This is a genomic window from Halorubrum salsamenti (genome assembly GCF_007671685.1).
Classification (GTDB): Archaea; Halobacteriota; Halobacteria; order Halobacteriales; family Haloferacaceae; genus Halorubrum; species Halorubrum salsamenti.
Window position 1 is genome coordinate 162,782 of record NZ_VCNL01000002.1, and the last position, 54,443, is coordinate 217,224.

The 54,443-nt window shown below is 69.5% G+C and carries 58 protein-coding genes and 1 tRNA gene (2 of these 59 running past the window's edge); 37 read left to right on the forward strand and 22 right to left on the reverse strand.

Annotated elements, in window-relative coordinates:
- Positions 1–659, reverse strand: partial view of an enoyl-CoA hydratase/isomerase family protein gene (locus FGL94_RS05440; RefSeq protein WP_144921869.1) — the 5' portion only. It extends 37 nt beyond the left edge of the window; the window shows 659 of its 696 coding nt (coding positions 1–659); it begins with the start codon at positions 657–659; its stop codon lies off the left edge, out of view.
- 59 nt (positions 660–718) lie between these two features.
- On the opposite strand from FGL94_RS05440, the gene FGL94_RS05445 reads away from it, so the two are divergent.
- The 6 genes from FGL94_RS05445 to FGL94_RS05470 all read left to right on the forward strand — a co-directional run bounded on the left by FGL94_RS05445 (position 719) and on the right by FGL94_RS05470 (position 4,522).
- On the forward strand, positions 719–1,384 hold the full coding sequence (locus tag FGL94_RS05445) for a DUF7114 family protein (RefSeq protein ID WP_144921871.1): 666 nt from the start codon (positions 719–721) through the stop codon (positions 1,382–1,384).
- 98 nt (positions 1,385–1,482) lie between these two features.
- Positions 1,483–1,554 (forward strand) — tRNA-Thr (locus FGL94_RS05450).
- Between the two features lie 99 nt (positions 1,555–1,653).
- Positions 1,654–2,349, forward strand: a complete 696-nt coding sequence (locus FGL94_RS05455; protein WP_144921873.1) for a DUF7384 family protein — start codon at positions 1,654–1,656, stop codon at positions 2,347–2,349.
- A gap of 28 nt (positions 2,350–2,377) precedes the next feature.
- The gene (locus FGL94_RS05460; RefSeq protein ID WP_144921876.1) at positions 2,378–3,382 is read left to right on the forward strand and encodes an HhH-GPD family protein; all 1,005 of its coding nucleotides are present in this window, start codon (positions 2,378–2,380) and stop codon (positions 3,380–3,382) included.
- A gap of 67 nt (positions 3,383–3,449) precedes the next feature.
- Positions 3,450–3,848, forward strand: coding sequence for a DUF5778 family protein (locus tag FGL94_RS05465; protein WP_144921878.1), 399 nt, complete (start codon positions 3,450–3,452; stop codon positions 3,846–3,848).
- A 23-nt stretch (positions 3,849–3,871) separates the two neighbouring features.
- On the forward strand, positions 3,872–4,522 hold the full coding sequence (locus FGL94_RS05470) for an alpha/beta hydrolase (RefSeq protein ID WP_144921880.1): 651 nt from the start codon (positions 3,872–3,874) through the stop codon (positions 4,520–4,522).
- A 45-nt stretch (positions 4,523–4,567) separates the two neighbouring features.
- On the opposite strand, the gene FGL94_RS05475 is transcribed toward FGL94_RS05470, so the two are convergent.
- On the reverse strand, positions 4,568–5,824 hold the full coding sequence (locus tag FGL94_RS05475) for an RNA-guided endonuclease InsQ/TnpB family protein (RefSeq protein WP_144921883.1): 1,257 nt from the start codon (positions 5,822–5,824) through the stop codon (positions 4,568–4,570).
- A gap of 347 nt (positions 5,825–6,171) precedes the next feature.
- On the opposite strand from FGL94_RS05475, the gene FGL94_RS05480 reads away from it, so the two are divergent.
- Positions 6,172–6,459, forward strand: a complete 288-nt coding sequence (locus FGL94_RS05480; protein WP_144921885.1) for an amphi-Trp domain-containing protein — start codon at positions 6,172–6,174, stop codon at positions 6,457–6,459.
- A 15-nt stretch (positions 6,460–6,474) separates the two neighbouring features.
- Here FGL94_RS05480 and FGL94_RS05485 read toward each other — a convergent pair whose 3' ends face one another.
- Entirely contained in the window at positions 6,475–7,035 is a 561-nt protein-coding gene (locus tag FGL94_RS05485) for a response regulator (RefSeq protein ID WP_144921887.1), read from the reverse strand.
- A 182-nt stretch (positions 7,036–7,217) separates the two neighbouring features.
- Here FGL94_RS05485 and pan2 point away from each other — a divergent pair, with 182 nt between their 5' ends.
- The 4 genes from pan2 (at position 7,218) to FGL94_RS05505 (ending at position 11,041) form a co-directional block, all read left to right on the forward strand.
- On the forward strand, positions 7,218–8,441 hold the full coding sequence (pan2, locus tag FGL94_RS05490) for a proteasome-activating nucleotidase Pan2 (RefSeq protein ID WP_144921891.1): 1,224 nt from the start codon (positions 7,218–7,220) through the stop codon (positions 8,439–8,441).
- Between the two features lie 319 nt (positions 8,442–8,760).
- A complete protein-coding gene (locus tag FGL94_RS05495; protein WP_144921893.1) occupies positions 8,761–9,318 on the forward strand; it encodes a pyruvoyl-dependent arginine decarboxylase in 558 nt (185 codons plus the stop codon).
- Between the two features lie 83 nt (positions 9,319–9,401).
- A complete protein-coding gene (locus FGL94_RS05500) occupies positions 9,402–10,559 on the forward strand; it encodes a cobalamin-independent methionine synthase II family protein (RefSeq protein WP_144921895.1) in 1,158 nt (385 codons plus the stop codon).
- A gap of 104 nt (positions 10,560–10,663) precedes the next feature.
- Positions 10,664–11,041: a DUF5811 family protein gene (locus tag FGL94_RS05505; RefSeq protein ID WP_004046874.1), complete on the forward strand. Its 378-nt coding sequence runs from the start codon at positions 10,664–10,666 to the stop codon at positions 11,039–11,041.
- A 7-nt stretch (positions 11,042–11,048) separates the two neighbouring features.
- Here FGL94_RS05505 and FGL94_RS05510 read toward each other — a convergent pair whose 3' ends face one another.
- From FGL94_RS05510 to FGL94_RS05520, 3 genes are all read right to left on the reverse strand, one after another.
- Positions 11,049–12,041: a M14 family metallopeptidase gene (locus FGL94_RS05510; RefSeq protein ID WP_144921898.1), complete on the reverse strand. Its 993-nt coding sequence runs from the start codon at positions 12,039–12,041 to the stop codon at positions 11,049–11,051.
- Positions 12,042–12,105: 64 nt separating this feature from the next.
- Positions 12,106–13,725: a lipopolysaccharide biosynthesis protein gene (locus tag FGL94_RS05515; protein WP_144921900.1), complete on the reverse strand. Its 1,620-nt coding sequence runs from the start codon at positions 13,723–13,725 to the stop codon at positions 12,106–12,108.
- Positions 13,726–13,788: 63 nt separating this feature from the next.
- Positions 13,789–14,808, reverse strand: coding sequence for an aldo/keto reductase (locus FGL94_RS05520; protein ID WP_144921901.1), 1,020 nt, complete (start codon positions 14,806–14,808; stop codon positions 13,789–13,791).
- Positions 14,809–14,969: 161 nt separating this feature from the next.
- Between FGL94_RS05520 and FGL94_RS05525 the strand changes: the two genes are divergently transcribed.
- Positions 14,970–15,299, forward strand: a complete 330-nt coding sequence (locus tag FGL94_RS05525) for a transcription factor S (protein WP_099256220.1) — start codon at positions 14,970–14,972, stop codon at positions 15,297–15,299.
- 586 nt (positions 15,300–15,885) lie between these two features.
- On the opposite strand, the gene FGL94_RS05530 is transcribed toward FGL94_RS05525, so the two are convergent.
- On the reverse strand, positions 15,886–16,965 hold the full coding sequence (locus FGL94_RS05530; RefSeq protein ID WP_144921904.1) for an aminopeptidase: 1,080 nt from the start codon (positions 16,963–16,965) through the stop codon (positions 15,886–15,888).
- Between the two features lie 128 nt (positions 16,966–17,093).
- Here FGL94_RS05530 and FGL94_RS05535 point away from each other — a divergent pair, with 128 nt between their 5' ends.
- The gene (locus FGL94_RS05535; RefSeq protein ID WP_144921906.1) at positions 17,094–18,077 is read left to right on the forward strand and encodes a M48 family metallopeptidase; all 984 of its coding nucleotides are present in this window, start codon (positions 17,094–17,096) and stop codon (positions 18,075–18,077) included.
- Between the two features lie 6 nt (positions 18,078–18,083).
- Here FGL94_RS05535 and FGL94_RS05540 read toward each other — a convergent pair whose 3' ends face one another.
- Complete coding sequence (locus FGL94_RS05540) at positions 18,084–19,391, reverse strand: acetamidase/formamidase family protein (protein ID WP_144921909.1); 1,308 nt, start codon at positions 19,389–19,391, stop codon at positions 18,084–18,086.
- A gap of 132 nt (positions 19,392–19,523) precedes the next feature.
- Between FGL94_RS05540 and FGL94_RS05545 the strand changes: the two genes are divergently transcribed.
- From FGL94_RS05545 to FGL94_RS05555, 3 genes are all read left to right on the forward strand, one after another.
- Positions 19,524–20,465 (forward strand): HFX_2341 family transcriptional regulator, encoded by a 942-nt coding sequence (locus FGL94_RS05545; protein ID WP_144921911.1) that lies wholly within the window; start codon positions 19,524–19,526, stop codon positions 20,463–20,465.
- Positions 20,466–20,940: 475 nt separating this feature from the next.
- The gene (gene cofH / locus FGL94_RS05550; RefSeq protein ID WP_144921913.1) at positions 20,941–22,368 is read left to right on the forward strand and encodes a 7,8-didemethyl-8-hydroxy-5-deazariboflavin synthase subunit CofH; all 1,428 of its coding nucleotides are present in this window, start codon (positions 20,941–20,943) and stop codon (positions 22,366–22,368) included.
- 95 nt (positions 22,369–22,463) lie between these two features.
- Complete coding sequence (locus tag FGL94_RS05555) at positions 22,464–22,781, forward strand: DUF2250 domain-containing protein (protein ID WP_144921916.1); 318 nt, start codon at positions 22,464–22,466, stop codon at positions 22,779–22,781.
- 13 nt (positions 22,782–22,794) lie between these two features.
- Here FGL94_RS05555 and hmgA read toward each other — a convergent pair whose 3' ends face one another.
- Both hmgA and FGL94_RS05565 read right to left on the reverse strand, forming a co-directional pair.
- Positions 22,795–24,018 carry a hydroxymethylglutaryl-CoA reductase (NADPH) gene (gene hmgA / locus FGL94_RS05560; protein ID WP_144921918.1) on the reverse strand — a complete coding sequence of 408 codons (1,224 nt, stop codon included), beginning with the start codon at positions 24,016–24,018 and terminating at the stop codon, positions 22,795–22,797.
- A gap of 61 nt (positions 24,019–24,079) precedes the next feature.
- Positions 24,080–24,553, reverse strand: a complete 474-nt coding sequence (locus tag FGL94_RS05565) for a GNAT family N-acetyltransferase (protein WP_144921919.1) — start codon at positions 24,551–24,553, stop codon at positions 24,080–24,082.
- Positions 24,554–24,688: 135 nt separating this feature from the next.
- Between FGL94_RS05565 and FGL94_RS05570 the strand changes: the two genes are divergently transcribed.
- The 5 genes from FGL94_RS05570 to FGL94_RS05590 all read left to right on the forward strand — a co-directional run bounded on the left by FGL94_RS05570 (position 24,689) and on the right by FGL94_RS05590 (position 29,063).
- Entirely contained in the window at positions 24,689–25,555 is an 867-nt protein-coding gene (locus FGL94_RS05570; RefSeq protein WP_144921922.1) for a DUF502 domain-containing protein, read from the forward strand.
- On the forward strand, positions 25,552–26,019 hold the full coding sequence (locus tag FGL94_RS05575; protein WP_144921924.1) for an archease: 468 nt from the start codon (positions 25,552–25,554) through the stop codon (positions 26,017–26,019). The genes FGL94_RS05570 and FGL94_RS05575 overlap by 4 nt, the downstream gene beginning before the upstream one ends.
- A gap of 69 nt (positions 26,020–26,088) precedes the next feature.
- Positions 26,089–26,670, forward strand: coding sequence for a hypothetical protein (locus tag FGL94_RS05580; RefSeq protein WP_144921926.1), 582 nt, complete (start codon positions 26,089–26,091; stop codon positions 26,668–26,670).
- Between the two features lie 136 nt (positions 26,671–26,806).
- Positions 26,807–28,315, forward strand: a complete 1,509-nt coding sequence (locus FGL94_RS05585; RefSeq protein ID WP_144921929.1) for an RtcB family protein — start codon at positions 26,807–26,809, stop codon at positions 28,313–28,315.
- Positions 28,316–28,373: 58 nt separating this feature from the next.
- Positions 28,374–29,063, forward strand: coding sequence for a hypothetical protein (locus tag FGL94_RS05590; RefSeq protein WP_144921931.1), 690 nt, complete (start codon positions 28,374–28,376; stop codon positions 29,061–29,063).
- 62 nt (positions 29,064–29,125) lie between these two features.
- Here FGL94_RS05590 and FGL94_RS05595 read toward each other — a convergent pair whose 3' ends face one another.
- From FGL94_RS05595 to FGL94_RS05605, 3 genes are all read right to left on the reverse strand, one after another.
- On the reverse strand, positions 29,126–29,437 hold the full coding sequence (locus FGL94_RS05595) for an MTH1187 family thiamine-binding protein (RefSeq protein ID WP_144921934.1): 312 nt from the start codon (positions 29,435–29,437) through the stop codon (positions 29,126–29,128).
- 117 nt (positions 29,438–29,554) lie between these two features.
- Positions 29,555–30,490, reverse strand: coding sequence for an alpha/beta hydrolase (locus FGL94_RS05600; RefSeq protein ID WP_144921936.1), 936 nt, complete (start codon positions 30,488–30,490; stop codon positions 29,555–29,557).
- Complete coding sequence (locus FGL94_RS05605) at positions 30,487–30,900, reverse strand: hypothetical protein (protein WP_144921938.1); 414 nt, start codon at positions 30,898–30,900, stop codon at positions 30,487–30,489. Before FGL94_RS05605 ends, FGL94_RS05600 begins: the two co-directional genes overlap by 4 nt.
- A 301-nt stretch (positions 30,901–31,201) precedes the next feature.
- On the opposite strand from FGL94_RS05605, the gene FGL94_RS05610 reads away from it, so the two are divergent.
- Both FGL94_RS05610 and FGL94_RS05615 read left to right on the forward strand, forming a co-directional pair.
- Positions 31,202–32,248 (forward strand): DUF4013 domain-containing protein, encoded by a 1,047-nt coding sequence (locus tag FGL94_RS05610; RefSeq protein ID WP_144921941.1) that lies wholly within the window; start codon positions 31,202–31,204, stop codon positions 32,246–32,248.
- Positions 32,249–32,273: 25 nt separating this feature from the next.
- A complete protein-coding gene (locus tag FGL94_RS05615; RefSeq protein ID WP_144921943.1) occupies positions 32,274–33,341 on the forward strand; it encodes an mRNA surveillance protein pelota in 1,068 nt (355 codons plus the stop codon).
- A 110-nt stretch (positions 33,342–33,451) separates the two neighbouring features.
- Here the strand turns inward: FGL94_RS05615 and FGL94_RS05620 are convergent, their stop codons facing one another.
- The 6 genes from FGL94_RS05620 to glyA form a co-directional block, all read right to left on the reverse strand.
- Positions 33,452–33,694 carry an amphi-Trp domain-containing protein gene (locus tag FGL94_RS05620; protein ID WP_144921945.1) on the reverse strand — a complete coding sequence of 81 codons (243 nt, stop codon included), beginning with the start codon at positions 33,692–33,694 and terminating at the stop codon, positions 33,452–33,454.
- Between the two features lie 2 nt (positions 33,695–33,696).
- The gene (locus tag FGL94_RS05625) at positions 33,697–34,116 is read right to left on the reverse strand and encodes a CBS domain-containing protein (RefSeq protein WP_144921948.1); all 420 of its coding nucleotides are present in this window, start codon (positions 34,114–34,116) and stop codon (positions 33,697–33,699) included.
- A gap of 107 nt (positions 34,117–34,223) precedes the next feature.
- The gene (locus FGL94_RS05630) at positions 34,224–35,222 is read right to left on the reverse strand and encodes an ornithine cyclodeaminase family protein (RefSeq protein ID WP_144921950.1); all 999 of its coding nucleotides are present in this window, start codon (positions 35,220–35,222) and stop codon (positions 34,224–34,226) included.
- A gap of 90 nt (positions 35,223–35,312) precedes the next feature.
- Positions 35,313–35,585 (reverse strand): hypothetical protein, encoded by a 273-nt coding sequence (locus FGL94_RS05635; RefSeq protein WP_144921952.1) that lies wholly within the window; start codon positions 35,583–35,585, stop codon positions 35,313–35,315.
- A 245-nt stretch (positions 35,586–35,830) separates the two neighbouring features.
- Complete coding sequence (locus tag FGL94_RS05640; RefSeq protein ID WP_144921955.1) at positions 35,831–36,241, reverse strand: DUF3054 domain-containing protein; 411 nt, start codon at positions 36,239–36,241, stop codon at positions 35,831–35,833.
- A 95-nt stretch (positions 36,242–36,336) separates the two neighbouring features.
- Complete coding sequence (gene glyA / locus FGL94_RS05645) at positions 36,337–37,584, reverse strand: serine hydroxymethyltransferase (RefSeq protein WP_144921957.1); 1,248 nt, start codon at positions 37,582–37,584, stop codon at positions 36,337–36,339.
- 189 nt (positions 37,585–37,773) lie between these two features.
- Here glyA and tbsP point away from each other — a divergent pair, with 189 nt between their 5' ends.
- From tbsP to FGL94_RS05685, 8 genes are all read left to right on the forward strand, one after another.
- A complete protein-coding gene (gene tbsP / locus FGL94_RS05650) occupies positions 37,774–38,589 on the forward strand; it encodes a transcriptional regulator TbsP (RefSeq protein ID WP_144921960.1) in 816 nt (271 codons plus the stop codon).
- Between the two features lie 81 nt (positions 38,590–38,670).
- A complete protein-coding gene (locus tag FGL94_RS05655) occupies positions 38,671–40,362 on the forward strand; it encodes a YcaO-like family protein (protein ID WP_144921963.1) in 1,692 nt (563 codons plus the stop codon).
- A gap of 77 nt (positions 40,363–40,439) precedes the next feature.
- Positions 40,440–40,778, forward strand: a complete 339-nt coding sequence (locus FGL94_RS05660; protein ID WP_144921966.1) for a cupin domain-containing protein — start codon at positions 40,440–40,442, stop codon at positions 40,776–40,778.
- Positions 40,779–41,334: 556 nt separating this feature from the next.
- Positions 41,335–42,372, forward strand: coding sequence for a beta-ribofuranosylaminobenzene 5'-phosphate synthase family protein (locus FGL94_RS05665; protein WP_144921970.1), 1,038 nt, complete (start codon positions 41,335–41,337; stop codon positions 42,370–42,372).
- Between the two features lie 25 nt (positions 42,373–42,397).
- Positions 42,398–43,234 carry an RAD55 family ATPase gene (locus FGL94_RS05670; RefSeq protein ID WP_144921973.1) on the forward strand — a complete coding sequence of 279 codons (837 nt, stop codon included), beginning with the start codon at positions 42,398–42,400 and terminating at the stop codon, positions 43,232–43,234.
- Positions 43,235–43,346: 112 nt separating this feature from the next.
- The gene (locus tag FGL94_RS05675) at positions 43,347–44,243 is read left to right on the forward strand and encodes a hypothetical protein (protein WP_144921977.1); all 897 of its coding nucleotides are present in this window, start codon (positions 43,347–43,349) and stop codon (positions 44,241–44,243) included.
- On the forward strand, positions 44,240–44,893 hold the full coding sequence (locus FGL94_RS18545) for a hypothetical protein (protein WP_241659134.1): 654 nt from the start codon (positions 44,240–44,242) through the stop codon (positions 44,891–44,893). The genes FGL94_RS05675 and FGL94_RS18545 overlap by 4 nt, the downstream gene beginning before the upstream one ends.
- Before the next feature lie 86 nt (positions 44,894–44,979).
- Positions 44,980–46,107, forward strand: coding sequence for a putative sulfate/molybdate transporter (locus tag FGL94_RS05685; protein ID WP_144921980.1), 1,128 nt, complete (start codon positions 44,980–44,982; stop codon positions 46,105–46,107).
- Positions 46,108–46,349: 242 nt separating this feature from the next.
- Here the strand turns inward: FGL94_RS05685 and FGL94_RS05690 are convergent, their stop codons facing one another.
- Complete coding sequence (locus tag FGL94_RS05690; protein ID WP_144921983.1) at positions 46,350–47,447, reverse strand: pyridoxal-phosphate-dependent aminotransferase family protein; 1,098 nt, start codon at positions 47,445–47,447, stop codon at positions 46,350–46,352.
- Positions 47,448–47,637: 190 nt separating this feature from the next.
- Here FGL94_RS05690 and FGL94_RS05695 point away from each other — a divergent pair, with 190 nt between their 5' ends.
- The 4 genes from FGL94_RS05695 (at position 47,638) to FGL94_RS05710 (ending at position 51,670) form a co-directional block, all read left to right on the forward strand.
- Positions 47,638–49,227, forward strand: a complete 1,590-nt coding sequence (locus tag FGL94_RS05695) for a COG1361 S-layer family protein (protein ID WP_144921985.1) — start codon at positions 47,638–47,640, stop codon at positions 49,225–49,227.
- Positions 49,217–50,203: an ABC transporter ATP-binding protein gene (locus FGL94_RS05700; RefSeq protein ID WP_144921987.1), complete on the forward strand. Its 987-nt coding sequence runs from the start codon at positions 49,217–49,219 to the stop codon at positions 50,201–50,203. Before FGL94_RS05695 ends, FGL94_RS05700 begins: the two co-directional genes overlap by 11 nt.
- Complete coding sequence (locus tag FGL94_RS05705) at positions 50,196–50,981, forward strand: ABC transporter permease subunit (protein WP_144921989.1); 786 nt, start codon at positions 50,196–50,198, stop codon at positions 50,979–50,981. The genes FGL94_RS05700 and FGL94_RS05705 overlap by 8 nt, the downstream gene beginning before the upstream one ends.
- Positions 50,982–51,052: 71 nt before the next feature.
- Entirely contained in the window at positions 51,053–51,670 is a 618-nt protein-coding gene (locus FGL94_RS05710) for a metal-dependent hydrolase (protein ID WP_144921992.1), read from the forward strand.
- 33 nt (positions 51,671–51,703) lie between these two features.
- Here FGL94_RS05710 and FGL94_RS05715 read toward each other — a convergent pair whose 3' ends face one another.
- Positions 51,704–52,501 carry an inositol monophosphatase family protein gene (locus tag FGL94_RS05715; RefSeq protein WP_144921994.1) on the reverse strand — a complete coding sequence of 266 codons (798 nt, stop codon included), beginning with the start codon at positions 52,499–52,501 and terminating at the stop codon, positions 51,704–51,706.
- A gap of 121 nt (positions 52,502–52,622) precedes the next feature.
- Between FGL94_RS05715 and FGL94_RS05720 the strand changes: the two genes are divergently transcribed.
- The gene (locus FGL94_RS05720; protein ID WP_144921996.1) at positions 52,623–52,880 is read left to right on the forward strand and encodes a hypothetical protein; all 258 of its coding nucleotides are present in this window, start codon (positions 52,623–52,625) and stop codon (positions 52,878–52,880) included.
- 337 nt (positions 52,881–53,217) lie between these two features.
- Here FGL94_RS05720 and FGL94_RS05725 read toward each other — a convergent pair whose 3' ends face one another.
- Entirely contained in the window at positions 53,218–53,808 is a 591-nt protein-coding gene (locus FGL94_RS05725; protein ID WP_144921999.1) for a hypothetical protein, read from the reverse strand.
- Between the two features lie 449 nt (positions 53,809–54,257).
- Between FGL94_RS05725 and FGL94_RS05730 the strand changes: the two genes are divergently transcribed.
- Positions 54,258–54,443 carry the 5' portion of a DUF7344 domain-containing protein gene (locus FGL94_RS05730; protein WP_144922001.1) on the forward strand. 402 nt of this gene lie beyond the right edge of the window, so only the first 186 of its 588 coding nucleotides appear in the window; the start codon lies at positions 54,258–54,260; its stop codon lies off the right edge, out of view.

A 54,443-nucleotide genomic window follows, 5' to 3' on the forward strand; every position in this document is an offset into this window, starting at 1 on the left:
GATCGCACGAGCTCGGCGAACGCGGTCGCCTCCGCGCGCTCCTGCGTCTCGTCGTCGCGCCGGTCGCGCACCCGGCGTTTGATCGCGCGGAGCGCGTCCGGTTTCCCGCTCGCGATCGCGTCCGCGACCGACCGCGGGTCGTCGACGACCCGGGAGACGAGCCCGGTCCGGAGCGCCTCGTCGGCGTCGAGCACCCGTCCCGACAGCGCGAAGTCGAGCGCGTCGCCCTCGCGCATCACCCGCGGGAGGCGGACGGTCCCGCCCCACGCGCCGAACAGCCCGAACTCGACGCCGGGCTCCGCGAACGTCGCGGCGGGGGTGGCGACGCGGAGGTCCGCCGCGAGCGCGAGTTCGACCCCGCCGCCGCGGGCCGCGCCGTCGATTCCGCAGACGACGACGGTCTCCGCGTCCGCGATCGCCGCGGCGGTGCGCTGGCCTGCGCTGGCGAACGACGCCGGATCGTCGAGGTCCGCGACGACGTCGAGGTCGGCGCCGGCGCAGAACGCCTCGCCGGCGCCGCGGAGGTACGTCACCGGCGCGTCGGCGTCGTCCACGGCGGTGCGGAGCGCGGTCAGGTCCTCGGGTCGGAGGGCGTTCCGGCGCGCCGGTCGGTCGATCGTCACCACGCGGACCCCGTCGTCGTCTCGGGTGCGGATCACACCGTGGTATCCCGTTCGTTTCCAAAGGTCTTTGCCCCTCGATCGACTACCGTTACGTAATGGACGATGCCGCGCGAGCGCGTGACGCCGCGTCTGAGGCGCTCGCCGACGTCGAGCCCGATCAGCTGCGCGAAGCCCTCGAGGACCGGATCGCGAACGCCGCCGTCACCCCCGGCGTGCTGGCGCTGGTCACCGCTCGCGCGGTCGACCCCGAAGTCGACCCCGACGCCGTGGTCGACCGGGCGGCCGGCGTCCAGCTCATCTACGAGGGGCTCCGGCTCACCCGCTCGGTGGCCCACGAGGAGCCGTGGGTGACCGCGCCCACGCGGGAGTCGGACATCGACGCCGACATGGACGTGCTCACCGCCGACGTGCTCGTCTCGCGCGGGTTCGCCCTGCTCGCGTGCACCGACGCCGCCGCGGCCGCGGTCGAGGTCGTGCGCGCGTTCGGCCGCGACCAGACGCTCCGAGACCGCGAGGGGACCGCCCCCGCCGCGGCGACGGCCCTCGACCGGAACCTGGAGATCGACGCCCTCGAACTCGCGGTGGTCGCCGGCACCACCGCCGTCGGCGGCGACCCGCCCGAGGAGCTGTTGACGTACGCCCGCGACTTGGCGGCCGACTACGACGGCGAGTTCCCGCCGCCGGGCCGCGCGCTCCCCGAGGCCACGGCCGACCGGATCGCCGACATCTCCGACCGCGCCGTGAGCGCGACCGACCGGTGAGGTCGCCCGACGGCGCCGGAACGGTGTGTGTGCCTTCGTGACGGGTCGCCCCCGAATCGAAACCCATAAAGTCGAATCCGGTCAACGACTGATTGCGTGCCTGGGTAGCTTAGCGGTAAAGCGCGTCCTTGGTAAGGACGAGACCCCGAGTTCAAATCTCGGCCTAGGCTCTTCTCGCACTTCCTCGATCGAATAGCGGCAGTCCTGGCACTCCTTTCAACCCCGCCCCGGCCGCAAACCCGATACCCGTGGCCGTCGACGCTTCCCGTATGACCGCAACCTTCGCCGATCTCTTCGAGCGGGCGGCCGAGTACGACGCGAGCGCCGAGGCGGTGAGCGCGACGCTGGCCGAGCGGCGGTCTGACTCCGGCGACTCCGGCGATACCGCCGAGAACGACTCCGATACCGCCGACCTCCCTCCCGTCGACCGCGACCCGAGCCCCGCCCGCGTCGTCGCCGACGCCGACGTGCTCGCGGCCGACCTCCTCGTCGGCGGGCCGGCTCGCGAGGCGCTCGACGCGCTGCGCTCGCACGCGTGGACGACCCTCGTCGCCAGCGATCCCCTCCTCGACGACGCGGAGGCGGCGATCGGCGCGCTCGCGGACGACCGGCTGGCGACCGACTGGCGCGAAGCGGTCGAGGCGTGGCGCGAGCCGGTGGCACAGCCCGCGGGCGACCACCCGGCGCTGGCGTCGGCGTACCGCGGCGGCGCGATGCAGGTCGTGAGCCTCGACCCGTCGCTCACGGGCCCGCAGGCCGCCGCCGGACTCCGGGACCGAATGGCGGTGAGCGTTCGCGAGCCGCGGGCGTTCGCGACCGTGTTCTCGCCGGAACGGCTGTATCCCGAGACCGTCGGCGGCGAGTACCCGGGACCCGACCGCGACCCGCGCTCGATGGTTTCAGTCGATCCCGGCGAGGACCAGCGCCGCGATGCGGACGAGCGCCCCGACGCGGACCAGCACTGATAAACGACCGCCGGCCGGAGCCACGGTAATGACCGACTCGGACGCGACCGCAGCGGAGCCCCTCGACGACGGCGACGCCCCAGCGCTCCCGGCCGACCTCGGTGCGGTCCGCGAGGCGCTCGTCGACTGGTACGAGGCGGACCACCGCGAGTTCCCGTGGCGGCGCACCGAGGACCCCTACGAGATCCTCGTCAGCGAGGTGATGAGCCAGCAGACGCAGCTCGACCGAGTCGTCCCCGCGTGGGAGGACTTCGTCGAGGAGTGGCCGACGACCGCGTCGCTGGCCGACGCCGACCGCGGCGACGTGGTCGCGTTCTGGTCCGACCACTCGCTCGGCTACAACAACCGCGCGAAGTACCTCCACGAGGCCGCCGGACAGATCGAGGACGACTACGACGGCGAGTTCCCCGAGAGCCCCGAAGAACTGCAGGAGCTGATGGGAGTCGGCCCGTACACCGCGAACGCGGTGGCGTCGTTCGCGTTCGGCAACGGCGACGCCGTCGTCGACACCAACGTGAAGCGGGTGATCCACCGCGCCTTCGCGGTCCCGGACGACGACGACGCGTTCGCGCGCGTCGCCTCACACGTGATGCCCGACGGCGAGTCCCGGGTCTGGAACAACGCGATCATGGAACTCGGCGGCGTCGCCTGCGGGACGACCCCGCGTTGCGACGAGGCCGGCTGCCCGTGGCGCGGGTGGTGCCACGCGTACGAGACCGGTGATTTCACCGCGCCCGACGTGCCCGAACAACCGAGCTTCGAGGGGAGCCGCCGGCAGTTCCGCGGGCGCGTCGTACGGACGCTCGGCGAGTACGACGAGCTGGCCCTCGACGACCTCGGCCCCCGCGTTCGCGTGGACTACGCGCCCGACGGCGAGCACGGCCGGGAGTGGCTGCGCGGACTGATCGAGGACCTCGCCGACGACGGGCTCGTGGCGATCGAAGGGCGTGCGGCGGACGAGGTGCGTGAGGACGGCGAGGAGGGCGCGGCGGACGAGGGAGCGAGCGAAATCGTCGTCTCCCTGCGTCGGTGAGTCCCGGAGAACGGGAAATCGGTGGGGAACCGTTACCCGTTTATCGCGGGAGCTAGAATAATCGGCCATGAGCGAGACCGTCGACGCCGATCTCTACACGCGGACGAAGGCCTTACTGGAGCCGGGCGACATCGAACTCGCGGGCTGTATCGTCCACACGACGCTCGGCGGTGAGGAGGACTTGGAGATGCACGAGCTCACGGTCGCGATCAACGAGGTCATCGCCGATCACGCCGGGAAAGGCGAGGCGTACATCGAGGCCGGCAACGACGACACGAACTTCTCCTCGAACCAGTTTCAAGGGCTCACCCTCGACGGCGAGGAGTTCGTCTGGGAGTGCCAGCAGCTCCTCCGCGACGGGACCTTCGATCTCGTCTTCTACTACGAGGCGAACGTCGACCAAGAAGCGCTCGCGGACGATCTGGCCGACCTCGACGGTGTCGATCGCGTGACGCAGGTACCCTGACGCGGCGACATGCTTTCAAATTCGTGAGCGACACCGTCCTGGTCCCCGGCGGCCGCGACGTGCGCGCCACCCTCGACACCGCCGCGAGCGACGGCGGTAGCGACGCCACCGGCGACGGCTCCCGCGCCGATAGCGCCGTCGTCGCCTGCCCGCCGCACCCGCAACACGGGGGCCACCGCGGCGACGAGCGACTGATCGCCGTCAGCGACGCGCTGACCGATCGGGGGATCGACTGCCTCCGGTTCGACTACGGCGACTGGGACGAGGGGTACGGCGAGAGCACCGACGCCGACAACGCGGTCGGCTGGGCGATCGAACGCTACGAGCGCGTCGGTCTGTTCGGCTTCTCGTTCGGCGCCACGGTCGCGCTCGTCGCGGCCGCGTCTCGCCCCGAACTCGCCGGGGTCTGCGCGCTCGCGCCGACCGCGCGGCTGAACTCGGACGTCGACGCGGTCGCGGCCCTCGACGACCTCGTCGATCTCGGCGTGGCGACTCGGATCCTGTACGCGACCCGCGACTCGACGGCCGACTGGGCGCCCGTGGTGGAGCGGGCAGAGAAATTGGGAATCGAGACGCGGGCGTTCGAGTCCGACCACTTCTTCGTCGGGCGGGCGGGCGACGTGGGGGAGGAAGCGGGGGCGTTTTTCGGGTCGCGGCTAGAGAACGGGTTTTGACATCCTCCTCCGGCTGAAGCCGGAGGAATCCCGAGCGGTGGGATATTAGGGTTTACAGTCTCCCTGTTCTCTCGTGTTGAACGACCCGCTCTCGCGGTCGAACAGGAAGACTCCGGGCTGTGCCAACCAGCCGTTACTCATATCCCCCGTTGGGGGACTCTGAGTTATCCTTCGGCGGATGTTCACCGCACCGTTCACGTCCGCGTTCATCGTCGTCCCGCACGACGAACAGACGTATAGACCGCGCTCCACGCGATTCGAGTCACGAATCTGCCCGCAACACGAACACGCCTTTGAGGTGTTCTCCTCGTCTACACGGTCAACGAGGATGCCGTGTTTCTCGGCCTTGTATTCGAGCAGGTTCGTGAAGCGGTCAAACTCCCATCCGTGGAGTTTCTTGTTCCCCGACGCACCCCAGTTCCGCGAATCGCCGTTCTCATTCTCGCGGATGTCACTGAGGTCGCCAACCGCTATCCTCTCCACGCTTTCTTCGACACACCGCTCAACGATGTGTTTCGACAGAGTGTGGAGGAAGTGGTCTTTGCGTCGGGAGAGTTTCTGTCGAGCCTTCCGCGCACGTTTCGACGGCCCGTTCTCGCCTTCGGTCTGGTACTCGTCGCTGGTGAAGTAGTGCTTGTCCTCTTTCAGCACGTTCCCCGGATACAGCTCGCTCGCCCCGTCTTCGTAGTTGATGGCGAGATAGTTGCTGATACCGAGGTCGATCCCTGCCGTGTTGTCGCCCGGCGCGTTTTCGACTGGAATCTCTTTCTTACAGACGAGGTGTAGTTCCCACCCGTCTCCGTTCCAGACGGCACGCACCTGCTGGATGTTCTCGACTTCTACGTCGGGGCGGGTTTCGTACTCCGCGAGGATGAAATCAGACCGACTCTCTTTCAGGTTGAAGCCTTTCGAGAGGCGGAGTTGGTCGTGTTTGTCGTCGTGCTTGATGGCTCGTTTCTTCCACGTGACGGTGGAGCGCGGGTGGTCGTCGCCACGTTTCCGGTAGCCGGGTGGGTTGTTGCCGTCGTCGGAGTTGTCCCAGCCGGTGAACGCCTCAGCAAGTTCTTCGAGAACTCGCTGACTTGACTGCGAATGAAGGTCACTGTAGCGTTCGTGGTCTTTCAGCTCCGATTTGAGTTCGGCTTCGTCGGGTATTTCGCCGGTTTCGTCCCACCGCTGTTGGATGTAGTAGCGACCGACGTTCCACAGTTTGGATGCGGAGAACCCGCACTGGTCAAGATCGTCACGAACCTGTTGGTGGTTCGTGATGCGTGCGACGTAGGTGCGGGTCGTCTCCAGCATCTGTACTGTAAATATAACTAGTTATGAGAAGTATTGAAACCAGCGACCGGGCGTTGAATATCCGGCTGGAGCGTCGTCGGTGGATTGGCGGTCAGAGTGTCGGATTCATCCCGCGCCTAAAGGCGCGGATATTCTCCCTGCTCTTTATAACGTTGCGGTGACGCGTACCGACGAGCCCCCATCGGGCGCGAGGAACACGCGCGAGGTCGTCGGCGAAGCCGACTGCCAGCGGCGCGTAGCGCCGGCCGCAAGCGGGAGCTTCGCTCTCGCCCTGTCGCGAGTCGTCGCGGTCGGGGACGCTCCGTTCCGCAGGGGCTTTTATACACTCACCGCGCGTACCCACGCTCATGCCTGAAGAAGTGCTCTTCGAGTCCGAGAGTCGGCGGAGCCGCGACGAGATCGCCGCGTACCTCCGGACCGTCGCGGACTCGCTGGAGTCCGGTAACGCGATCACCCTGAAGCAGGGCGAGCGGTCCGTGACGATGGACCCGCCGGCGCGGCCGGCGTTCGAGGTGAAAGCCGAGCGCGAGGGTCCAGTCGACGGGCCGGGCGAACTCAGTGTCGAGCTCGAACTGGAGTGGGATGAAGAGAGCAGCGGCGACGGCGGCGAGGACAGCGAGCTAGCGATCGAGTAGGCGGGAGGCCGGCCGCTACGGGATCTCGCCGGGAATCTCGGCGAAGGCGTCCCGCGCCGAGAGATGATCGAGGGTGTCGTCGACGCGGTCCCGGACCGCCTCCATCCGGTCGATGAGCGCCTCGTACTCGTCGGTGTTCGTCGTGTCGGCGGCCTCCAGTGCGGCCTTCTTCGACGCCAGCGCGAAGAACTCCTGGCTGTGCTCGTCGAACTCGGCGCGGTGGAGCAGCACCTCGACGAGCGCGAGCAGGTCCTCCTTCGTGACGGGTTTCGTCTTGTAGTCGTCGAACGGCATCTCGACGATGTCGACGTCGGGTTCGACGGCGGTCAGCATCGCGACCCGCGCGTCGTACCCCTCCCCGCGGATCGCCTCCAGCACCTCGTGGCCCGACATCTCCGGCATCCGCCGGTCCAGGAGAACCACCTCGACCGACTCGTCCATCATCGAGAGGGCCTCCTCGCCGCCGGTGGCGATCCGCACCTCGTAGGCCGCGTCGAGGTACACCCGGTACAGCTCGGCGAGATCGGGCTCGTCGTCGACAGCGAGGACCGTGGGCCGCGTCTCGGCGTCTCTCATGGCGCGAGCTACTCGCGGTATCGGTTAAAACGTTGACCCCAGGTAATCAAGCGTGATACTCGGATCGCGCTCCCGACCGAGCTATCCGAGTCCGTCCGACGGGACTGCTTCGCGCGGTCGGAGCGAGAGACCACCGTGACCCAAAGGCACATTTACGCGCGCTTCCTAACCGGGGACAACGAATGTCTCACAGTCCCTCACTGCCCGACCGTCCTCGTCTGGAGCTCGATCCGGAGATGAGCGAGACGGAGCGGCTCGAGGCGATCCGCCAGCACTACCGGCGGATACTGCAGGTCAACGACGAGCTCGAAGACCGGCTCGACGACGCGCAGGACCGACGCGGCGAGCTGAAGACGGACGTCGACGAGCTGAAACGCGAGAACGAGGTGCTGAAGACCACCTCGCTGTACATCGCCTCTGTCGAGGAGATCACCGAGGACGGCGTCGTCATCAAGCAGCACGGCAACAACCAGGAGGTACTGACGCAGGCGTCCACGACGCTCGAGTCCGACCTCCGTCCGGGCGACCGCGTCGCGATCAACGACTCCTTCGCGGTCCAGCAGGTGCTCGACGACGAGACCGACTCCCGGGCGCAGGCGATGGAGGTCACCGAGTCGCCCGACGTCACCTACGGCGACATCGGCGGGATCGACGACCAGATCCGCGAGGTCCGCGAGGCCGTCGAGGACCCGCTCGACGACCCCGAGCAGTTCGAGGCGGTCGGCGTCGAGCCGCCGAGCGGCGTCCTCCTGCACGGCCCGCCGGGCACCGGGAAGACGATGCTCGCGAAGGCGGTCGCCAACGAGTCCGACGCGACCTTCATCAAGATGGCCGGCTCCGAGCTCGTCCGGAAGTTCATCGGCGAGGGCGCCCGGCTCGTCCGGGACCTGTTCGAGCTCGCGGCCGAACGCGAGCCCGCCGTCATCTTCATCGACGAGATCGACGCCGTCGCGGCCAAGCGGACGGACTCGAAGACCTCGGGCGACGCCGAGGTCCAGCGGACGATGATGCAGCTGCTCTCCGAGATGGACGGCTTCGACGACCGCGGCGAGGTCCGGATCATGGCCGCCACCAACCGCTTCGACATGCTCGACGAGGCGATCCTGCGCCCCGGTCGCTTCGACCGGCTCATCGAGGTGCCCGAGCCCGGACCCGAGGGCCGCGAGCGCATCTTGGAGATCCACACGCAGGAGATGAACGTCGCTGAGGACACCGACGTCGGCGCGGTCGCCCGCGAGCTCGACGGCTACAGCGGTGCCGACATCGCCTCACTGGCGACCGAGGCCGGGATGTTCGCGGTCCGCGACGGCCGCACCGAGGTCACGCAGGCGGACTTCGAACAGGCCCGCGAGAAGCTCCAAGACGCCGAGAAGACCGAAGAGCAGGTCATCAACTACCAGTACTAGACGGACTGATACTGATCGGGAGTCATTTTTTGGTTCCGTGGGGTTTCTGACCGTGGAGCAGCGGTGATCCAATTCAAATCCCAGCCGCTCGCTTATAAGTCACGAATACCGGATCGACGGTGAACACTTCCAAAGCCCCAGCCTCGTCGGTCCGGTGCCTATAAGCGCCGGACCGACTCCCTCGCGCGGCGTTGCTCGCGGCCTGTCGGCCGCTCGGCGGCGCGCGCCACCGCCGTTATTTAAATGACCGGTAGCGATCAGTCACCCGAGTACGACCGCTTCGTAACCCCTTACCTCCCGCGCCGTCGACGTCCCGCTGATGAACACCATCCACGTCGCCGGCGGCGTCGGCGTCGCCGACACGGCGATGGCCTCCTACGACGCCGCGCTCGCGGACGCGAACCTCCACAACTACAACCTCGTCGCGGTCTCCTCGGTCGTCCCCGCCGAGGCGACCGTCGAGGCGGTCGACGAGGCGCCCGATCTGGGCCCCGCCGGCAACCGTCTCACGGTGGTCGAGGCGCGCCGGACCGTCGGGCCGGGCGACGCGGTCGACTTCCGTGAGGGCGGCCGCTCCGGCGCGGAGGACGCAGCATCGAAGCGGGCGCCGCGCCGCCGCCCGGACGTGGCTGCCGGGCTCGGCTGGGCTACCGGCCCCGGACCCGGGATCTTCTACGAGGTGACCGGCGAGGACCCCGACGACGTGCGCGATCGGATCGACGCCGGACTGGACGCGGGAAGCGACCTCCGCGACTGGGACCTGCCGGACCGCGAGGTCCGCGTCGAAACGGCGGCGGCTGAGCCCGATCGGTTCACGACCGCGGTCGTCATCGCCGCGTACGGCGAGTCAGAGTCGGTCTTCTCGGCCCCGGAGTAGCGTCGACGTCCCCTCCGTTCCTCGCCGGTCCCTTGCAGGTTTCGCGAGCTTTAGGCCGTACGAGGAGGCACGAACAGGTAGCAATGACGACGAACGACGATCGAATCCGGACGACGCACATCGGCAGTCTCCCCCGGTCGCCCGAACTGCTCGACCTGCTCAAACGGCGTCAGGACGACGATCACGTCGATGACGCGGAGTGGGACGCGGCCGTCGCGGACGCCACGCGCGACGTGGTCTCGCGGCAGGCGGAGGCGGGCCTCGACGTCGCCAACAACGGCGAGCAGTCCCGCGTCTCCTTCAACTGGTACGTCGCGGACCGGCTCAGCGGCATCGAGGGGACGCGCGAACAGGAGCTGTGGGCGGACTTACAGGAGTTCCCCGACTACGCCGAGGAGACGTTCAAGACGGACGTGATCGATCTCTCCCAGCACCCCGTCGTGACCGGTCCCGTCGAGTACACCGGCCGCGACGAGGCCGAGGCCGAGCTGGCGGCGTTCCGCGACGCGCTCGACGCGGTCGACGCCGACTTCGAGGACACCTTCGTCACGGCGGCGTCGCCGAGCGTCGTCACCGCGACCCACGCCGACGATCACTACGGCGACTACGAGGAGTTCCTCTTCGCCGTCGCCGACGCGATGGCCGAGGAGTACCGGATCGTCGCCGACGCGGGGTTCACGCTCCAGATCGACGCGCCCGAACTGCTCACCGTCGGCCATACGGCGGCGTACGCCGACGAGCCCCTCGAAGAGGTCAAAGGGGCCACGCGGCTCCACGTGCAGGCGCTCAACGAGGCGCTCTCCGAGATCCCCGAGGAACAGGTCCGGCTCCACACCTGCTGGGGGAGCTACGAGGGCCCCCATCACCTCGACACGGACCTGGTCGACATGCTCCCGGAGATCTACGAGGCCGACATCTCCGGGCTCAGCGTCGAGCAGGCGAACCCGCGTCACCAACACGAGTACCGCGCGTTCGCGGAACACCCGGTCCCCGACGGCTGGACGCTGATCCCGGGCGTCGTCGACGTGAAGACGAACGTCATCGACCACCCCGAGACGATCGCGGACCGGCTGGAGCGCGTCGCCGACGCGGTCGCCGACGGCACGCCGCTCGTCGCCGCGCCCGACTGCGGGTTCGGCACGCAGGCCGGTATCGGCATGGTCGACCCGGAGATCGCGTGGGCGAAACTGGAGGCGTTAGACGAGGGCGCCGCGATCGCGACCGAGCGGATCTACGGCTGAGCGGGCGGCGTGACGGCTCCCGTTTCCGATCGCGACGGGTTGTCGACCGGATCGCCCCCGCCGACGCCTTTTTGAACCGGCTCCGCGTATCAGACGTGTCTTCGATGAACGGCAATAACCCGTACGCCGGGGCACCGGGTGTGACGAACGCGGGCGAGCCCGCGGCCGTCGACCTCTCTCCGGACCAAGAACGGCGCCTCCGGCGCGCGGTCGCCGGAATCGTCTCGCGAACCGAGTCGTATCTCCCGGACAGCTACGCCGTCGGCTCCGAGCTATCGGTCGGCGCGAACGGGCCGCAGGCGACGGTCGCCGTCAATCCGCCCGCGGGCCACCCGGTCTCGGCCGGGTTCACGCCGGACCCCGACGAGCTGGAGGCCGGCATCGCCGACGCCGACACCGACGAGGTCGCGCGCGGGCTGGCCGCGAGCGCCGCGATGCAGGTGATGGACGCGGTCGGTGACGTGACGCCGACCGCGAAGTGAACTCGGGCTACTCCGTCTCCGCTTCTTCGACCGTTTCGTCCACTTCTTCGTCCGTTCCGCCCGCTTCGTCCGTTCCGCCCGCTTCGTCCGTTCCGCCCGCTTCGTCCGTTCCGCCCGCTTCGTCCGTTCCGCCCGCTTCGTCCGTCTCTTCGACCGCTTCGCTTCCGATCGCCGTTTCTCCCGCAGACGCCGGCGGCTCCAGCGTCCCCATCACCCGCCCGTAGATCCCGAATATCTCCTCGTACCCCTCTTCGCTCGCGAGGATCGGGACCACGCCCGCCTCCTCGACGCGGTGGGTGTACACGTCGTCCTCGGCGAACACCGCGCCCGCGGGGATCTCCTCGAAGTTGTCGAAGTGGACCGTCGGCTCGCCGCCCCCCTTCGGCACCTCCTCGTCGCCCGCGACGACCGTCGTCTCGGTGAACGTCGGCGGTTCGTCGTCGAGCGCGCCGTGCGCCCGGAGGAAGGCCAGACACGCCTCGTAGCCGAATTCGACGGCCTCTTCGCTGCCCTGTCGGCCGACCTCGATCGAGACGGTGTGCGGGATCGTCGAGTCCAGCGTCGTCCCGCGGAGCCCGCTCGCGTCGACGACGTAGTCGACGGGCATCGCCGTCACGCTCCGGCGCACCGACGGCGTGAGGTCGCTGTAGATCGCGAAGGGCGGCGGCGCGCTGTGGGAGGTGTGGAGCGCGAGCACCGCGTCCATTCCCTTCAGCTCGGCCGCGAGTCGCGGCGCGAGCGCCCGCTCGTACTCGTCGCTGTCGGCGTCGCCCGGGAACGCGCGGTTCAGGTCGGTGTCCGTGTACCGCGCTTCCGACGCCAGCGCCCGCTCGTTGGCGATGATCAGTCGGACCAGTCCGTCGCCGGCCCCGTCTCCCTCCGCGTCGAGCTCGTCGGCGAGTCGCCTGACGATCCGCTCGCCGGCGGGTTCGTCGCCGTGGATCCCGCCGACGATCGCGACGCGGGCCGAGCCCGCCGACCCGCGGTCGATCGTTTCCATACGCCCACTACGCGCCGGTCCGGATAAAGTGTCGCCGTTCCGAGCCGGAGCGACGGTCTGCGACCTACCGACCGAGCCGCTGGGCGAGGACCGCGCGGTACCGCCCCGCCAGCTCCCGCGCGACGAGCCGGTCGCGGGGGTCGACGCCGAGGACGTGGAGCGCGCTCGCGTAGGCCGCGATCCCGCCCGCGGCCCCGACGACGACCGCGGCCCGCCCGGGGACGACCGCCCGAATCGCCCGCATCGCGAGGAGGGCCGCGCCGCCGGCCGCCAGCGGAGTGAGGTAGGTGCGGTCGAACGGCCACAGCCCCTCGAAGCGACGCAGCAGGACGACCTGTATCCCGTTCTGCACCGCGATCGCCAGCGAGGTGCCGAGCGCGGCGCCGACGAGCCCGTACCGGACGACGAACGCGTAGGTCAGGGCGACGTTGAGAACGGCGAGCAGCCAGTCGAGCGCCATCCGGGCGTACTGGTGGTCGGTCATCATCAGGAGCCAGCCGGTCGCGCCCACCGCGCTGCCGACGAACACCCCGCCGAGGTAGACGACGAGGGGGACGTACCCGGCGACGTACGGCTCCCCGAACAGCCCGAGCAGCTCGCGGCCGTACACCACGAGCACGGCGAGGATCGGAATCACGCTCGTGACGATCTGACGCGTCGCCGAGGTGTACACCGCGTTGAGCGTCTCGGTCCGGCCGTCGGCGTACAGCTCGGAGGCGACCGGCGGCAGCAGCTGGTTGAACGCGAGGAGGGGGATCCACGCGATCGCGATCAACACGAGGACGACGTTGTACACCCCCGCGGCGGTCGCCGTCAGGAGCGCTCCGACGAGCAGCACGTCGACGCGGTTCTGGAACACCTTCCCGAGGCTGCTCATCGCGACCGGCGCCGCGTGGTCGTAGAACCGTCTCGCCTCCCGGCGAACGCCCCGAAGCGACGGGACGACCCCGGTCACCCGCGCGGAGAGCGGCGCGGCGACGATCGCGAGCAGCGCGGTCGCGACGACGATGCCGCCGGCGACGCCGACGACCGAGTAGCCGAGCGCCAGCGCCGCCAGCGCGCCCGCGAGCCGGACGCCCGGCCGCAGGAGCTTGTTGAAGGCGATCTCGCCGCGAGCGGAGCCGACCGCGCGGAAGACCGCAGACGCGACCATCACGACGCCGAGGGACCCGACGAGGAAGCCGAACGCGCGCATCGTCGGCGGGAACGCGGGGTCCGAGACGGTGAGCGCGTCGATCCGCGGCGCGGCCAGCCAGACCCCGGCGGCGATGGCGGCGCCGAACCCGAGCGTGGTGACGTACGCGAGCCCGGCGACGACCCCCTGTCGGTCGGGGTCGTCCGCGTACTCGGGGAGGTAGCGCTGGAGCGCCGGGACGCTCCCGAAGGTGACGAGCCGCGAGCACAGCTGGGCGATCCGCCACGCCAGCGCGTACACGCCGTAGGCGGCCGGACCGAGCCCCCTCGCGAGGAAGAACTCGGTCGCGGCGACGAGCGCGCGCTGGCCGGAGACGCCGCCGGCGGTGATCACCGCCCCGCCCGCTATCGTCAGGAGCGCCTCGCGCTCGTCGTTGGGGACGGTATCGGCGGGGGCGGCGTCGTCGGGGTCGCCGTTGTCGGGGACGGCGTCCGCGTCGCTCGCGGGACCGTCTGAAGCGTCGCCACCGGCACCGGCTCCGTCGTTCACGTGTCAAATTAACGTGATCCGGCTCGGGAGAAAAGCGACTCGTTTGCTCGTCGGTCGGTCCCGCTACCAGCGCTGGTGGACGTGCTCGCGGACGAACTCGTCGTACACGTCCGCGACGGCCTCACGGTCGGCCTCGCCGAGCGGCGCGAGGTCGCTGACGGCCGCGTTCGCCCGGACGTGGTCCGGCGTCGTCGAGCCCGGAATGACCGTCGAGACGGCGTCGTGGTCGAGGATCCAGCGCAGCGAGAGCTGCGGGAGCGAGAGGTCGTCGCCGGTCGCGTCGGTCGGGTCGTCGGCGACGGCGTCGACCCGCTCGGCGAGCGCGTCGGCGGCGTCGAGGCCGACCTCGTAGGGGACGCCGGCGAACGTCTCGCCCACGTCGAACGCGTCGCCCTCGCGGTTGTAGTTGCGGTGGTCGTCCTCGGCGAACTCGGTGTCACGCGAGAGCGCGCCGGTCAGCAGGCCGGAGGCGAGCGGCACCCGACAGATCACGCCCACGTCGCGGGCGGCGGCCTCGTCGAGGAACAGCTCGGCGGGGCGCTGGCGGAAGGGGTTGAAGATGATCTGGACCGATTCGACGCCCGGGTACTCGATCGCCTTGAGCCCCTCCTCGACGCGCTCGACGCTGACGCCGTAGCTCGCGACCTTCCCCTCGTCGGCGAGCGCGTCGAGCGCGTCGAACGTCTCCGGCTGATAGTAGGTGTCCGTCGGCGGGCAGTGAAGCTGGACCAGGTCCAGCGTCTCCATCCCGAGATTCTCTCGCGACCGGTTCACGAACCGGCGGAGATTCGCCTCGTCGTACCCGTCGGCGACGTGGGGGTCGAGCCGGCGGCCGGCCTTCGTGGCGACCGTCACGTCGCCGCTCGCGATGTCGGCGTCGAGCACGTCGCCGAGGATCTGCTCGGAGCGCCCGTCGCCGTACACGTCCGCGGTGTCGAAGAAGTCGATACCGGCGTCGCGGGCGGCCTCGACGGCCTCGACGGCCTCCGCCTCGCTCACGTCGCCCCAGTCGCTCCCGATCTGCCACGAGCCGTAGCCGACCTCGCTGACCGCGCCGACGTCGCCGAGCGTTCGGTGGTTCATGTACGCTCCCACTTGGGCGGGGCGAACGCAAGGGCGTTCCGGAGGCGGAACCGTCAGCGACGAGGGCGCCGAGAGCGACGACGACGGCGTGCGACCGACCCCGGGCGCCCGCGGCCCGCAGTCACGGAAGCTAAACCGCTCGACGCCGTACTCCGGCATATATGCAGTTCTGTGACGACTGCGGCTCGATGATGGTCTCTCGCGACGGGGAGATGGTGTGTCAGAACGACGACTGCGGCGCCACCACCGAGCGCGACGAGGCGCTCGCCGCCGAGTTCGAGTCGACGACCGAGCAGACCGGCGACGAGGTGATCGAGACGGAGGAGGGCGCGAACTTCGAGGGGAAGCCGACCGCCAACGACATCGTCTGCGACGAGTGCGGTCACGGCGAAGCGTGGTACACGATCAAACAGACCGGCGCCGCCGACGAGCCCCCGACGCGGTTCTTTAAATGCAAGGAGTGCGGGCACCGCTGGCGCGGGTACAACTGATCGGAGCCGCCAAAGAGCTGTTCCGTAGGTGTGTTTTGGTCCGAAGCGGCGATCGCTGAACGTGCTTCTCGATCGATAGCGGGAGTGAGTGTTGCAGATCGGGGGCGGTGATGACGTATTTAAACGACTGTGAGCGACAGCGACGGTCGCTTATAAATGGGTCTGCGGTGGCGCGCGCCCGTGAGCGGCCGACAGGCCGCGAACGGCGCCGCGCGAGGGAGTCGGCCGGCGCTTATAAGTGCCGGCCGACGAGGCTGGGGAGGCGTGAGGCTGCGGTTGCGGTGCTGGAGGACTCAAAGGGGCAGTCGCGAGGGCGAAGCACGCCGCAGTAAGCACCGCAGCGAGGGAGCGCTAGCGACTGAGCGAGGAGCACAACAAGGCGCGCGAGCCCTCGCGGCTGGGGCTTTGGAGACCCTCACCGCAAAGCCGTCGATCGCTTATAAACAGCCGACAGCAACACCGCGACCCGACTTATAAACGACCAATCAACCGCACCGATATACCTACTCCCGCTATCGATCACCGCTGGGTCTCTGTCGACCTCCCTGGAATAGCTGTATCAACGGCTACGGACGTCAACGGAGCCTTAGAATCCGTCCTCGAACGCGAACGTCCCGTTTCGCTGGACGACCTCGCCGTCGACCTCGATGACGGAGTCCTCGCTCATGTCGACGATCATGTCGACGTGCTCGGCGGACTCGTTGACCTCGTTCTCCCCGCCGACCGTCTCCGGGTACGCGGAGCCGACCGCCATGTGGACGGTGTCGCCCATCTTCTCGTCGAACAGCATGTTGTACGTGAACCGGTCGATCTGCCGGTTCATCCCGATGCCGAGCTCGCCGAGATGCCGGGAGCCCTCGTCGGTGTCGAGGATGCCGGAGAGGAGCTCCTCGTTGCGCTCGGCGGAGTGGGAGACGACCTCGCCGTCCTCGAACCGCAGCCGGACCCCGTCGATCTCGCGGCCGTAGCGGTAGAGGGGGAGATCGAAGTGGACCTCGCCGTCGACGCCGTCTCGCGCCGGCGCGGTGAACACCTCGCCGCCGGGGAGATTCGCCTCGCCGTAGTCGTTGAGCGTGGCGTTGCCTGACACGTCGAGCGTGAGGTCGGTCTCGTCGCCGGACTCGATCCGGACCTCGTCGGCGTCGTCGAGGATCTCGACCATCTCCGCCTGGAACTCGCGCTGTTCGTCCCAGTCGAGCGAGACGGCGTCCCACACGAAGTTCTCGTACGCCTCGGTGCTCATCCCGGCGAGCTGGGCGTGGCTCGCGGTCGGGTACTGCGTGAGACACCACGTCTTCGAGAGCCGCGTCCGCTTGACCTCCTCCATCGCGCGGTTGTAGGCCGCGTTGGTCTCCGGGTCGACGTCGGCGTCCTCGGTGGCGTTCGCGCCGCCGCGCGCGATGACGAAGGCGTCGGCCTCCTCGTAGAGGGCGCGGCGGTGGCTCGGCTCGGTGAACTCGTCCGAGGAGCGCTTGAAGGCGCGCTGGGCGCGCTTCGAGTAGTTGAGGTAGACGGGGTTGGCGCCGCGGTCCCCGCAGATCTCGTGGAGGGCGACCGCGAGGTCCTCGGCCTCCTTCGGCAGCTGGATGACCACGTCGTCGCCCGACTGAATGTCGGTGGAGTGGTCGGCGATGATCTCCGCGTGTTCGCGAACGCGTGCGTCCATACACGGGCTTTCGCGGCCGGGGAATTACGACTTTCCTTCCGGCGAGGCGCGCGGGGAAGCCGGCCGGACCGCGCTCGTGGACCGACAGCGACGCAACGCGTTTGACGCCCCGCCTCGTAGATTCGGGTATGTCCCGGCTCGCGTTCCGCGCGGTCGCGGCCGTCGTCGGCGTCGCCGTGCTCGCGGCGTACCTGACCGCGGCGCTGCTCGTCGCAGACGCGCTGCGGTTCCTCTGGGCCGCCCGCCCGGATCTCCCCGTCCTCCTCGCGCTGCTCGCCGCCACGACGGTCGGCTCGGCGTACCTCAGCTACCGGATCGGCACCGCGCAGATCCTCGCGAACCTGGAGGGCGAACGGGTGCCTCGGAAGCGCGCGCCCGACCTCCACCGTCGGGTCGACGCGCTGGCGGCGCGGATGGACGTCGACCGCCCGGACCTGTACGTCACCGACGCCCGAACGCCGAACGCCTTCGCGGTCGGCGGCGGATCGGGGAGCGGCGCCCTCGTGGTGGACCGGTCACTGTTCCGGGTCCTCTCGGCGCGCGAGGTGGAGGCGATCGTCGCGCACGAGCTGGCGCACCTGGAGGGCAACGACGGGTTCGCGCTCGCGATGGCCGACGGGGTCGGGCGCGCGCTCGTCGGGTTCGCCACCGTGCTCGCGCTGCCGGCGCTGCTGGCGCTCTCCGGGCTCGCCGTCGGCTCGGCGTGGATCCGCGGGCGCCCCGGCGACCGGTCCGGCCCCTTCGCGCGGCTCCACCGCGCGCTCGCGAACGCGCTGTTCGCCGGGTTCGTGCTCGCGACGCTCGTCGCTCGGTCGCGCTCGCGCAAGCGGGAGTTCGCCGCCGACGACCGCGCGGCCGAGGTGACCGGGGACCCCGTCGCGCTCGCGCGAGCGCTCCGGCGGATCGAGCGGGCCGCGGAGCCGTCGTGGCCCTTCGCGCCGCTGTCCACGTACAAGCGGACCGAGGACCCGGCCGAGCGGTGGCTGTCGACGCACCCGTCGATCGACGAGCGCGTCGAGCGCTTGCGTCGCCACGCGGCGGAGCGGGGGCCGACGCGACGGATTCCGGTCGGCCCGTCGGGAGGGAGGAGCAGACGGGGCGCGGGCGACTGAACCGGACTACAGCCCGTACTGCTCCCGCGTCGCGTCGCCGAGCCCGCGCTCGTCGAGCAGATCGAGGGGCGCCAGCATGTCGAGTTGGACGACGCCCGGGAGCCGACCGATCTGGACGCCGCCGGTGAAGGTGCACCGGGCGCGGATCTCGCCCTCGCTCATGTCGAGCAGCTTGCCCGCGCGGTCGAAGGCGTTCTGCGTGGCGTCGTTGACGGTGGCGCCGGAGCCGACGACCTGAATCGGGGCCATGTCGTCCTCGACGTCGACGCCGTGTTCCGCGCCGAGGTCCCGGCCGGCCGCGATCTCGTCTTCGTCGTACGGCTTGCTGATGAACGGCAGGTCCTCCTCGTTCGGGAGGAGTACGGGACCGTCGAGATCGAGGCCCTCGATCACCTCCACGTCCATGGTGACGGTGCCGCTCACGTCGGTGGTGTGGAGGGAGAGCTCGCCGTCGCCCTGGTTCGCGTGGAGGTCGCCGACGTACACCCCGCCGCCGTCGACCTCAACGGGGCAGATCAGCGTGGCGCCCGCGCGCACTTCCGGGATGTCCATGTGGCCGTCGGTTCGCTTCTCCAGATCGGCCTCGGTCTCGACGCCGTAGTCGTGGTCGGCGCCGATGAGGCTCTGGCCGAAGTCGCCGGCGTTGTGCGAGTCGGGCATCGTCACCGAGGGCGTCGTCCCGATGTTCCCGATGAAGGGCCGGAGGCGACCCAGCGTGCCGGGCATCCCGTCCGGCTCGTACAGCAGAATCGGGTGCTGTCGGGCGTTCTCGGGGATGTCCATCACGCGCTCGGCGTCGAGCGCGAGCTCGTGGGCGCCCTCCTCGTCGAGGGTGATCCCGACCGCGTTGTCGTGGTCGAACGCGACGGTGTAGCCGTACTCGAAGCCGAACGAGGAGGCGTTGGCGCCGCACTCGGCACAGCGGATCGCGTCCTCGCCGGTGCCCTCGACGACGGAGTCGGGCCACGCCGTCCCGCACTCCGGACAGCGGTGGTCGACGAAGGGGTCGTCGCCGAACGCGCCCTCGCGTTCCGCCATCGATCCCGTGCTTGTGGCCATGCTCGTCACCTCCACGTCGCGGATGTGGATCGCGATCGCGTCGCCGACCTCGGCGCCCTCGACGCGGATCGGGCGGGTCACCTCGTGGCCGCCCCGGAACGAGGGCGTGACCATCGGCCCCCAACACCCCGGCGGCGTGTACGTCTCCACCGTTCCGCCGTCCGCGACCGTGCCGGCCCACTCCTGATCGGGCCCGACCAGCCCGAGCGTGTACTGGTCGACGTAGAGCTCGTCTTGAACGCCTTGTTGTGACATACCACGTTACAGTTGGGGCGACGCGGGAATAACGCTACTGCTGGCGGAAGCGTGCGATCGGTGTGTGGCGGGCGGCGGACTTCCGCGGTCGCTTGCGGTCGTTTATAACTGCGTCTCGCCATATCTCCACCCATGCAGACCCACATCGTGCCGGTCGGGTTCGACTACGACCGCATGATCGCCCCGCTCATCCGGGACCAGTTCGACGTCGACCGGGTGATCCTCTTGGAGGGGACGGTCGGCAGCGAGGCCAACGTCGAGTACTCGCGCAACATCGCGCGCAAGCTCGAACAGGACTTCCGGAACCTGCTCGGTGCGGAGACGGTCCGCGAGCGGTTGGACGACGTGTACGACTACGACGCCGCCTTCGAGCGCGCCTACGACCTGATCAACGCGGAGCTGGACCGGGACGAGGGAGTCGCGGACTCCGACAAACGCGAGGTGTGGGTGAACCTCTGTTCGATGCCCCGGCCCGTCTCCTTCGCGTTCGCGACCGCGGCCCACTCGATCATGGTCGAGCGGCAGGACGACCGCGACCGCATCCACACCTACTACACCGCCCCGGAGAAGTACCTGGAGACCGAGCTCGCCGAGGAGCTCCGGGCGACGCGAGACCTCCTGCGAGACCTGGTCGAGGAGGAGGCCGTCGACGACGCGGTGGACGCCGACCGCATCGCCGACCGCCTCACGAGCACCACCGACCTGCTCGCGGAGTTCGACGAGCGCGGCACCACCATCGGCGCGAAGCGCATCGGCGACAGCCACGTGATCGAGCTGCCGGTCGCCTCCTTCCAGAACGTCAAGCCGTTCGAGGAGCTCGTCCTCTTCACCCTCGGCGAGCACGGCGAGTTCGAGTCGGTCTCCGAGCTTGCCGAGACGCTAGCAGACGACCTCAACGAGGAGTACACCGACTCGTTCCGCTCGAAGGTGATCTACAACGTCGACCGGCTCGGCCCCGGCGGCAAGGGATACATCGAGCGCGAGGAGCGGGGGAAGTCCTACCGGACCACTCTCTCCCGGATCGGCCAGCTGTGGGTGCGAGCGCACGCCGACGAGGACCGGGATTTGGCGTAATACTCGTTAGGTCTGGTCGTTTATTTTTAAGTGATCGTTGCTGGCGGATCGACGGTGAACGCCACCGAAGCTCCAGCCGCTCGGCGATACGCGATCGACGACGCTGCGGCGAACACCGCCAAAGCCCCAGTCGCGATTCCCGCTCGCTCCGCTCGCAGGAATCGCGACTGCCCCTTTGAGTCCCACCCTGACCGCAACCGCACCGGAGCCTCACACCTCCCCAGCCTCGTCACCGGACTGCGTCCGGTTGCAAGCGAGAGCTCCGCTCTCGCCCTGTCGCTGGCGGCGATCGCCGCCAGCGACTCCCTCGCGCGTGCTCTCGCCGGCGGCTTCGCCGCCGGCTGTCAGAGGGACCTTCGGTCCCTCACTACTCGCGGCCGCCGATGGCGGCCGCTTGCAGGCACGCGCCACTGCGACTGATTTATCAGTACCGTGACCGTCCCGTTTTTATTCGTGGGACGGGGAGACACACGCGATGAATCCGGCGCGGGACCCCGACGCGACAGACCGCGACGCCGCCGACCTCGACGGCGACTTCGGCTTCGCCGAGCCGTCGACCGACCAGTCGTTCGAGAACGCGCTCGCGAAGGCCCGCGACGGAACCCGCCTCTCCGTCGACGACGCGACCGAACTGCTCGCCACCGGCACCGACACCGAGGGGATCGACCCGGTCCGGAAGGAGGCGGTCCTCGAACTCGCCGACCGCCGGCGCCGCGAGGAGGTCGGCGACGAGGTCACCTTCGTCGCCAACCTCAACAACAACGTCACGACCGCCTGTAACACGGGCTGTCTGTTCTGTAACTTCAAGGACTCCGCGCACGCCTTCGAGGCCGACAGCGACGCCGACCACGCGGGGTTCACGAAGACGCCCGTCGAGTCCCGCGCGATCGTCGAGGACGCCCTCGACATGGGCGTCTACGAGGTGTGCTCGGTCTCGGGGCTCCACCCCGCGCTCGCGCTCAACGAGGAGCACCACGAGGTCCTCCGCTCGTACGACGACCCCGAGAGCGCGGTGAACTACAAGCCGCCGTCGGCGTACGCCACGGACCCGGGCACCTACGTCGACCAGATCGAGGCGATGTCGGTCGGCGGGATCCACGTCCACTCGATGACGCCGGAGGAGGCGTACCACGCCGCCCGCGGCACCGACTGGAACTACGAGACTGTGTACCGCGAACTGGCCGAAGCCGGCCTCGACTCCGCGCCCGGCACCGCCGCGGAGATCCTCGTCGACGAGGTCCGCGACGTGATCTGTCCGGGGAAGATCCGCACCGACGACTGGGTCGCGGCGATGGAGGGCGCGATGGCGGCGGGGCTCGACACCACGGCGACGATGATGTACGGCCACGTGGAGACGGTCGCCCACCGCGCGGAACACCTCGGGGTGATCCGCGACCTGCAGGACCGCACCGGCGGAATCACGGAGTTCGTCCCGCTCTCCTTCATCCACCAGAACACTCCACTCTACCGCCACGGCGTCGTCGAGTCGGGCCCCTCGCGCGACGAGGACGAGCTCGTCGTCGCGGTCGCGCGCCTCTTCCTCGACAACGTCGACCACGTGCAGGCCTCGTGGGTGAAGTCGGGCGACGCGCACGGGCTGAAGCTCCTCAACTGCGGCGCCGACGACTTCATGGGCACCATCCTCTCGGAGGAGATCACCAAACGCGCCGGCGGCGACTACGGCGAGTTCCGATCGTTCGACGACTACGTCGACATGATCACGGCGATCGGCCGGATCCCGGTCGAGCGTTCGACCGACTACCGCACTCGCCGCCGGATCGACCCCGACGACGGCCCCCACGGCCCGAAGCTCGGCCCGCGCGCCGACGGCACGCCGATGCTCCCGGATCGGTCGGCCGGTGGCTCGGGTCGCGGCGGCGAGTCGGCGGGCGCCGACGACTGAACCCCGATCGTCGGGCCGACACCTCCCCCGAGCGTCTCCAGCGCGCGGGAACCACCGGAATACTCTTAATATTGGTAAGCATTAACAAGGACAACATGCCCGCGTCAGACGCACCGGCTCCCGGCTCGGAGGGAGACGCGTCGTCCGAGGACGGCGACGGCGAGTCGGACCGCCCGAGGCTCGTGCTGACCCGCACCGACGAGCGGGTGCTCGCGTACCTCGACGACGCCGGGTCGGATTACCCCGCGTTCGTCGCGAGCAACACGGGGCTGTACGTCGATCACGTCGAGTCGCGGCTGGACGCGCTCGACGCGGCGGGGCTCGTCGAACGGGTGACGGGCGAAGAGGTCTTCCGAGTCACCGACGCCGGCCGCGAGGCGCTGCGCGAGGACTGCGCGGCGTGGTCGGACTGACGTTGTTCGGGAGTTAGCGTCCGAGGTCCGCGTGCGCCGACGAGAGGTGTCGGGAGCCGAGCGCCGCGAGCAGGGAGAGCTCGCCGGCGAGCGCGCCCACCGCGATCGCCTCCGCGAGCGCGTCGCCGTTGCTCCCGGCGGGATCGCCGCCGCCGCGGACGCCGAGGATGTCCAGCCCGGCGGCCTGCGTCGGGAGCTTCGTCCCGCCGCCGACCGTCCCCACTTCGAGGCTCGCGAGCGACACGGAGAGGTACAGGTCGCCCCCGGGCGTCGCCTCCGCGGTCGTGATCGCGTTCGCCCCCTCGACGACCTGCGCCTCGTCCTGCCCGGTGGCGAGGAACATCGCCGCGACCGCGTTAGCGACGTGGGCGTTGAAGCCGAGCCCGCCCGCCTTCGCGGAGCCGACGAGGTTCTTCCGGGTGTTGATCTCGGCGATCGACTCCGGCGTCGTGTGGAGCCGCTCCTCGACGACCTCGCGGGGTACCTCCACGTCGGCGCTCACGGAGCGCCCGCGCCCCTCGACCGCGTTGATCGCGGCCGGCTTCTTGTCCGAGCAGAGGTTCCCCGAGAGCGCGACGAGCGAGGCGTCGGTCTCGGCCTCGATCGCGTCGCAGGCCTCGCGGGTCGCGATGGTGACCATGTTCATCCCCATCGCGTCCTTCGTGTCGTAGCGGAACCGCAGGTAGACGTTGTTGCCGACGACGTACGGCGTCACGTCGAGCAGCTCGCCGTGGCTCGTCGTCGACTCGGCGGCCTCCCGGAGCGTCTCCTCGTTGTCCCGGACCCACGAGACGAGCGCCTCCGCCTCGGCCACGTCGGCGACCCGGAAGACGGGCGCGCGGGTCATCCCGCTCTTCGTCACCCGCGCGGTCGCCCCGCCGGCGTCGTTGACGACCGAGCAGCCGCGGTTGATCGAGGCGACCAGCGCGCCCTCCGTGGTCGCCATCGGGAGGTAGCGCTCGCCCGAGAGCGCGCCGCCGTCGACCGCGACGGGGCCGGCGACGCCCATCGGCACCTGCACGGCGCCGACCATGTTCTCGATGTTCGACCCGTGGGCGTCGGCCGCGTCGAACGCGTACTCGCCGAGGGCGTCGACGTCGGCGTCGGCGGTCTCGCTAACGAGGCGGCGCCGGGCCGCCGCGGCGGTGTCGGCGTCGGCGTGCTCTTCGAGCTCGTGGAAGCGTATCTCGCCGTCGCGGACGCGCTCCGCGAGCGACGCGGGGGTGGCGTCGGTCATGTCCGCGTCTCCTCGCGGCGCGTGCTAATGGTTGTCGATTCGGTGGGGGGACTCCAGAACCTCAGCGGCCGACGATCCCGGAGAGGCGCTCCCGGAGCGACTCGCCGCCGAGTTTGAGGTAGTAGGCGTCGCCGCCGTCCTCGTAGTAGTCGTCGATCCGGCGGACGACCTCGAAGCCGAGGTGTTCGTAGAAGCCGAGCGCCTCGGTGTTGGTCGTGCGAGCGTGGCAGGTGACCGATCGGTGCTCCTCGGCCACGTCGGCGATGAGCCGCTCGGCGTGGCCGCGCCCCCGGTGATCGGGGTGGACGGCCAGGAAGAGGACGTAGCCGTCGCGACGCACGGAGGCGAACGCGACGATCTCGTCGTTCTCGACGAGGAGGTGCGTCGTGGCCCGTCGGTAGGCGTCGACGAAGAACCCGCGTCGCTGTCGGAGGACGCCCTCCTCGGATCGGATCCGCTCTTTGAGTTCCCACGCCTCCGTGGCGTGGTCGGCCTCGCCGGGCGGTTCCGTCCGCTTTTCCACGTTAACGCTCACTGCAGGAAGCTAATACGCCAACGGAATATAACTCCACCGCCACCGGGGACGGTTGCGACGCCAGCCCGACCCGGTCCGTGGACGCCAGCCCGACGACGGAAGCGTTTTGTCGCGTTCGGTCGTGGATGTCCAGTAATGGACCCGCCCGCAACGGGCCGGCAGCGACTCCGTCACGCGTTCCTCACCGGCGTCGCTGTCATCGTTCCCTCCGTCATCACCCTCGCGGTGCTCGGCGTGGTGTTCAACGCGATCTACGACTACCTGGACGCGTTCTCGTCGGCGATCGTTCCGGTGTTGCCCGCGGAAACCCTCCCCGTCGGCCGCAAGGTCGCCATCGAGATCGCGACCCCGGTCGTGTTCGTCGCGTCGATCCTCGCGCTCGGGATCGTCGTCGAGTCGACGCGGTACGGGGAGCTCGCGGTCGAGTACGCTCACTACGGCATCGAACAGATCCCGGGCGTCGGCTCGGTGTACCAGGGGTTCAGACAGATGAGCGACGCCATGCTGGAGTCGGACACCGGCAACTTCCGGGAGGTCGTCCTCGTCGAGTTCCCGACCGAAGGGACCTACGCCCTCGCGTTCGTCACGAGCGAGGCCCCGGCGGCGGTCGCCGACCCCGTCGACGGCGGCGAGATGCGGTCGCTGTTCATGCCCATGGCTCCGAACCCGGTGATGGGCGGCCACGTCGTCTTCGTCCCCGAACACCGGATCGTCGACGTGGACCTGACCGTCGACGAGGGGATCCGGGCGATCGTGACGAGCGGCGTCGCGCTCGGCGGCGAGGGGGCGGACGCCGACGGGCTCTCGCCGGAGGAGCTCAAGCGGATCGGCGCGCGAAACCGGATCGGCTCAGCGTTTCGGTCGGAGTACGACGCTCGCACCGGGACCGAGACCGGGACCGGAGCCGACACCGGAACTCGGACTGAAACCAGGACCGGAGCGGAGACCGAGGGCGCGACCGACACCGAGGACCCGAGCCGCGACGAGGGTGACGACCGATGAGCTACGCCCTCCGTGATCACACGGCCGACGTCGCGGTCGAGGCGACCGCGCCGACCCTCGCGGCGCTGTTCGAGGCCGTCGCCGACGGGCTCACCGCCGCGAGCTGCGAGGCGGTCCCCGAGGCGGGAGACCGGTTCGAGTTCACCGTGACCGCCGAGAGCCGCGAGGCGCTGCTCTTCGACTACCTCGACCAGTTGATCTACGAGCGCGACGTGCGGCTCGTGCTCCCCGCCGATCACCGGTGTGCGGTTTCGGAACCGGACGATGCCGGGAGCGACGACGATGCCGGGAGCGACGACGATGCCGGGAGCGACGACGGCGCGACGTGGACCGCCGAGGCGACGGCCCGCGGCGTCCCTCTCGACGCCGTCGCGGCCCGGGAGATCAAGGCGGTCACGTACTCCGAGATGACTCTCGAACGGCGAGACGGCGAGTGGTACGCGTACGTCGTTTTCGACGTTTGACGACCGAACGCGCCTGAAAAATGCGATCACGTGAAAAACGTTATCAGCGAAGGAGTTCATTGTCACCGCATGTCACACACGGGCGAGAGCGACGCCGAGACGGGAGCCGAACCGGGATCAAGAGAGCCGATAGCGGAAGGCCCCGAGGCGACCGGGCGGCACTGGCGCGCGGGCGCCGTGAGCGGGCTGGTCGCCGGCGCGGCCATGGGCGTCGTGTTGCACGGGGCGTTGCGGCTCATGCCGACGATCGGCGCGCTCGTCGGCGTCGAGACGGTCGCGGCCGGCTGGGCGGTCCACCTGTTCAACAGCGCGGCGTTCGGGGCGCTGTTCGTCGCCGTCTTCGACCGGGGGTTCTTCGACGAGTTACGCGAGGACGTCGGGGGGTGTCTCTCGCTCGGCGTCGTACACTCGGCGCTGCTCGGCGTCGTCACCGGCGGACTGCTGTTGCCGACCGCGCTCGCGATCGAGGGCGCGACCTCGCTGCCGGTACCGACGCTACCGGTGCCCGGACTCACGGCGAGCTTCGAGTTCGGCGCGGTGATCGCGGTCGCGCACCTGCTGTACGGGCTCGTGCTCGGGCGAGTCTTCGCGGCGTTCACGCTCGCCGAAGGGGAGATCGGGTGGCTCCCGATCGACCCGGTCGACCGGTAGGCGGTCGCGGTGGGTCGACCGAGGTGGGTCGGCCGGAGTCGCTCTCGGCGGGACCCGCAGGCACCAGCGCCCGGTGACGAACCCACTCTCCGCCCGGTGACGCAACGCCCTTCTCCCCCCGCGACGAACGCCGGGTATGACCACGCGCGAGTTCGACGGGATCCGACTGGAGAAGGTGCGCGAGCACGTCTGGGAGATCCCCCGCGAGGGCGACATGAACGTCCCCGCGCGGGTGCTCGCCAGCGAGAGCCTGCTGGAGGAGATCGGCGAGGACGACTCGCTCCAACAGCTGAAGAACGCCACGCACCTGCCCGGGATGGCCGAGCCCGCCCTCTGTATGCCCGACGGGCATCAGGGGTACGGCTTCCCGGTCGGCGGCGTCGGCGCGATCGACGCCCGAACCGGCTGTATCTCGCCCGGAGCGGTCGGCTACGACATCAACTGCGGCGTCCGGATGGTCCGGACGAACCTCGCCTACGACGACGTGCGCGGCCGCGAGTCGGAGCTCGTCGACGCGCTCTTCGAGGCGGTTCCCTCCGGGCTCGGCGGGGGCGGCGTCATCGGCGGCGACGCCGACGCGATCGAGGGCGCCCTCGAACGGGGCGTCGAGTGGGCCGTCGAGGAGGGGTACGGGATCGAGAGCGACCTCGCGCGCTGCGAGGACGAGGGGCGACGCCCCGACGCCCGACCCGAGTACGTCTCTCAGAAGGCGATGGACCGCGGGCGCAACCAGATGGGGTCGCTCGGCTCCGGGAACCACTTCTTAGAGGTCCAGCGCGTCACCGACGTGTTCCGCGAGGAGGTCGCCGACGAGTACGGCCTCCGCGAGGACGGGATCGTCGTCCTGATCCACTGCGGGAGCCGCGGGCTCGGCCACCAGACCTGCAACGACTACCTGCGCCGGATCGAGAAGGAGCACGGCGACCTGCTCGCCGAGCTGCCCGACAAGGAGCTCGCGGCCGCGCCCGCCGGCTCCGAGCTCGCCGACGAGTACTACGGCGCGATGGGCGCGTGCATCAACTTCGCGTGGGTGAACCGCCAGCTGATCACCCACCAGGCGCGCGAGACGTTCGGCGAGGTGTTCGACGCCGACCCGATCGAGGACCTCGGGATGGAGCTGCTGTACGACGTGGCGCACAACATCGCCAAGAAGGAGACCCACGAGGTCGGCGTCGACGCCGACGGGCGCCCCGCGGTCGGCGACGAGGCGGTCGACCGCGCGGAACGGGAGCTGTACGTCCACCGCAAGGGCGCGACCCGCGCGTTCCCGGCCGGGAACGCGGACGTGCCCGAAGTGTATCGCAGCGTGGGCCAACCCGTGATCATCCCCGGCAGTATGGGCGCCGGCTCGTACGTGCTCCGCGGCGGCGACCAGTCGATGTCGGTGTCGTTCGGCTCCACGGCTCACGGCGCCGGCCGGCTAATGAGCCGAACGCAGGCGAAACAGGAGTTCTGGGGCGGCGACGTACAGGACGACCTCGAAGACGGCCAGCAGATATACGTGAAGGCGCAGTCCGGCGCCACCATCGCCGAGGAGGCGCCCGGCGTCTACAAGGACATCGACGAGGTGATCCGCGTCAGCGACGAGCTCGGCATCGGCGACAAGGTCGCGCGGACGTTCCCCGTCTGTAACATCAAGGGCTGATCGGCGTCCCGGACGCGCCGACGATTTATACCTGATACCGCGGCCACCCCACGCCGTGATGAGCGACCACTCGCGGAACGGCAGTTCGTCCGAAACGGCCTCCAGACGGTCCCTGCTCGGCATCGTCGCGGCCGTTGGGGGCACCGCACTCATCGGGGCCGGATCGCTCGCCGCGTCCACAGAACCGGCGGCCGCGATCGACGGCGACCCCGCGGCGTTCGAGGCGGGCGACGCCCCCACGGTCACCGGTAACGACGGCCGGATCGAGTCCGTCTACCTCTCGCCGAAGGTGGAAGTGTCGTGGACCGACTTCTCCGAGGGCGTCGAGCGCGTGACGCTCACGCTCGCCGTGGGAAGCGACGACGGCGTCGACGAGGTGTACCGCGAGACGCTCACGGCGACCGACCCGGAAGCGACGCCCGGAGACGTCGCGTCGGTCGGCGGGCCCGACAGCGAGCGGTCCGACACCGCGCCCGACTTCGACGCGGTCGACGGCGGTCTCACCGCTCGGTTCGAGCGCGCCGACGCGACCGCCCGGGGCGACGCGGTGACGAGCGAGACGCTCTCCGCGACCGAGCTGTCCGGTGGCGAAACGGACACGACGACGCTGGACGTGGTGTTCCGCGCGGACGTCGCCGGCGGCGGCGACGAGGCGACCGTCGTACGCACGGCGACCGTCGATCTGACCGTCGAGAACCCCGCGGGCGACGCGACGGCGGGCGGGTCGGTCGGGATCGACGCCGCCTGACGGGGTGTCGCCACCTGACGAGACGGCACCGCCCGACTGCGCGACGCCGACATCCCCGCCGGTCAGCGCTCCCGTTTCGCCTCCCGACCGAGGTGTTCCTCGACGGCCGCGACCTTTCGGTCGGCGGTCGTGTCTTCGGTCCGCTTGTCGTCGATTTTTAAGACCGTAGAGACGCGATCGCCGTCGACGGCGTCGTGAGCGGCCGCGGCCGCCGCGAACAGCGTCTGGGCGTCGTCGGCCTCGATAACGGTTCCCATCGGATTCGTCTCGTAGCTCACGTCGAACTCGTCGAGCGCGGCGACGGCCTTCGCGACCTCGCCGGACATGCTCCCCTCGATCACCGGCGCGACGCTCAACAGCGCGATAGCGGTCATACCTGTGCGTCCGGGCCGCGGGCACTTAAAAACGGACGCGGTAAAAACGGACCGCGGTGAGACGAACAGCGAACCGGCGGCGGCCTCGCCGCCGGTCGGGCGCCCGTCAGGCGCTCCTCACTCGAGCGCGTCGCGCAGGAAGGAGAGCTGGTGCCCGATCGCCGGCTCGAAGTCCTCGCCGAACGGGGAGAAGTGGTCCGCGGGCATGGTGACGACGGTCCCCCGCGACAGCGTCTCGCCCGCGTCGACGACCGCCTCGCTGTCGACGATGGCGTCGTCGGTACCGGCCAAGAGCAGCGTCGGCGCCCGGATCTCGTCGAGCCGTTCGACCGGGCGGTAGCTCGCCACCCGCAGCAGGGACCGGGCGGGCGTCTCGTTTCGCCACGTCGACTCGCGGTCGACCAGGTCGAGGTACTTCCGCTTCGTCCCCGACTCCGTGATCGCGGCGAGTTCCTCGGTGGGTCCGACGATCGGGACGGTTCGCCCGCGACCAAGTCGGTGGCCGAGCAGGTCGCGGACGACCGCAACTCCGGAGCGCGCGAGGTAGCGCCAGCCGCGGCGCCGGGCGATCGCTCGCCCGTCGAGCATCGGGACCGCGGCGATCACGGCGTCGGGGTCGCGCCGCTCCGCCGCGAGCGTGAGGACGTGCGCGGCCGACAGCGACGCGCCCCAGAGGACCAGATCGCGGCCGACCGCGTCGACCCGGCGGACGCGGTCGATCGCGGCCGCGTAGTCCGCGCGCTGGCCCTCGGGGTCGACGAGCTGCGAGTCGCCGTCCGACGCTCCGAACTCGCGGTAGTCGAAGAGGAACGCCGCGTAGCCGGCGTCTGCGAACCGCTCCGCGACCGCCGGGTAGCCGAAGCTCCGCTCCGCGCCGAGCCCCGGTGCCATCACGACGACAGGCGGATCCTCGCCGTCGCCGCCCGGTAGATAGAGAGTGCCGCGGCAGGTGTCGCCTTCGGCGTCGAACGCGAGTTCGCGGGTGGCGAACCGCTCGCGCGGCGGGCGGCCGAGGCGGCGCTGTGCGCGGTTCACCGGGTTCCGGCGGGTCACGCTTCGTCCCCGGCCTCAGCAGGATCGCCGTCCGCGTCCGATCCGTCGTCCTCGACGGGCTCGTCCGCGTGCGTCAGCGTCTCCAGCACCCGCGTCGAGAACTCGGTCTCGCTGATCTCGTAGGCGATCAGCTCCTCGAACCACGCCGCCTCCGCGTGCCACGTCCCGAGCACGTCGCCCGGTGCGCGGATCACGGTCCCCTCGACCCGAACGGGGTCCCACGCGTCCGCCTCGGCGCGGTCGATAAGCGCGTTGAGCGCGCGCCCGATCTCGCCGTGGTGTACCTCGCGGCCGGGGAACGCCGTCATATACGTGAGCTCCAGCGGGTCGCCGCCGTCGACCGCCTCGACGCTGATCCCGTAGCTGCGGAGCGTCGGCTCCACTTCGGTCGGTTGCTCGTCGCCGGTCATACGCGACCCACGTCCGGACGAGATAAATCGGTACCGGCGTCCGGGCGGCGCGGTCGCTCGATGCGCGAGAAACGGCTCGTTCCGAAAGCCGCGGACGGGGGAAGGCCGTCGCGATAGACGGCCGGGATCGGTTTTGTCAGAGGCACACGATTGTCCCGCGCGGCCACCTCGTTGTACTCCACGAAATTATATAAACTCTCGGGAGGGTCACCCCTCGGTGATCGGGCGGGTGGAAACCCGGCCCTCGGGCGAGTCGCCGGTTCCGGGCACCCTTTATCAGTGTCGCGTGACAGGATCCGATATGCTTCGGGGGACGGTGATTTCGCTGGCGCGCTCGGTCGACGGGGCGGGGGTCCTCGTCGTCGGCGGGTTCCTGACGCTGCTGACGTGGGTCGTCACCCCGGTCTGGGTCGGCGGATCGCTGGTTTTCCCCCCGCTCGTCCTGCTCGCGCCGCTGGCGCTCGCGCCCGCGTTCGTCGTCCGCGGCTACTTCGTCCGCGTCCTCGCCGCCGGCGTCGCCGACGGGAACGCCGACGGCGCGCCCCCCGTCGTCGCGTGGAACGACCTGTATCGGGACGGCCTCAAGTCCGCGCTCGTGAGCGCCGTCCTCCTCGCCCCGCTCGGGCTGGGAGTCGCGCTCGCGGTCCTCGCTGGCGGCGCTCTCGGGGCCGGTCTCGTCGATCCCGCACCCGTCACCGACGCGGTCCGAGCCGCCCTCGGCGAGGGGGGCGTCGCGGCCGTCGTCGGGGTCGCCGGCGGACTCGTCGGAGCGGTCGCGGCGGCGTACCTCCTCGCGTTCGCGTACGTCAGGCCGGCGGCGCTCGCGGCGTTCGCCGCCTCCGGACGCCTCCGAGACGGGCTCGACCCGCGCCGCGTCGCCGGCGTCGGCGGCTCCGGCGCGTACGCCACCGCGTGGGTCGTGGCGGCCGCGACGCTGGGCGCGGGCTACGCGCTGGCGGGGCCGTTCGTCCCGCTCGTGGTCGGCGCCGCGTTCGTCTTCGCCGTCCGCGTCGCCGCGTACGGACTGTACGGGAGGGGCGCGGCGGCGACGCTGGAGGTCGTCGACGCCGGCGAAGAAGGGGAGGCGACCGATCCGACCGCGGCGGAGGCGGCCGACCGGCCGACCGGCCTCGTACGTCCCCCGACTCCCGAGGTGCCGCCGGCAGTGCAGACCGGGCGGACCGTCCCGATCGGTGGGGAGGGGGGCGGCAGGGCGGTCGTCGACGGCTCCCCCTCTCACCGGACCGACTGCGCCTTCGGGGCCGACGGCGGGTTCGACTGGTACGCGCCCGACGACGACGAGTTCGAGTGGAGCGTCGACGTCGCCGATCCGAAAGACAAGCGTTGATACGCGGCGGGGGCGACGTTCGGATATGCGCATCTCCGAACGGGGCTACGGCGAGGAGGGCCGAGAGCGGCTCACCCTCGTCCCCGAGAACGTCGACGACCTCTGGCACCTCGCGCACGTCCTCGAACCGGGGGACCTCGTCGAGGGCGACACCACCCGTCGGATCCAGCGGAACGACGACCAGATGCGGGACACCGGCGGCCAGCGCGAACACCTGTTCGTCACGCTGGAGGTCGACGACGTGGAGTTCGCCCGGTTCGCCAACCGGCTCCGCGTCTCGGGCGTGATCGTCGGCTGCTCGCGGGAGGACCAGCTCAACGCCCACCACACGCTCAACGTCGAGGAGCACGACGAGATCACGGTGGAGAAGCACTTCAAGCCGGACCAGACCGAGCGGTTAGAGGAGGCGACCGAGGCCGCAGAGAACCCCGACGTGGCCATCGCGACCGTCGAGGAGGGGGCCGCCTACGTCCACACCGTCCAGCAGTACGGCACGGAGGAGTACGCCTCCTTTACCAAGCCGACCGGGAAGGGCGACTTCTCCCGGCCGCGCGAGGAGCTGTTCGCCGAGCTCGGCGAGGCGCTCGCGCACCTCGACGCCGACGCCGTGATCCTCGCTGGCCCGGGGTTCACGAAGCAGGACGCCCTCGACTACATCGAGGAGGAACACCGCGATCTGGCCGATCAGATCACCACGGTCGACACCTCGGCGGCGGGCGACCGGGGCGTCCACGAGGTACTCAAGCGCGGCGCGGTCGACGAGGTGCAGAAGGAGACCCGGATCTCCAAGGAGGCGACGCTCATCGACGACCTCACCGCCGAGATCGCGCAGGGCGCGAAGGCGACGTACGGCCCCGAGGACGTGGCCGAGGCGGCCGAGTTCGGCGCGATCGAGACCCTCCTCGTGGTCGACGAGCGACTCCGGCAGGAGCGGCAGAACGAGGGCGACTGGGAGATCGACGTCAACGAGGTGATCGAGTCGGTCGAACAGCAGGGCGGCGACGTGGTCGTCTTCTCCTCGGAGTTCGATCCCGGCCAGCAGCTCTCCAACCTCGGCGGGATCGCCGCGATCCTGCGCTATCGGCTGCAGTAGGCGGCCGGGCAGTTCTGCTCGGTCCGGTCGGTCCGTGAGGGTCGGCTCGAACGGCTCCGCCGAGAGTCCGGTGAAGAGACGCAGGGAGAGAAGATCGGACACCGGAGAGACTACTTCGTCCACCTGACCTCGTACTCGAGCTCGTACCGTCGGTCCCCGGTTTCCGAGTCCGTGAGGCGTTCGAGCTCGACTTCGAATCGGGGGGTTTCCGGGAGGGTGACGGCCTGATCCGCGGTATCACTCACTAACTGGACCTCCCCGGTTTCGATCTGGTCGGCGGCATCGCGTAACGCGGCGGCGATTTCCGTTCTCGTCGCTCGTTCTTCAGTTTTGAAAAGTTGTTCCTCAGTCATCGTCAGTATTCGGGTCGCTGAGCCCGGATGACGTCTCCGAGCTGTTGCTGTTCGTCGGCCAGCAGTTCCGTCAGGTCATCGGCGGTAATGATTCCGACGAGCGTCTCGCCCTCACAGACGGGCAGCCGCCGGACGCCGTGTTCAGCCATCAGGCTGGTCGCCTCGTAGAATCCCGCGTTGGACTCGATCGTACAGAGATCGTCGGTCATCACGTCTTCGGCCGTCCGAGTGGCCGGGTCAGCTTCCGCTCCGAGGACGCGAACGGTCAGATCCCTATCCGTGACTATCCCGACGGGCGTCCCGTCGGTCGTGATCAGAACGCTTCCGACGTTCTCCTCGTCCATGGTCGCCGCGAGCTCGGCCACGGGTGTTTCGGGATCGGCGGTGACGGTGTCGCTTCGTGCGAGGTCTTTGACAGGCATTGGAACTCCCTCCGTGAGCAAGTTCGCGGACCGCCGACTTCAAATTCATCACGATTCTTAACATCTTAGAATAGTATCAGCTTCGACGGACCGTCTGCCGGTGAAGGTCACTCCCCGGTCAGCGCCTCGCTCGCGGGCGCGAAGTCGATCGTCCGGCCCCGTCCCTTCTCGCTCGCCCGTTCATAGAGCATGTTCGCGGCCGCGACCGTCTCGATCCCGGTCCCGCCCGAATCGAACACGGTCACCTCGTCGTCGCTCGTCCGGCCCGGGTGCTCCCCGGCGACGACCTCGCCGAGATCGGCGGCGACGTGACCCCCGTCGACCAGCCCGGCCTCGATCGCCGCGAGGAACGACCCGGCGTCCTGCGTCGCTCGCGCTCGGAGGTCGGGGACGTAGGTCGCCCGCGCGACCAGCTCGGGCGGGAGCTCGTTCTTCTCCGGGTGGTACTGCCCCATCGCGGTGACGTGCGTGCCGGGCTCCACGTCGCCGTCGTCGATCACGGGGTCGCTCGCGGTGGTCGCGGTGACGACCACGTCGGCGCCGGCGAGGGCGTCGCTCGCGCTCTCGACCGCCGACACGTCGGCGTCGAGTCGCTCGTCGAACGCCTCTGCGAACTCGTCGCGGTTCTCCGCGGTCGGGGAGAAGACGCGGACCGCCTCGAACTCGCGGACGGTCGCGGTCGTCGCGAGCTGGCCGCTGGCCTGCGCGCCGCTCCCGATCACGGCGATCTCGGTCGCGTCCGTGCGAGCGAGCGCGTCCACGGCGGTCGCGCCCGCGGCACCCGTTTTAAACGGGTTCATCGACGCGCCGTCGAGCAGCGCGAGCGGCTCGCCCGACTCGGCGTCGAACAGCGGCGTCATGAACCACGCGTCCTCGGCGCCGAACCCCGCGGAGTAGGTGTATCCCCCCATCGCTCCCGTCTCGGGGAGCACCGCGGCGTAGGTCGTGAGCATGCCGGGCGGCTCGGAGTTGAGCAGTTTCGTCCGCGGCTCCGCGGGCGCGCCCTCGCCGATCTGGCGGTAGGCGTCGCGGACGACCGCGACGTAGTCGGCCGGTTCGGCGAGGTCGTCGACCTCGGCGCTCGTCAGGAACAGGGCGTCGGTCATACCGGTCCGGTCGGGCGCGGGGGACTAAACCGTACAGGGAACCGGAACGGCCGATCGGCGATTCGCGATCCGTGCGGCGAGACGGTCCCGTCAGTCGGCGCCGCCGGTCCGCGACCGACCGACCCCCGACCGACCCGCCCGCGATCGATCGGCAGAGCGCCCCGCGGCGCGGTCGTTCCGGACGCGCGCCTCGTCCGTGACTGGGGCCTTAACGAACACCGCGTGGGCCATGATGATCCCCGCGGCGAGCGCGCCCCCGGGAAGTGCCGCCGTCAACGACAGCCCGATCAGGTTCAAGAAGGCGGTCACACCGATCAACGCTGCCGGGATGAGCCCGAGAACGTAGTCGTAGTACCCAGTCATGATCCGATTAACACTACTGCAAAATCGCTATTAAATCTTTCTCAGGGTTCGACGTGACACCTCGAGTGATCACGCAGAACGATCTCATAAGTTATGACGACGTATTCATCGAGGCGGTAGGTGATGACGTGACGGCGATAATCGGTCGCAGATCGCGATCGGAGTGGGTCCGAAAAGCGAGTTCGAAACCGTGAACGCGGGGTCGAGACGTCGACGCGACCGCCTCAGAACTCGACCGCGACCGCCTACCGGAACCGGAAGTACAGCGCGCGCCAGCCGCCGAGCGCGACCGATCCGAGGACGAGCATGACGGCCGCGAATGTGAGCGCGGCGCTCCCGCGGAAGACGAACTCTCGGAGCGCCAGCCCGACGATCGCCGCCGGGATCCACGACCGAATCACGAGCGGGACCGACGACTTCGCGGTCTCGACGGCGCCGGCCGAGTAGGCGCCGATCAGGGGCGCGACGAGGAGCCACCCGATCAGGAAGGGAGCGTACACTTCGAGCAGGTAGAGGGGGTTCGCGGACAGGAACTCGACGGTGCTGTGGTTGAGCGCGCCGATCGTCAACAGGACGATCAGCGCGATCAGGTCGCCGACCGCGAGGGGAGCGGCGTCGCGGTCGAGGCGCGTTTCGAGGAACGACGAGTCAGCCATGTCGACCCGTCGGGGCCCCCCCTACTTTGTACGTACGGATTCGGTCCGGCGGTCGAGCGGGGCCGCCGCCCGCGACGCCGCCGATTGGTACCGGGCTACTCGTACAGCGGGTACTCGTCGCACAGCTCGACGACGCGCTCGCCGACCTCGTAGATCACGTCGTCGCTGTCGACGTTGTCGACGACGCGGTGGATGAGGTCGCCGACCTCCCTGATCGCGTCCGCGTCGAAGCCGCGGGTGGTGACTCCGGCGGTGCCGACGCGAATACCCGAGGGGTTGAACGGCGATCGGGTCTCGCCGGGGACCGTGTTCCCGTTGAGGACGATGTTCGCGGCCGCGAGCGCGTCCGCGGCGTCGCCGCCCGGCAGGTCCGGGTGCGAGTCGCGGAGGTCGACCAGGACGAGATGGTTGTCGGTGCCGCCGGAGACGAGAGTGAACCCGTGGTCCTGCAGCGTCTCGGCGAGCACGTCGGCGTTGTCGACCACGTTCTGCGCGTACTCGTCGAACGAGGGGTCGAGGGCCTCCTTGAACCCGACGGCCTTGCCGGCGATGTTGTGCATGAGGGGACCGCCCTGTCCGCCGGGGAACACCGCCTTGTCGATGTCGTCGGCGAACCGCTCGTCGCACATCACGATCCCGCCGCGGCCGGCGCGGATCGTCTTGTGCGTCGAGCCGGTGACGAAGTCGGCGACGCCGACCGGCGAGGGGTGGACGCCGGCGGCGACGAGACCGGTGATATGGGCGATATCGGCGAGGTGGTAGGCGTCGACGGCGTCGGCGGCCGCCTGGATCTCCTCCCAGTCGACCGTGCGCGGGTACGCGGAGTAGCCGGAGACGACGATGTCCGGCTCGAACTCCTCGGCGGTCTCACGGAGCCCCTCGTAGTCGATGTAGCCGGTGTCGGCGTCGACCTCGTACTGCTCGACCTCGTAGATCTGCCCGGTGAAGTTCGCGGGGTGGCCGTGCGAGAGGTGACCGCCGTGGTTCAGGTCCAGCGAGAGGATCTTGTCGCCGGGGTCGAGCATGGCGTAGTAGACGGCCTGGTTCGCCTGCGTCCCGGAGTGAGGCTGGACGTTGACGTGGTCGGCGCCCCACAGCTCCTTCGCGCGTTCGATCGCGAGCTCCTCGACGTCGTCGGCGTACTCGCAGCCGGCGTAGTACCGCCCGCCTGGATAGCCCTCGGCGTACTTGTTCGTGAGGACGCTCCCCTGCGCCTCCATCACCGCCTCACTGACGTGGTTCTCGCTGGCGATCATCGCGAGCGTCTGCTCCTGCCTGTCGCGCTCCCCGGCCAGCGCGTCGGCGACCGCGGGATCGACCTCCCGGACGTGCTCGTGGTCCATGTAGGAACCCCCGTCCGATCGCGCATTAATCCTTGCGTCACGTCGGTGGCCTCGACGCCTCGCTCGGGGACCAATCGGCGAAACATCGAATTTGCCATTTTCGGGGGTTTCGACGGCTGAATCCACGTTGTTCACTCCCTCCAACCCGTTAATATTAAATATGCAACTGACTTTTATCCGGAGAGATATATGGTGTCGAATTTACTGGAGGCAGACGTCGAAAACGTCCTCGATGAGGCGTTCGCGGGGGACGACGAAGAGCTGTTCGTCGTCGATCCCTCCGCCGAGACGATCGTGTCGCTTGTCGAGGCGGCGATCGGTCGCGACGACCTGCCGGAGATGTCGATGCTCGTCGACAATCAGACGCTGAAGGGCGTGATGGAGGACTTCCTCGTCGCGTCGAAGGCGGCCGACCTCGTCGCTGACGGCGCGCTCGACCTCCGGGTGCTCGACGAGGCGGTCGACAACGCGCTGTTCGTCTCCGCCTCGCAGGTCGTCGTACTCGTGAGCACCGACGACCAGGTCGCCGCGCTCGCCTCGAGCGACGACGAGTTCGTTGACGAGGTGTTCGAAACCCACAGCGACGCCTTCGAAGACGCCGAGACGTACGGTCTCCGCACTCCCGCGATCAGCCGGGTTCGGGAGACGATGGCGGCCGAGATCGGTGAGGCGACCCGCGAGGACTTCGACGCCGTGCTCGCCGCGATGGACTCCGCCCGCGGCGACGACGACGGGCTCGACGAGGTGACCGTCTCCCTGATCGTCGCCGCGAAGAACGACGTGCTCCTCTACGACATCTCGAAGTGGGGCGAGGACGTGGGGATCGCCTCGAAGGCGACGTTCTCCCGCACGAAGACCCGGCTCGAAGACCTCGGGATCATCGACACGGAGAAGGTCCCGATCGACGTCGGTCGCCCCCGCCTCCGGCTCAAGCTCGGCAACGAACACCTCCGGGGCCTCGAGGCCGACGAGCTCGCCGACGAAGTCGCGGCGATGCTGGCGTAACCCGAAAGACGAGAGTCAGACGCCTTCCGTTTCGACACCGTCACCCGCGGCTTTTTTTCGCCCCTTCGCCTTGGGGATGACATGGACATCGGACTTGTCGGCGACGGCCCCGCGGTCGAGGCCGTCTCGGCCGCGCTCGGCGACGTCGACGTGAACGTGATGCCCGTCGAGGCGGGGCTGCTCGACGGGTTCGACCTCGCGGTCGTGGTCGACACCGCCGGCTCGGAGACGTTCGCGGCCGCCAACGAGCTCCTGGACCGCTGGGTCGCGATCGAGGTCGGCGGGATCGGCGGCGTTCCCCTGGAGTCGGTCGACGCCGCGGTGACCGCCTTCGACGAGACCTGTTACGACTGCCTCCGGCGACGCGTCGCGAGCGGCGGGGCCGAGGCGGCCGACGCGCCGGCCGGCCGCCGGTCCGCCGTGCGCTACGCCGGCGCGGTCGCCGGACGACGCGTCATTCGGCTGCTCGCCGGCGACCCGGTCGCCGACACGGTCGCGGAGGTGCCGGGCGCCGAGCGGACCCTCCTCCCGGTTCCCGGCTGCGACTGCGGCGCCGATCCGGGCGACGCGCTGCCCCGCGAGGGCGAAGAGCGGTCGCTGTCGGACGCTGTCGACCGCGCGGAGCGGGCGGTCGATCCCCGGATCGGCCCCCTCTCCGAGGTGGGCGAGCAGGAGTCGTTCCCCGTCCCGTACTACGTCGCGCGGGTCGCCGACACGACGCCCTTCTCCGACGCGCGGGCGGCCGAGTTCGGCGGCGGGGTCGCCGCCGGCTGGGACGCCGCGTTCATGAAGGCGCTCGGCGAGGGGTTAGAGCGGTACGCCGCCGGGATCTACCGCGAGGCGTCGTTCACGCGCGCGCCGGCCGCGAACGTTCCGAACCCGGTGTCGCCCGACGCGTTCGTCCGCCCCGAGAGCGCGGAGCCGTACGCCCGCGACGACAGGCTCCCGTGGGTGACCGGCGAGCGCCTCGGCAGCGGGGAGGTCGCGAGCCTGCCGGCGGAGTTCGTCCACTTCCCGCCGCCGGAAAAGCGGTATCGGCCCGCGATCACGACCGGGCTCGGGCTCGGTAACTCCGGGCCGCACGCGGCGCTGTCTGGGCTTTACGAGGCCATCGAGCGCGACGCGACGATGACGAGCTGGTACTCGACGGCCGACCCGCTCGGGATCGAGATCGACGACCCCGGGTTCGCGGAGCTGGAGAAGCGCGCCCGCGCCGAGTCGCTGTCGGTGACGTCCCTCCTCGTCACGACCGACGTCGACGTGCCCGTGGTCGCGGTCGGCGTCCACCGCGAGGGCGACTGGCCCCGCTTCGCGGCGGGCTCCGGCGCCGACCTCGACCCCGTCGCCGCGGCCCGGAGCGCGCTCGCGGAGGCGCTACAGAACTGGACCGAACTCCGCTCGATGGGACCCGACGCGGCCGCCGAGGAGGGGGCGGCGGTCGGCCGCCACGCCGACTTCCCGGAGGCGACGCGGGCGTTCTTCGACCCGGACGCGAGCGTCCCCGCCGAGTCGCTCGGGGAGCCCGACCTCGCGGGCGCCGACGAGCTGGCCGCCGTCGTCGACCGCGTCGAGACGGTCGGGCTGGAGCCGTACGTCGCGCGGACGACGACCCGGGACCTCGCCGCGCTCGGGTTCGAGGCGGTCCGCGTGTTGGTCCCCGGCGCGCAGCCGCTGTTCACCGGCGACCCGTTCTTCGGCGACCGCGCTCGCGACGTGCCCCGGTCGATGGGGTTCGAGCCCGAGCTTGAGAAGGCGTATCACCCGTTCCCCTGAGTCGATCGGAGGCCCTCCTCGCGCTCGGTGTGCCGTCGATCACCCCGGTTTAAGCCGATCGCAGTCCGGAGTCCGCCATGGACGTACTCCAAAACGCGGACGTCGAGGCGGTCGAGGCGATCGACGGCGTGTTCCTCACGCAGGGCGCCGCCGGCGACGAGACGAGCATCCAGCGGTTCGTCATCGAGCCCGGCGCCGAGGTCCCCGAACACGACCACCCCCACGAGCAGGTCGGCGCGATCACCGAAGGGGCGATCACCTTCGTCGTCGACGGCGAGGAGCGCGTCGCCGAGGCGGGCGACACGTACGTGATCCCGGGCGACGAACCGCACGCGGCGCGCAACGACACCGACGAGCGAGTCGTCGGCTACGACATCTTCTCGCCGCCGCGAACGAATCCGGACTGGCAGGAGTGACCCCGACGCGGAAGCCCGGTTTCGACGGCGAATAGGCAAGCCGAGCAACGACGTGATTATTTATAAGTCGTATGCGGTGGCGCGTGCCTGCGAGGCCGCCTCGCGGCCGAGCAGCACGCGCGAGGGACGCGGCGAGCGCTCGCAGAGCGCGAGCCGCGAGGTTGGGGAGGTGTGAGGTGCGGTTGCGGAGCGGTGCGGGGCGGGACTCAAAGGGGCAGTCGCCGGCGCTACGCGCCGGCTGACAGAGGCGCTTCACGCCTCGCTGCCGCGAGGGCGACGGTGGCCGCAGTAAGCACCGCAGCGAGCAACGCGAGCGAGGAGCGCAGCAAGGCCCCGAGCCCTCGCGGCTGGGGCTTTGGCGGTGTTCACCGTCGATCGACAGTCAACGGCTTATAAACGAGCGGCTGGGCTTTGGAGGAGTTAACCGCCGGTCCGCAAGCGACCGTTTATAATGGACATACTGATCGAAACAGCCCAGTCCACGATCCACATACAGGGGCAATCCCCGCCACAGTCACGCACCCTTTATCAGTCCGCCCCGAACCCCGAAGCAACCATGGCACGCGCGAGCGCCGGGGCGCGGCTCCACTTCGGCTTCTGTAACCTCAGCCTCTCGCACGAGCGGCTGTACGGCGCCCTCGGGCTCGGGCTCGCGGAGCCGCGGGTGGTCGTCGACGCGGAACCCGCCGAGTCGGTCTCCGCGGCGGTCGATCCGCCGACCACCGATCCAGCCGTCCGCGACGACGCCCGCGAGTACGCGACCACCGCCGTCGACCTCCTCGGCGTCGACGGCGCCCGGATCGCGGTCCGCGAGACCCTCCCGCGCCACGCCGGCCTCGGGAGCGGCACCCAGCTGGCCGCCGCGACGCTCGCGGCGGTGGCGGCCGCCCACGGGAAGGAACCCCATGTCCGCAAACACGCTCCGGCGCTCGGTCGCGGCGGGCGCTCCGGCGTCGGCGTCGCGACCTTCGAGGCGGGCGGGTTCGTGCTCGACGCCGGCCATCCCACCGCGCGGTTCACCACCGACCGCCCCGCCGACGGCGAGTGGACCGTTCCGCCGGTGGCCGCCCGCCACGCCGTCCCCGACGACTGGCGGTTCCTGCTCGTCCGCCCGGACGCCGATCCGGGCCGGAACGGCGACGACGAGGACGACGCGATGCGGACCGCGGTCGAGCGCGCGGAGCCCGGGCTCGCGGACCGGATCGGGGGGATCGTCACCCGGCGCGTGCTCCCCGCGATCGCGACGGGGAACGCCGAGCGCTTCGGCGCCGCGGTCGCGGAGATCGGCCGGCTCAACGGCGCGTGGTACGCCGACGAGCAGGGCGGCGTCTACCGCCCGCCGGTCGGCGACGTGGTGGCGTCGCTGTCGGACGCCGCGGCCGTGTTCGGCGCCGGGCAGTCGTCGTGGGGGCCGACCGTGTACGGGGTCACGAATGCCGCCAACGCGAGCGCGGCCGCGACGGCGGGCGAGCGCGCCCTCGACGAGGCGGGGGTGGACGGGTCGGTCTCGGTCGTCGAGGCGGCCGAGGGCGGGGCGCGGGTGACGGGGCGGGAGCGAGGGCGACAGGAGGCGATAGGCGAGCAACAACACTAAGCGGAGCGGCGTTCCCATACGGCATATGCCGAGTCTTCCGTTCGGCGTCGCCCGACTCGACTCGATCCTCGAGGGCGGGGCGCCGCCGGGGAACGTCGTGTTGCTCGCGGGCGAGTCCGGCGCCGGCGCGCGCGAGTTCCTGTACACCAGCGCGGCGATGAACGCCCTCGGGCGCGCCGACGCGGAGCTGTTCGACCTCTACTACGGCGACCTCCCCGACGACGCGGCGCTTCCCGAGGAGGTTCACTACATTTCCTTTACCGCCGACACCGACGCGCTCACCCGGGAGATGGGGTACACGATGGCGGACGAGATCGTCGACGCCGCGATCGACGGGATCGAGTTCCGGGACCTCTCGGCCGAGTACTTCCAGCTCAGCCCGATCCCGCGCGACTGGTACGAGGACGAGACGGCGTCGATCACGGAACTCGGCGACCGCGGCGAGTACGAGGACGTGCTCACCGCGTTCGGCGACTACCTGTCGGCGCACGCCGACGACAGCCTCGTCTGTATCGACTCCGTGACCGACCTCGTCTCGATGGTCGACGAGGACACCGAGTGGAGCGACGTGGCGATGGTGATGAAGGGGCTCAAGAAGGCGGCCTACGAGTGGGGCGGGCTCATCCTCGTGCTGGTGAACACCGACTCGATCACCGATAGAGAGCTCGGCGCGCTGATGGACGCCGCGGGCGGCACCCTGCAGTTCACGTGGGAGAGCGGGGGCTCCCAGCGAGCCAGAACGATGTTCGTCCGCGAGTTCCGCGGCGTGCTCTCCCGGCTGGAGTCCGAGAACATCGTCCGCTTCGAGACCGAGATCCACGAGGGAGGGTTCGACATCAGCGACGTGCGCAAGATCCGGTGAGCGGCCCCGAGAGTGAACGGGGGAACCCCTCCGAGTATCGATCCGGAGAACGACGCGACAGATTACTTAAGTCTGCTCCCGAAAGGGAGTCGTAGATGACGGAGGGCCCGCGATGAGCGACCTCGATCCGACCGACCGCGGCGACAGCGCCGCCGCGGCGGCCGCCGCCGACGAGGTCGACGTCGGTCGCGAGGAGCTGCTGAAGCGCGCCATCGTCGCGCTCGCGGAGTCCGAGGGAGTCGACGTCCCGGACGCGGAAGAGGTGGCGGCGATCGAGTCGCGGCTGGACGACCTCGACGCCGAGGTCGACGAGAAGGTCGAGGACCTCCGGGAGCGCTTCGTGGAGCTGTACCGCGATCTGGAGTCGAAGGCGCCCGCCGACCACACCCACGAGGAGACGGGGGAGCGGCTGGACGCGATCGCGGCCGACCTCGACGCGGTCGCCGGGCGTCTCGACGAACTGGAGGCCGAGGCGGCCGCGACGGCGACCGTCGGCGAGGCGGTCGACGAGACGGTCGACGCCCTCGACGACCGGCTCGCTCGCGTCGAGTCTCGAATCGACGACCTCGACGCGCTTGGCTCTCGCGTCGACGACCTCGACGAGATCGAAGAGAAGCTCTCGCGGGTCGCGAGCGCGGTCGTCAGGGTCCGCCGGCGGCTGGAGGCGGCCGAGCGCGACCGGGCCGAGCGCGAGCGCCTCGACGCGCTGACCGCCGCCGCGAACCGCGAGGGTGTCCGGAAAGCCGAGTGTACGAACTGCGCCGGGACCGTCGAACTCGGGCTGTTGACCGCGCCGGAGTGCCCTCACTGCGGCCGACAGTTCGGAGAGCTCGAACCGAATCCGGGCTTCCTCGGCACCTCGCGGCTGGTCGTCGAGGACCGGCCGGCGCTCGACGGCGACGTGAGCGGATCCCCGCCCGGCTCCGCGGGCACGGCGGACCGCGGGGCGGACACCGAGGACGAAAGTAGCGTGAGTACCCGCCGGGACGACGGAGGCGGTGAAACGTGACCGACGAGGGGCCGGGTCAAGCCGACGACACCGACGAGATCGACGACCCCTTCGCTCGGTTGGACGAGGAGGGGCCCGAGGGGAACCCGCCCGGCGGCGACGCCGATGCGGAAACCCCCGGCTCCGAGGACCCGCTTTTTACCGAGGCGAAGACGGAGACCGGGGATCGCGTCGAAACGGGCGTCGACGACGCGTCTGACCCCCGCTCCGTCGGGGTCTCAGATCGAGGAGAGGCCGACGACCCCTTCGACGAACTCGGCCCGGCGACCGGCGAGTCAGACGCGGACCTCGACGAGGCGTTCGAGCGAATGGACGTCGGCGAGGTCGCGGAGGAGGACGTCTGGGAGTCGCTCGACGAGGACGCGGCTGGCGGGCTCGGACCGGTCGGCGAGTTCGGCGACGCGACCTCGGGGACGGACGCGACGGGAGCCGGCCTCGGGGGAGACTTCGCAGACGCCGGCCGCGAGCGCGTGATCTCGAAGCGGACGTACTGCCAGCAGTGCCCGCACTTCTCGGCGCCGCCGGAGGTCGCCTGCGGCCACGAGGGGACGACCATCCTCGAGGCCGTCGGGTTCGACGAGTTCCGGGTCCGGAACTGCCCGATGGTCGACGACGACGATCCGACGTTCGACGCGACTCGAGAGAAGTAACCGGGAACGGTTATATCGGGGTCAAGCGCGATCGCTGACGGTTTCTGAACACCCTCAAGGGGGTCGGGTCCCGAGGGCGCCTCGTCGTGGGAATAGTTCGACGGTTAGACGAGAGGGGAGTCGCGTTCGGCTCGGGAGCCCTCACCGGGGCGATAGGGGATTCGATTACGGTGATCCCGCTGGTCGTCGCGCTCGCGCTGCTGACCGACGTCTCGCTCCCGCACGCGCTCGTCGGGTTCGGGGTCTTCCAGATCGTCTGGGGGGTCCGGTACGGGCTTCCGGTGTCGGTCGAGCCGATGAAGGCGCTCGCGGCGCTGGCGATCGCCGGCGCGCTGACGTACGCGGAGCTCGTGCTCGCCGGGCTCGTCCTCGGCGTCCTCCTCCTCGCGATCGGGCTCACGGGGACGCTCGCGCGGGTCGAGCGCTGGATCGGCGAGCCGGTGATCCGCGGGGTGCAGTTCGCGGTCGGGCTGGTTCTCCTCGAAACCGGGGGCGAACTCGCGCTCGGCGACCCGATACTCGCGGCCGCGGGAGTGGCGATCGCCGCGACGGCCGCGCTCGCCGGCCACGGGAAGGCGAGCGCCCTCGCGGTCGCGGTCGTCGGAATCCTGATCGCCCTCGTCACCGCCGGGATCCCGGCGCCGCAGTGGCCCGGAGAGCCGCCGGTCCTGTCCCTGCAGGCGCTCTCCGGGGCGGTCACCCGGAGCACGGCCGACGGGATCGCGGCGCAGCTCGCGATGACGATCGGCAACGCCGCGCTGGCGACCTCCCTCCTCTTCGCCGACCTGTTCGACGCCGAGGTCACGCCGGACGAGTTGTCGGCGAGCATGGGCACGACGAACCTGATCGCGGTGCCGCTCGGCGGGATCCCGATGTGTCACGGCTGCGACGGCGTCGCCGGCAAGCACGCGTTCGGCGCGCGGACCGGCGGCGCGAACGTCGTCCTCGGCGTCGGCTACCTCGTCGCGGTCCCCTTCGCGACCCCCGCGCTGCTCGACGCGTTCCCGGTGGCGATGCTCGGCGCGCTGCTCGCGATCGTCGCCGTCTCGCTCGCGCGCAACGCCGTCGACTCCGAGAACGTCGCGCTCTCGGTCGCCATCGGGCTCGTCGCGCTGGCGACGAACCTCGGCGTCGCGTTCCTGCTCGGAATCGTCGCGCACCTCGCGTGGGAGCGAGTGGGAGGGGGCGGGGACGAGGGCGCCGATCACTTATAAACGATCGGTGCGGTGGCGCGTCCCGGAGAGCGGCCCGCAGGGCCGCGAGCCGACGGCGCGAGGGAGTCGGTCGCCCGGAGCAACGCGGAGGGCGACCGACGAGGCTGGGGAGGCGCGAGGTTGCCGTGCTGTGCGGTCGGGTGGGGCTTTGGAGATGTCAACCGTCGATCCGACACGATCAACCACTTATAACGCACAAACTCGCCAAAGCCGGATTGACCCGCGATCGATCTACCGACTCCTTATAAAACGTCCTCCAGCGCGTCCATCGCCTCGTCCACCCGGTCGACCCGCGCGTTGTGCCCCATATGCCCGATCCGGAGGACGTCGTCGGCCAGCCCCGCCAACCCGGTCGCGAGGAGCACGTCGCGCTCCTCGCGGAGCCGGGTCTGCAGCTCCTCGGCCCGCCCGGGAACCTCGAAGGCCGTCACCGTCGGTGAACTTCGCTCCGGGTCGGGATACGGCTCCAGCCCCAGCTCCGCGCCGCGCTCGCGACACCGCGCCGCCGCGGTCCGGTGTCGCTCCCGGACCGCGTCGAGCCCCTCGTCGAGCCACAGCCCCAGCGCCGCGTCGAGCGCGACGACTTCGGTCGTGAGGTGGGTGTACGGGAACCCCTCGGACGTGTCGCGCCACGGGAGGAAGTTCGTGTACAGCGAGTGCGGGTCCCGCTCCGCCATCGCCGCCCACGCGCGGTCGCTGATCGCGGCGGTGGTGAGCCCCGGCGGCGCGCTGAAGCACTTCTGTGAAGCCCCCAGACACACGTCGATCCGGTCGGTCGGCACCCGAACGCCCCCGAGCGACGAGACGGCGTCGACGACGGTGAGGATCTCTCCGTCCGCCGCCTCCAAGAGGTCGAGCGCGGGACCGAGATCGTTGAGCGTCCCCGTCGGCGTCTCGCAGTGGACCATCGTCGCGAGGTCGAACTCGCGGTCGTCGTCGCTGAGGACCGATTCGAGCTCACCTAACGGAAGGGGGTCGTCGTAGTCGGCCGAGACCAGCGTCGCCTCGCCGCCGTAGTCCGCGACGAAGTCGGCGAAGCCGTCGCCGTAGAGCCCGTTCGAGAGGCACAGCACCTCAGTCCCGGACCCGACCAGCGAGGCGATCGCGGCCTCCAGCCCGAGGATCCCCTCGCCGCCGGGGACGACGACGTCGCGTGTCGGCGACGCGGAGCCGTCTCGGGTGGCGCCGTCCGGATCGACCTCGTACACCGTCGCCAGCCGATCGGTCAGTCGATCGTAGATCCGGTGGAACTCGGGGTCGACGTCGGGATTTATCAGATCGCGGCTCATCGCGTCGCGGACGGGAGCGGGGACCGCGGTGGGTCCCGGCGTCATGAGCATACGCCGTCACCGGGTCCCATCGGCATAAGAGCGCCGTCCCGATCCCACCGTGGCGGTGGGCTGTCTCACCCACGGGTAAGTATATATGACCGGCAGAAGAGTTAGAAGCATGACACGCGGTTATCGCTGTCCCCCGCGGCCGGTCCGGCCCGCTGACGGGTCCGAAACGATCGGGAGTTCGGAGGAGTGAATGCCCCGGCGAATCCTCGCTCTCCTCACGGTGGGCGTACTGCTCGTCGGGGCGGTCGCCGGACTCGCCGTCGCGCAAGAGGAGCCGCCGTTCGTCCGTGGTGAGCCCGAACTGGATGTGTACGTCCCCGACTCGACCGTGTCTCCGGGAACGGTGACAGACCTCACGGTGCAGATCGCGAACGACGGCGACGTACAGGCGGGGTCAGACCTCCGGAGGGAGTCCGTCACGACGGCTCGGAGCGTCGCGATCGAAGTTCAAAACGACGACTCGCCACTCGTCGTTAAGACGGAGCGGACCGCTGTCGGATCGATCGTCGACGGCGGAGTCCGCGAGGTGCCCATCTCGGTCGCGGTGCCGGCCGACGCGGAGCCGGGTGAGTATTCGCTCGACGTACGGCTCGAGTACTCGTACACGCACCTCTCGGCGCCGCGGAGCGGAGTCGTACAGGACCGATCGCGAACGCGAACCGAGTCGATCTCGGTGACCGTCGACGACGGCCCCCGATTCGCGATGCGGACGGTCGACACCGACGTGCAGGTCGGCGGCTCCGGAACGCTCGTGGCGAACGTGACCAACGTCGGCGGCGAGACCGCGCGCGATCTCTCGGTCGAACTCGCCGCGAACGGACCCGACCTCGCCCTCGGCGAGACGGAACGGAACACCGCCCGGATCGACCGGCTCGCTCCCGGGGAGAACGCGACCGCCAGGTTCCCGGTACGCGTCCGTTCGGACGCGGCCGCGGAGTCGTTCGGCCTGACCGGCACCGTACGGTACACCGATGTCGACGGCGTCCGCGACGCCCACGAGGGGGTCCCGGTCGGGATACGGCCCGGAGCCGAGCAGTCGATCTCGGTCTCGATCGACGATTCGACGCTCCGCGTGGGCGAGAACGGAACCCTCCGCGGAACGGTTCGCAACGACGGCCCGGCCGACGTGCGAGGAGTCGCTCTCGCGGTCGGCGAGGGGGCGTTCGTTCCCCGGAGCCCGCGGTACGCCGTCGGTGACATCGCCGCCGGCGAGAGCGCCGGGTTCCGGTTCCGCGGCGAAGTGCCGGCGAACGCCGACTCGGTCCCACAGCAACTGGTCGTCTCGACCAGTTACCGGAGCGCCACTGACACCGAGCGGACGACCCGCGAGGCGGTCCGCGTGCGCGTCGCCGAGCGTCGGGACGGAGTGACGGTATCCCCGGTCGAGCCGCGGTTCGCGGCCGGCGAGGACGGCGTGTTGCGGCTCAACGTAACGAACCGTCGCGACAGCGAACTTCGGGACATCGAACTGCGTCTCGCCGTCGACCAGCCGCTGGAGAGCGAGTTCCGGACGACGGTGATCCCGGCGCTGGAGTCCGGTGAGACGGGGCAAGTCGCGTTCGATCTCGCCGTTGACGGCGATGCGCCGGTGAGCCGCTACCCGGCGACCGTCGAGATTTCCCACACAGACACCGAGGGCGTCCGAGTCACCGGCGGCACCGCGACGGTCGCCGTCTCGGTCGTCGAGGCGTCCGGCGGCGGGGTCTCCACAGAGCTCGGCGTGTTGATCGTTCTCTTGGTCCTCGTCGCCGCCGGAGCGTGGTGGTTCTATGTCCGGTGATGCCGGCGATTCGTCGAGCGACATCGGTGTGCAGCCCGAGAACGCAGCGGGCGACCGCCCGGTCGTCGTCGAGGATCTCACGAAGGAGTTCGGGAGCGTGGTGGCTAACGACTCCGTCTCGTTCGCCGTGAACGAAGGCGAGGTGTTCGGCTTCCTCGGCCCGAACGGTGCCGGGAAGTCGACGACCATACGGATGCTGTTGGGTATGTTACATCCCACCTCGGGGACGGCGAGGGTTCTTGGCGCTGACATCCGCGATGAGGCCGCGCTGACCGCGGCCAAGCGCCGGATCGGGTACCTTCCGGCGCATCTCGGATTCGACGAGTCGATGACCGGAGAGGCGGTTCTCGACTATCACGGCGCGATGAAAGGCGAAACCCGCCGAGACGAGCTGTTGGAGCTGTTCACGCCGCCGATCGATCGACCGATACGGGAGTACTCCACCGGGAACACACGGATGCTCGGACTGGTGCAGGTGTTCATGCACGACCCCGACCTCGTGATCATGGACGAGCCCACCGCCGGGCTCGACCCGCTCAAACAGGAGCGGTTCAACGAGTTCGTCCGGGAGGAGCGCGACCGCGGGACGACCGTGTTCTTCTCCTCGCACGTGCTGAGCGAAGTACGGCGCGTCTGTGACCGTGTCGGCATCCTCCGCGCCGGCTCCCTGGTCGAGCTCGAGAACGTCGATGCGCTGCTCCATCGGAGCGGGAAGCGCGTGCGCGTTCACGCGAACAACGCGGCGGTGGCGGCGATAACCGCTCTCGACGGCGCCGTCGGAACGGAGCGGTTCGCCGACGGTGTCCAGTTCATCTACGCCGGAGACGCCAACGCGCTCCTCCGCGAACTCTCGGCACACGACATCCACGACGTGGCGATCGGCGAGCCCCCGATCGAGGACGTGTTCGCTCACTATTACGGGACCGACGGGACCGAAGACACCGGCGACGCCGCCGAGAGGAGTTCGAATGCTTGAGACCGCTCGGTACGAGGGGCGGCGACGGATCCGCGGCGCCGCGGTCCTCACGGCCGGCGTCGGGGCGTACGCGGGGTTCATCGTCTGGTACTTCACGGTGCTCGAGGGGGTCGACTACGAGGACGTATTCGAGGACCTGCCGCCGGCGATGCTGGAGGCGTTCGGCATCGAGAGCCTGTCGACGATCGAAGGGTTCCTCGGCGCGCAGGTGTTCAACTTCGTCTGGCTGCTCGGGTTGGGACTGTACTTCGCGTACGTCGCTGGCGGTACCGTCGCGGGGGACATAGAGACGGGACGGATGGATCTGCTGTTGTCGCTTCCCGTCATGCGGTCCCGGCTGCTCGTCGAGAAGTTCGCCGCGCTGCTCGTTCCGATGATCGCCGTCAACGCCTTCGGCGGCCCGATAATCTACCTGTTCGTCGTCGCCGTCGGGGAGTCGGTCCCGGTCGACAACCTGTTCCTCGCACATCTGCTGTCGGTCCCGTACCTCCTCGTCTGTGCGGGGATCGGTCTCGTGTTCTCGGTCGCTGTCGACCGCGCGGCGATCGCTGAACGGGGAGCCGTCGGCACCGTCTTCGTCTTATATCTCGTTGAGTCGGTCGTCGGCGGCGCAGACGCGTACGACTGGATACAGTACCTGAGCCCGACGCAGTACTACGACCCGACGCCGATCCTGATCGACGGCTCGTTTGAGCCGATCGATTCGGCCATCCTGATCGTCGCCTTCGTCGGCCTGCTCGTCCTCTCACAAGCCCTGTTCGAGCGTCGAGACGTGTGATATCGCCCGAGACGCGGGTGTTCGCGCTCGCCGATACGTTAATACGTTTCTGTCGCCTCGGTTAGGCCACGATGATGCTTCCGACCCACGTGATCGGCGGGATGCTGCTCGCCGCGCCGTTGGTGCGCGTGGCTCCGGAACTGGCGCCGATCGGCTTCGTCGCCGGGTTCCTCGGGGGGCTCTTCCCGGATCTCGACATGTACGTCGGCCACCGGAAGACCCTCCACTTCCCCGTGTACTACACCGCGTTCGCGGCGCTCGCCCTCCTCGCGGCCCTAGCCGCGCCGTCGGCGGCGACCGTCGGCGCCGCCCTGTTCCTCCTCGGCGCGGCCGTCCACAGCGTCGCAGACATGTACGGCGGCGGGCTAGAGCTGCGCCCGTGGGAGGGGAACTCCGACCGCGCCGTGTACAACCATTATCGCGGGACGTGGATAGCCCCGCGGCGGCTCGTCCGGTACGACGGCGCGGTCGAGGACCTCGCGCTGTCGATCGGTCTGGCGCTTCCCCTCCTGTACCTGGTCAACGGTCCGTTCCGGCAGATCGTACTCGGCACGCTTCTCGTCGCGGCCGTCTACACGATGACTCGGCGGTACCTCGCGGAGCTCGCGGCCCGGATCACTCCCTACGCCCCGGACGCGGTGTTGCCGTTCCTCCCGGACCGCTACCACGACGACGACGCGAAGCGGTAAGAAGCGGTCGCGGTCAGTCCCTATTACGACTCCTCAGTCGAGCCCGTCGATCGCGCGCGCCGCGTCGAGCACCTCGTCGTGGAGGCGCCCGTTCGAGACGACGAGCCCCGTCGAGTCGTGTCGCCAGCGGTTCCCTTCCAGATCCGTCGCCGTCCCGCCGGCCTGTCGAACCATGAACACGCCCGCGACGGAGTCCCAGGGGTTCGCCCGCAGGTTCGAGAGGGTCCCCTCCAGCCCGCCGGCGGCGACGGTCGGCAACACGATCTGTGCGGCGCCGAGGCGGCGCAGATCGCTGAACCGCCGGACGATCGCCTCGCAGGCGGCGGCGTACTCGTCGCGGGAGTCGTGGTCCCACCACAGCGTCGGGTCTACCGTGGCCCGTCGCGGGTCCGACACGTCGCTGACGGACAGCCGCTCCCCGTTGCGGTACGCGCCGTCCGCGTCGGCGGTGTACACGTCGCCCAGCGCGGGCGCGACGGTGGCCGCGGCGACCGGCTCGCCGTCGACGACGGCCGCGACCGCGGTCCCCCACACGCGGATGTCTCGGACGTAGTTGTGGGTGCCGTCGATCGGATCGATCACCCACGCGGCGCCCTCCTCGGGGACGGTCTTGCGCTCGTCCTCCTCCTCGCCCACGATCGCGTCGTCCGGGAACGTCTCGCGGATCGCCTCGATCACGGTGCGCTGGGCCGCGCGGTCCGCCTCCGTCACCACGTCGTCCTCGCCTTTGGTCTCGACGTCGATGTCGCTCCGGAACCGCTCGTTCGCGACCCGCGCGCCGGCTCGTGCCGCACGCTCGGCGACGGCGGCGCGCTCGTCTGCGTCGGCCATGGGCACGGTCCGACCGCTGGACGCGTATAAACGTCGATCCCGCGAGCGGCGGGCCACCGGAACGATTAACTCAGTTCCGAATCCGAGTACATTTAAGTGGTCTTGGGAGAGATAGACGCGTATGCAACCAGAGGAAGCGGTCCGCCAGCTCGAGTACGCCATCGACGCCTCGCTCGACGAGACCGGACAGCGCACGGCCGCCGGCTACCGGCCCACCTTCGAGCGCGTCGCCGACCGCGCCGACGGAAGCGCCGTGTACGCGCTCGCCTGCGACCTCGCCGGTGAGGTCGTCGCCGGGGAGTGTCCCAGCCCCGCCGAGGCGAACGCGACCGCCGAGCGCGTGCTCGACGACTGGGCGTACACCGACGGCGGGGCGTAGAGTCCCACCGGCTCGGCGGACGCCGTCGACCCTTCTTCTGTTAACTGCGATCGTGTCCAGCGACCGATCCGTCGCGCGTCGGTCCTCGATAGACTGTTCGACATCTTGAACGCGCGATCGCGGATAGGCTCTCCCCCGTGATTTCGGAGTAGTCCGGCGGCTGGAGTGCCACTGCTCGAAGCCGATTCTCGTCCGATTCGAACTCGATTGCGAGACTGGGACCGCGTTGAGAATAGCGACTAAAGGACCCCGACGGTCCGCTTTCAATTTCCGGAGTGGTATTCAAAACAGCCAAAACAAAATGAAACTGAACCGCTGTCAACTGCTAACGGTACAGTTACGTCGACGAGTTGCTCCCGTACGGACCGTCTGCATCGGTGACGGCGAACGTGATCTCTCCACCCGGCAGGCTGGTCCTGTCTCGCGCATCGATCGCCACACCAACGAGCGTGGACTCACCCGGACCGAGACCCCCACCACTCGCGTTGGTGGTGTCATATCCTCCGAAGTCATCCCAGCTGGGGTAGAAGCTGTCTTCAGGGTAGGTCCCGCTGTACTCTTCGTAGACCTCCTTGGGGACGAAATGCCACCGATCGGGATCGGCCAGCCCGGACTTATCAATGGTTATGTCGAGGTCATTGGGACCGTTGTTCACGATCCGGAACACTCCGTCAAATGTCGACACCGAGTCGGCATTGATACCAGCGCCACCTTCGCCGTTAGCAGCGAAATCCAGCTGGAGTTTTTTGCCATTCCTATCGGCGTACGGTGACGTGTCCTCGAGACCCAGGTATGCGCTGCCGTCGCCCGCCACATTGACGTTAACACTTCGAGTAGCCTCAACACTCGCGAACGCACCAGTACCTGTTGCAGCCGCCCCGCCGGCGACGAGCGATCCCATTCCGATCACGAATTTGCGTCGTTCCATGTCGTATCTCACCTGTGTTACGCACCCCCGTAACCCGGACGCCCGGGCCGGGAGCGCTCGGATAATACATACGGGGGATTGTACTTCGTTATGACATTCTCGACATGTTCGCGTGCCGGCCTCGATGTGTGACGTGCGCGGCTCGATGCGAAGTATGCGGCCCTCGCTAACGACATCGGGACAGTCCTGAAAGCGAGTTAATTAGTTCCTAACGCACGTTAGGAGGCTAATAGAATATTCAACAACGGCCTGAAGAACACGCTGAAAGCCCGTCGGATCGTCGGCCGACCCTCGTCAGACCGACGATCCGTTCCTGATTGTGATAGAAAAAGTATGTATTAAGGTAAACTATCCTACCTATTTATGGCAGATTACCACACATGGTTCAATCGAGATTCGCTGGTTCGGTGGAGGGGAATCCGCCGACGAAGAATCCGGGTGTTACACCGATGGGATCTACCACTGCGATCACGAACGAACCGAGCCGGAATGGGGGTGAACTGTCCGAGGAGGAAGTCTTCGAGGTGCTGTCGAACCGACGCCGCCGCTTCGTCATCCACGCGCTCAAGCGCGCGGAGAAGCCGATCGACGTCTCCGAGCTCTCCACGCACGTCACCGCGTGGGAGCGCGACGTC

Coding starts and splice junctions, on each gene's coding strand:
- FGL94_RS05505 (WP_004046874.1), top strand. CDS start 10,664: ATGAACGGCAATAACCCGTACGCCGGGGCACCGGGTGTGACGAACGCG.
- FGL94_RS05485 (WP_144921887.1), bottom strand. CDS start 7,035: ATGAGAGACGCCGAGACGCGGCCCACGGTCCTCGCTGTCGACGACGAG.
- FGL94_RS05605 (WP_144921938.1), bottom strand. CDS start 30,900: ATGACCGGCGACGAGCAACCGACCGAAGTGGAGCCGACGCTCCGCAGC.
- FGL94_RS05690 (WP_144921983.1), bottom strand. CDS start 47,447: ATGCTCATGACGCCGGGACCCACCGCGGTCCCCGCTCCCGTCCGCGAC.
- glyA (WP_144921957.1), bottom strand. CDS start 37,584: ATGGACCACGAGCACGTCCGGGAGGTCGATCCCGCGGTCGCCGACGCG.
- FGL94_RS05665 (WP_144921970.1), top strand. CDS start 41,335: ATGGCACGCGCGAGCGCCGGGGCGCGGCTCCACTTCGGCTTCTGTAAC.
- tbsP (WP_144921960.1), top strand. CDS start 37,774: ATGGTGTCGAATTTACTGGAGGCAGACGTCGAAAACGTCCTCGATGAG.
- FGL94_RS05670 (WP_144921973.1), top strand. CDS start 42,398: ATGCCGAGTCTTCCGTTCGGCGTCGCCCGACTCGACTCGATCCTCGAG.
- FGL94_RS05720 (WP_144921996.1), top strand. CDS start 52,623: ATGCAACCAGAGGAAGCGGTCCGCCAGCTCGAGTACGCCATCGACGCC.
- FGL94_RS05610 (WP_144921941.1), top strand. CDS start 31,202: ATGCTTCGGGGGACGGTGATTTCGCTGGCGCGCTCGGTCGACGGGGCG.
- FGL94_RS05595 (WP_144921934.1), bottom strand. CDS start 29,437: ATGACCGCTATCGCGCTGTTGAGCGTCGCGCCGGTGATCGAGGGGAGC.
- FGL94_RS05570 (WP_144921922.1), top strand. CDS start 24,689: ATGGACCCGCCCGCAACGGGCCGGCAGCGACTCCGTCACGCGTTCCTC.
- FGL94_RS05555 (WP_144921916.1), top strand. CDS start 22,464: ATGCCCGCGTCAGACGCACCGGCTCCCGGCTCGGAGGGAGACGCGTCG.
- FGL94_RS05725 (WP_144921999.1), bottom strand. CDS start 53,808: ATGGAACGACGCAAATTCGTGATCGGAATGGGATCGCTCGTCGCCGGC.
- FGL94_RS05455 (WP_144921873.1), top strand. CDS start 1,654: ATGACCGCAACCTTCGCCGATCTCTTCGAGCGGGCGGCCGAGTACGAC.
- FGL94_RS05590 (WP_144921931.1), top strand. CDS start 28,374: ATGAGCGACCACTCGCGGAACGGCAGTTCGTCCGAAACGGCCTCCAGA.
- FGL94_RS05510 (WP_144921898.1), bottom strand. CDS start 12,041: ATGGAAACGATCGACCGCGGGTCGGCGGGCTCGGCCCGCGTCGCGATC.
- FGL94_RS05540 (WP_144921909.1), bottom strand. CDS start 19,391: ATGTCACAACAAGGCGTTCAAGACGAGCTCTACGTCGACCAGTACACG.
- FGL94_RS05500 (WP_144921895.1), top strand. CDS start 9,402: ATGACGACGAACGACGATCGAATCCGGACGACGCACATCGGCAGTCTC.
- cofH (WP_144921913.1), top strand. CDS start 20,941: ATGAATCCGGCGCGGGACCCCGACGCGACAGACCGCGACGCCGCCGAC.
- FGL94_RS05615 (WP_144921943.1), top strand. CDS start 32,274: ATGCGCATCTCCGAACGGGGCTACGGCGAGGAGGGCCGAGAGCGGCTC.
- FGL94_RS05460 (WP_144921876.1), top strand. CDS start 2,378: ATGACCGACTCGGACGCGACCGCAGCGGAGCCCCTCGACGACGGCGAC.
- FGL94_RS05480 (WP_144921885.1), top strand. CDS start 6,172: ATGCCTGAAGAAGTGCTCTTCGAGTCCGAGAGTCGGCGGAGCCGCGAC.
- FGL94_RS05585 (WP_144921929.1), top strand. CDS start 26,807: ATGACCACGCGCGAGTTCGACGGGATCCGACTGGAGAAGGTGCGCGAG.
- FGL94_RS05495 (WP_144921893.1), top strand. CDS start 8,761: ATGAACACCATCCACGTCGCCGGCGGCGTCGGCGTCGCCGACACGGCG.
- FGL94_RS05545 (WP_144921911.1), top strand. CDS start 19,524: ATGCAGACCCACATCGTGCCGGTCGGGTTCGACTACGACCGCATGATC.
- FGL94_RS05700 (WP_144921987.1), top strand. CDS start 49,217: ATGTCCGGTGATGCCGGCGATTCGTCGAGCGACATCGGTGTGCAGCCC.
- pan2 (WP_144921891.1), top strand. CDS start 7,218: ATGTCTCACAGTCCCTCACTGCCCGACCGTCCTCGTCTGGAGCTCGAT.
- hmgA (WP_144921918.1), bottom strand. CDS start 24,018: ATGACCGACGCCACCCCCGCGTCGCTCGCGGAGCGCGTCCGCGACGGC.
- FGL94_RS05465 (WP_144921878.1), top strand. CDS start 3,450: ATGAGCGAGACCGTCGACGCCGATCTCTACACGCGGACGAAGGCCTTA.
- FGL94_RS05635 (WP_144921952.1), bottom strand. CDS start 35,585: ATGACTGGGTACTACGACTACGTTCTCGGGCTCATCCCGGCAGCGTTG.
- FGL94_RS05620 (WP_144921945.1), bottom strand. CDS start 33,694: ATGACTGAGGAACAACTTTTCAAAACTGAAGAACGAGCGACGAGAACG.
- FGL94_RS05675 (WP_144921977.1), top strand. CDS start 43,347: ATGAGCGACCTCGATCCGACCGACCGCGGCGACAGCGCCGCCGCGGCG.
- FGL94_RS05530 (WP_144921904.1), bottom strand. CDS start 16,965: ATGGACGCACGCGTTCGCGAACACGCGGAGATCATCGCCGACCACTCC.
- FGL94_RS05625 (WP_144921948.1), bottom strand. CDS start 34,116: ATGCCTGTCAAAGACCTCGCACGAAGCGACACCGTCACCGCCGATCCC.
- FGL94_RS05525 (WP_099256220.1), top strand. CDS start 14,970: ATGCAGTTCTGTGACGACTGCGGCTCGATGATGGTCTCTCGCGACGGG.
- FGL94_RS05640 (WP_144921955.1), bottom strand. CDS start 36,241: ATGGCTGACTCGTCGTTCCTCGAAACGCGCCTCGACCGCGACGCCGCT.
- FGL94_RS05575 (WP_144921924.1), top strand. CDS start 25,552: ATGAGCTACGCCCTCCGTGATCACACGGCCGACGTCGCGGTCGAGGCG.
- FGL94_RS05520 (WP_144921901.1), bottom strand. CDS start 14,808: ATGAACCACCGAACGCTCGGCGACGTCGGCGCGGTCAGCGAGGTCGGC.
- FGL94_RS05710 (WP_144921992.1), top strand. CDS start 51,053: ATGATGCTTCCGACCCACGTGATCGGCGGGATGCTGCTCGCCGCGCCG.
- FGL94_RS05715 (WP_144921994.1), bottom strand. CDS start 52,501: ATGGCCGACGCAGACGAGCGCGCCGCCGTCGCCGAGCGTGCGGCACGA.
- FGL94_RS05535 (WP_144921906.1), top strand. CDS start 17,094: ATGTCCCGGCTCGCGTTCCGCGCGGTCGCGGCCGTCGTCGGCGTCGCC.
- FGL94_RS05705 (WP_144921989.1), top strand. CDS start 50,196: ATGCTTGAGACCGCTCGGTACGAGGGGCGGCGACGGATCCGCGGCGCC.
- FGL94_RS05655 (WP_144921963.1), top strand. CDS start 38,671: ATGGACATCGGACTTGTCGGCGACGGCCCCGCGGTCGAGGCCGTCTCG.
- FGL94_RS05445 (WP_144921871.1), top strand. CDS start 719: ATGGACGATGCCGCGCGAGCGCGTGACGCCGCGTCTGAGGCGCTCGCC.
- FGL94_RS05630 (WP_144921950.1), bottom strand. CDS start 35,222: ATGACCGACGCCCTGTTCCTGACGAGCGCCGAGGTCGACGACCTCGCC.
- FGL94_RS05475 (WP_144921883.1), bottom strand. CDS start 5,824: ATGCTGGAGACGACCCGCACCTACGTCGCACGCATCACGAACCACCAA.
- FGL94_RS05580 (WP_144921926.1), top strand. CDS start 26,089: ATGTCACACACGGGCGAGAGCGACGCCGAGACGGGAGCCGAACCGGGA.
- FGL94_RS05660 (WP_144921966.1), top strand. CDS start 40,440: ATGGACGTACTCCAAAACGCGGACGTCGAGGCGGTCGAGGCGATCGAC.
- FGL94_RS05695 (WP_144921985.1), top strand. CDS start 47,638: ATGCCCCGGCGAATCCTCGCTCTCCTCACGGTGGGCGTACTGCTCGTC.